Origin of the sequence: Streptomyces natalensis ATCC 27448 (genome assembly GCF_000935125.1) — a bacterium.
GTDB classification, from domain to species: domain Bacteria; phylum Actinomycetota; class Actinomycetes; order Streptomycetales; family Streptomycetaceae; genus Streptomyces; species Streptomyces natalensis.
Window position 1 is genome coordinate 1 of the sequence record NZ_JRKI01000005.1, and the last position, 55,916, is coordinate 55,916.

Below are 55,916 nucleotides of genomic sequence, written 5' to 3' on the forward strand. Positions count from 1 at the left end.
GCGGCACGGCGTACGGGTCGCCGGTCTGCATGGCCTCCTGGGGCGCTGCGGGCGGCTCCTCCTCCCCGGTGCGGGCCTCCGGGACCCCGGCCTCCGGGCCCGCGGGCCGTCCGGCGGCCTCCGCGGCGGCCCGCAGGCGGCGCGCCCGGCGGCCGTCGCCGGTGGCCTCCTGGGCGGCGGCCAGCACGGCGGCCTCCTCGGGCAGGTCGTCGTCGATCTCCCGGCGGCGGCCCGGCAGCGCCATCACCACCAGGACGACGGCGAGCAGGCCCTGTGCCCACAGCCAGGCGGTGTGGCCGAGGGGGTTCTCGTAGGTCAGGTCGAGGCGCCCGCCGCCCGCGGGGAGGTGGAAGCCCTGTGCCCAGCCGTCGACGGTCACGGGCGTGAGCGCGGTGCCGTTGAGGGTCGCCTTCCAGCCGGGGTCGGCGGCGTCCGCGAGGCGCAGCACCCGCCCTGCGGAGCCGGCGGGGACCTTGTCGGTGTGTGCCTCGACGGGGCCGGACGGTACGGGGACGGGGGCGGCGGCCTGGCCCGCGGTGGTGCCGTCGGTGGCGCCGCCCGCCACGATGGACAGCCGCGAGACCCGGCGGTCCACGCGCCACAGGGCGCTGCCGTCCTCCTGGCTGAGGCGGGTCAGGCCCGGGGTGGCGTCCAGGACCCGGCCCATCTGGCGGGGCGCTCCGCTGCGGACCAGGACGTAGCGGACCGCGTAGCCGCCGAGCTGGCTGGTCTGGTCGGCGCCGGAGCCGGCCACCAGGTTGGCGACGATGCCGCCCAGGCGGGTGTCCTCGCCGGCGGTGGCGGCCAGGTCGGCGTCGCCGAGCTGTGCGCCGGAGCCGCGGACCAGGGCGTAGTCGACGTGGCCGGTGCTGCCGTCGAGGACGAGGGTGCGGGCCCGGTCGTCGGTGCCGGACTCCTCGGCGACGAACGCGGGGACCTGCGAGGGGTTGCGCCGCTCCAGTGGCCCGGCCGCGCCGGTGATCATCCAGCTGACGGCGGCGTAGAGCGGGGCGAGGACGGACGCCACCGCGATCAGGACGGCGACCGGCTGCTTCCAGCCGAAGCCCATGGCGGCCATCCGGGTGCGGATGCCCTCGGCGCCGATCGCCGCGGCGCACAGCAGGGCCAGGCCGTAGACGAGCATCGCCGGGCCGGTCCAGCCGGAGGCGTTGCCCAGCGCGGCGCACAGCAGCGCGGCGAGCGCGACCACCCAGGCGGTACGGATCGCCGGCTGCCGCTCGCCGCGCAGCGTCGCCGCGAGCGCGGCCAGCACGATGCCGATGAGCAGCAGTCCGCCGCCCGCCTTGGGGCCGCCGGGGCTCATGCCGATCAGGTCGAGGGCGGAGGCGGAGCCGGCGCCGTAGCCGAGCCCGACCTCCTGGAAGAAGCGCGTGGGGTCGGCGAACAGCGACAGCGACCAGGGGGCGAGCACCCCCACCGGGACGACGGCCAGGGCCAGGAAGCGCAGCACGTAACCGGGCAGGATCTCCCGGCTTCCGTCGATCGCCCGCCGTACGAGCAGCCCGAGGCCGAGCAGCACCGCGACCGGCCAGACGAGCGGGGTGAAGGCCATCGTGAAGGTGACCAGCAGGGTGTACGCCCAGGTGGCGCGCCAGCTGGGCCGGGTGCCAGGAGTCAGGCGCAGTCCGCTCGCGGCGATGGCGGCGCGGGCCATCAGGGGCAGCAGGATCGCCAGCACGGCGGTGCCCAGGCGGCCGCCCGCGAGCGCGCCGGTGGCCGCGGGCAGGAAGGCGTACGCGATGGAGGCCCAGGCGCGCAGCAGCCGGGAGGTGACCAGCGGGCGGGAGGCGAAGTAGGCGGTCAGTCCGGCCAGCGGGACGGAGCAGACCAGGAAGAGGGTGATGGTGAAGCCGGTGCTGCCGAGGAAGAGCGTGGAGACCAGGGCGAGGACGGCCAGGTAGGGCGGTGCGGAGCCGGCGTCGCCGGTGCCGACCGCATGCCAGTTGTCGAGATACGCCGACCACAGGCCGGACACGCTGCCGGGCGCGGGCAGCATCGCGCCGCCGGTGAGCGCGCCGGAGCCGAGCAGCCCGCGGCAAGCGATCAGCGAGACCGCCAGCAGGACGAGGAAGAGGACGGGTCCGGGCTTGCGGGCGATCCGCTTGAGCCGGGCGAACTGCTCGATCTCCAGGAAGTCGGCGTCGTCGCCGCCGGGTCCGGACTCCACCGCGCCGTGCCGGCCGGCCGAGGCGACATCGGGTGCGGCGCGGCCGGCGAGGTTGCCCGCGACCTGTTCGACGGTGGCCCGCACGGTCGCGCCGGGCGGCGGGAAGAGCGACCGCAGCTCCTTGGCGTCCACCTGGGGGCGGCCTCTGCGTTTGCGTGCGGCGAGGATCTTGCCGGGGCGCAGCAGGGTGCCGAAGAGTCCGGCGAGTTCGTCCAGCGCCTGGCCGGGGACCTTGCCGACGAGGTAGGCCAGGACCCGCAGGAAGGTGCCCAGGAGCAGCCGCAGCAGGACGTACGGGAGCAGCGCACCGCGGGTGTTGGTGAGCAGGGTGTAGACGGCGCCGGCCTTGTCGACGCGGTGCGGGTTGGCGACCGAGCGGCCGACGCAGTCGATGGGGCGGCGCTCGCGGGCGGCGGCCTCGGCGTGCCGCAGGGTCGCGTCCGGGGCGATGAGCACCTGGTGGCCGGCGGCCTGGGCGCGCCAGCACAGGTCGACGTCGTCGCGCATCAGCGGCAGCCGCCGGTCGAAGCCGCCCAGCTGCTCGTAGACGTCGCGGCGGATGAGCATGCCGGCGCTGGAGACGGACAGTACGGGCCGGATCTGGTCGTGCTGGCCCTGGTCCTGTTCGCGGCGGTCCAGGCCGGTCCAACGGCGGCCGCTGCGCGCGATGCTGACGCCCGTTTCGAGCAGCTGGCGGCGGTCGTACCAGCTGCGCAGCTTTGGGCCGACGATGGCGGTGGAGGGGCTGGCGTCGGCGACCCGCAGCAGTTCGGTGAGCGCGTCGGGCGCGGGGGCGCAGTCGTCGTGCAGCAGCCACAGCCACTGGACCGGTTCGCCGTGCGGCAGCTCCGGCATGTCGTAGGCCTCGTCGTGCCAGGTGCGGCTGACGGGGTCCCAGCCGCTGGGGCGGCGCAGATAGGCCAGATCGTCCTGGGTGAGCACGGGAGCCGTGCGGACGGCCTCGTCGACCGCGGTGCCGAAGCCGGAGCGGCGGGCGAGGTGCAGGACGCGTTCGTCCCCGATGGCCTCGGCGAGCAGCCGGGCGGAGTCGTCCGCGCTGCCGGTGTCGGCGCCGATGACGTTCTGCACCGGGCGCTCCTGGCCGAGCAGCCCGGCGAGGGCGTCGGGCAGCCAGCGGGCACCGTCGTGGGAGACGATCACGGCGGTGACGACGTGCCGCGGGAACTGAGGGGTGTCAGCTGGGTATGTGGCGGCCTGGGCCGCCGACTGGCTGTGCACGGACATCGAGGTACGGGCCCTCCGGACCCGGGAGTCCGGGGCCCGGGCGAAGTCGCTCAAGGCCCCCGCCCCCGGCAGACACTGCGACGGACTACGAGGCGACGCGCGGGCCCCGAAGGGCGGCGGCGCATCTCGGACGGTGCTCCACACTAATGGTTCGCGCCGTCGCCCCGACCGGGTCCGTGCACGGCAGTACACAGCAGTCCGCCTCCGGCCGTCAGGGCACCGGAGGCGGGATGGTCGCTATCGGGGGATATGGGGAGTCGGCGCGGTACGGCGGCGGGCCGTACGGGGCCACGCGCCGCGGGCATCGGGGGCTGCCGTGACATCGTCAGACGGCGGCCTTCTTGAGCCGGCGCCTCTCGCGCTCGGACAGTCCGCCCCAGATTCCGAAGCGTTCGTCGTTGGCAAGCGCGTATTCAAGGCACTCGGAGCGGACCTCACACGCGAGGCAGACCTTCTTGGCCTCGCGGGTGGAGCCCCCCTTCTCCGGGAAGAAGGATTCGGGGTCGGTCTGGGCGCACAGTGCGCGCTCCTGCCAGCCGAGCTCCTCGTCCGCCTCCTCGACCAGCAATTCCTGGAACAGCTCGGTCATGTGCGCCCCTCGTCTGTCTTTACGTCCCCGTGATCCAGCCGTGATCGTTTTTGGCTGAACGACACGAGTGAAATTACAAGTGTGCTGATCCGGGCCAGTCAAGCCGAGATCTGCTATTGGGCCTCTTATTCACTCTGTGGAACCAAGCGTATGCGGAAAGTGTTCAAATCACCAAAAACCAGGACACTTCCCCGGGTGTAATCGCCCGGCTCTTCCTTCTCGTCACGTGAGACGCCATCGGACGGCGTTCGCGTTGCACCCCGCGCGCCGAAGCGGGGAAGATCACAGACGGATCACAGGACCGCAACGGCGTTTGGAGGCGCGGTTGGTGGGCGACATCTCCGGCCCGGGGGCTGCACAAACCTTTCTCCGGGTCGCGTAACCGGATGAGGTGAACCATCCGCGCCAAACCCGACATCCGGTTGACATTGCGGCGGGAACCCGGTCTCCTTGTCCGCATGTCAGTGACTTCCGCGCCCCGCCCGGCCCGCACCCTCGGGTCGTTCCGCGCTGCGCAGGACCTGTGTCGCTGTCGCTGTTCTTGCTGTTGTAGCCACTGAGCTCCGGCCCCCTCCCGCTCGCACCACCCCGCGGCGGCCCCGCCTTCCCCGCGTCCGCGCCGTGCCCCCTACCGGGACAGCTCGCGCCGTGGCGCACGCTCCCCCCAGCCACCGCCGGGAGCACCTCCGTTCGCGCGACACCCCGTTCTTCCGCCAAGGACCCACCACCCCATGAACAGCGACGTCCAGATCGCCGGCGACCCGCTCGCCATCCCCCACCTGCTGCCGCCCGTCCCCGCCCACCCGGCCACCGTCGCCGGCTTCGTGGGCCTGGCCCGCGCCATCGCCGCCGACCGCGACAGCTGGGCCCCCCTCGTCCGCTACGACGCCACCACCCGCTGGTACCGCCGGCTGCGCATCGGACCGGGTTACGAGGTCTGGCTGCTGAGCTGGGTGCCCGGCCAGGGCAGCGGACGGCACGACCACGGGCGCTCGTCGGGCGTGCTGACGGTCCTGGAGGGCGAGTTGACCGAGCACCGGCCCGAGGGGCCGCGCACGCTCTCCCCCGGCGCGCAGCAGGTCTTCGCTCCGGGCTACGTCCACGAGGTCGTCAACGACGCGCTCACGCCCGCCGTCAGCCTGCACATCTACTTCCCCGGGCTGACCGAGATGCCCATGCGCCCCCAGTCTCAACTTCGTTCGACCGGGGGGACCCCCATCGCCCAGTGCGCGCCGTCGGCCCAGGAAGCCCAGGAGACCCTGGCCCCCTAGCCGGCAGGCCCTGCCAGGCCCACCCGTCGCCCGACCACCGCCCCTCAACGACAGTCTTCGACTGACACACTGTCTGCCATGCGCATTGTGGTTCTGGCCGGCGGTATCGGCGGCGCCCGCTTTCTGCGGGGAGTGAAGGCAGCGGTTCCGGACGCGGAGATCACCGTCATCGGGAACACCGGCGACGACATCCATCTGTTCGGGCTCAAGGTGTGTCCCGACCTCGACACCGTGATGTACACGCTCGGCGGCGGCATCGACGAGGACAAGGGCTGGGGCCGGACCGGCGAGACCTTCCGGGTGAAGGAGGAGCTGGCCGCCTACGGCGTGGGGCCCGAGTGGTTCGGGCTCGGTGACCGGGACTTCGCCACGCATATCGTCCGTACCCAGATGCTCGGCGCCGGATATCCGCTGAGCGCGGTGACCGAGGCGCTGTGCGACCGGTGGCGGCCGGGCGTGCGGCTGATCCCGATGACCGACGACCGGGTCGAGACCCATGTCGCCATCGAGGAGGACGGCGAACAGCGCGCGGTGCACTTCCAGGAGTACTGGGTGCGGCTGCGCGCCTCGGTGCCCGCGCACGCCGTGGTGCCGGTCGGCGCCGACCAGGCCAAGCCCGCGCCCGGCGTCCTGGAGGCCATCGCGGACGCCGATGTGGTGCTCTTCCCGCCGTCCAACCCGGTGGTGAGCATCGGCACCATCCTGGCCGTGCCGGGCATCCGGGAGGCCATCGCGGACGCCGGGGTGCCGGTGGTCGGCCTCTCCCCGATCGTCGGGGACGCGCCCGTACGCGGGATGGCCGACAAGGTGCTGGCGGCGGTGGGCGTCGAGGCGACGGCCGCCGCGGTGGCGCAGCACTACGGCTCGGGGCTGCTGGACGGCTGGCTGGTGGACACCGTCGACGCGGGCTCGGTGGCCGGCGTCGAGGCGGCCGGGATCCGCTGCCGGGCGGTGCCGCTGATGATGACGGACGCGGACGCCACGGCCGCGATGGCGCGCGAGGCGCTGGCGCTGGCCGAGGAGGTACGGGCGTGAACGAGCGCCGCGGCATGAACGCCCCGGGCTACCGGGTGTGGGCGGTGCCGGGGATTCCCGAGGTGCGGCCCGGCGACGACCTCGTCAAGCTGATCGTCGCGGCGGTCGCCGGCTCGGACATGCCCCAACTGGCCGACGGCGACGTCCTGTTGGTGACCTCGAAGATCGTCAGCAAGGCGGAGGGCCGGGTGGCCGAGGCCGCCGACCGCGAGGCGGCGATCGACCAGGAGACCGTACGGGTGGTGGCTCGCCGCGGCACGCTGCGGATCGTGCAGAACCGGCAGGGGCTGGTGATGGCCGCGGCCGGCGTCGACGCCTCCAACACCCCCTCGGGCACGGTGCTGCTGCTGCCCGAGGACCCGGACGCCTCGGCGCGCGCCCTGCGGGAGGGCATCCGTACCGAACTGGGCGTCGACGTCGGCGTCGTCATCAGCGACACCTTCGGGCGGCCCTGGCGCAGCGGCCTCACCGACGTCGCCATCGGGGCGGCCGGCATCCGCGTTCTGGACGATCTGCGCGGGGGCACGGACGCGTACGGCAATCCGCTCACCGCCACCGTGGTGGCCACCGCCGATGAACTGGCCGCCGCCGGCGACCTGGTGAAGGGCAAGGCCGCCGCGCTGCCGGTCGCCGTGGTGCGCGGACTCCCCCATGTCGTCGAGGAGGCGGGAGACGGCGAGGGGGCGCGGGCGATGGTCCGTGACGCCGGGGACGACATGTTCCGGCTGGGGACGTCGGAGGCCGTACGGGAGGCGGTGACGCTGCGCCGTACGGTGCGGGACTTCACCGACGCCCCGGTGGACGGCGGTGCGGTGCGCCGGGCGGTGGCCGCCGCGCTGACGGCGCCCGCGCCGCATCACACGGCCCCTTGGCGGTTCGTCCTGCTGGAGTCCGGGGCGGCGCGGAGGCGGCTGCTGGACGCGATGCGGGACGCCTGGATCGCGGATCTGCGCCGCGACGGGTTCTCGGAGGAGTCCGTCGCCAAGCGGGTGCGGCGGGGCGAGGTGCTGCGCCGGGCGCCGTATCTGGCGGTGCCCTGCATGGTCATGGACGGCTCGCACCGCTATCCCGATGCGCGGCGCAGCGCGGCGGAACGGGAGATGTTCGTGGTCGCGCACGGCGCGGGGATCCAGAACTTCCTGGTCGCGCTGGCGGGCGAGCGGCTGGGGTCCGCCTGGATCTCGTCGACGATGTTCTGCCGGGACGTCGTACGGGAGGTGCTGGGGCTGCCGCAGGAGTGGGAGCCGATGGGGGCCGTGGCGATCGGGCAGCCGGCCCAGGCTCCCGGGGAGCGCCCGGCGCGGCCCGTGGACGACTTCGTCGTGGTGCGCTGAGGGCGCTCAGAGATCCAGGGCGCTCAGAGACGGGCGATGTCCCCGACCGGGAAGCGCGGCGCACGCCGCGGCGGCACCACCCCGGACAGCAGGATCAGCCGGGCCGCCCGGTGGCGCTGGCCCTCGTACGGCGCGAGGAGTTCGAGCATCTGCGCGTCGGTGGTGCCGCGGCGCCCGGTGAGGGCATAGCCGATGATCTTCGGCAGGTGGAGGTCGCCGACCGTGACGGCATCGGGGGCGCCGAGGGTGCGCTGGAGGGTCTCGGCGGCGGTCCACGGGCCGATGCCGGGCAGGGCCGTCAGGCGGCGGGTGGCGGCGGCGAGGTCCATCCCCGCGGCCTCCTCCATCCGGCGGGCGACGCGGACCGCGCGCAGGATCGCCGAGGACCGCTTGGCGTCCACGCCCGCCCGGTGCCACTCCCAGGAGGGGATCAGCGCCCAGGCCCGCGGGTCCGGCATCACCCGCATCCGCTCCCACGGGCCGGGCGCGGGCTCGCCGTGGCGCTGGAGGAGCAGCCGCCAGGCGCGGTATGCCTCGTCGCTGGTGACCTTCTGCTCCAGGACCGAGGGGATCAGCGACTCCAGGACGAGGCCCGTGCGGGCGAGCCGGACGCCGGGGTGGCGGCGGCGCGCCTCGTGGACGAGGCGGTGCCGGGCGGTGAACCGGTCCGGTTCGTCGGACGCCCCCAGCAGATCGGGCAGCTGCTCCAGCAGCCAGTCGGCGCCGGGACCCCACGCCTGGGCCTCGACCGCACCGGCGGCCGGGCGGGCCGCGAGGCGCAGGGTGCCGGGGCCTTCGGGCGTACGGCAGGCGCGCCACACCTCGTCGCCGCGCAGCGCGAAGGCGGGGTCGCCGGGGCCGCGCCGGAGAACGCACAGGGTGCGGTGCAGGTCGTACGGGCCGGGCGGCACCCAGCTGCGGGCGGGCATGCGGCCAGATTAGGCGATGGGGGTGACAACGGGCCGGGCCCCGCCGGCCGGAGCCGGGCCCTACTGGTCGGAGGAGAAGCGCACCGAGCCCGCCGGGAGCCGGGCGCCGCACCAGATGCGGATGCCGTCGCGCAGCTCGTTGTCGGCGCCGACCTCGGCCCCGTCGCCGATGACCGCGCCGTCCAGGACCGTACGGGCCCCGATGCGCGCCCCGGCGCCGATCAGCGACTCCCGGATCCGGGCGCCCGGTTCGATCACCGCGCCCTCCAGGACGGCGCTGCCGTCGATACGCGCGCCCGCGCCGACGACGGCGCCCGTCCCGATGACCGTGCCGCCGGTGAGCTTGGCGTCCGGGGCGACGTCGGCGTTCTCCAGGACGAGGCGCTCGCCGCGGCGGCCGGGGACGGCCGGGGACGGGGCGCGGCCCAGGACCAGGTCGGCGGAGCCGCGGACGAACGCCTGGGGGGTGCCGAGGTCGAGCCAGTAGGTGGAGTCGACCATGCCCTGGAGGTGGGCGCCGTCGGCGAGCAGCCCGGGGAAGGTCTCGCGTTCGACGGAAACGGGCCGCCCGGCCGGGATGGTGTCGATCACCGACCGGTTGAAGACATAGGCGCCCGCGTTGATCTGGTCGGTGACGATCTCCTCGGGGGTCTGCGGCTTCTCCAGGAAGGCGGTGACCCGGCCGGTGTCGTCGGTGGGGACCAGGCCGAAGGCGCGGGGGTCCTCGACCCGGGTCAGATGCAGGGAGACATCCGCTCCGGAGGTGCGGTGCGTGCCCACCAGGGCCTGGATGTCGAGGCCGGTGAGGATGTCGCCGTTGAAGATCAGCACCGGGTCGCCGGGGGCGGAGTGCAGACGCCCGGCGACGTTGCGGATGGCGCCGCCGGTGCCCAGCGGCTCCTTCTCGGTGACGTACTCCAGGTGCAGGCCCATGGCCGAACCGTCGCCGAAATACGGCTCGAAGACCTCGGCGAGATAGGAGGTGGCCATGACGATGTGTGTCACCCCCGCGGCACGGGCCCGCGCCAGCTGGTGGGTGAGAAAGGGCACACCGGCCGCCGGGACCATCGGCTTGGGCGTGTGCACCGTCAACGGGCGCAGCCTGGTGCCCTTGCCGCCGACCAGGAGGATCGCTTCAGTCACCTTGTCGTCTCTGCTTCCTGCTGGGGTCGGCACACGGCCGACCAGTGTAGGCAGACGGGCTTTCGCCCCCGCTCCACGGACACCGGCGTGCGCCGGGACACGGGCGGTGCCCGGCGCACGTCGTGATCGGTAGGACGGCGCGCACGCGAGGGTGGTTCATCTCCGGCACAAACGGACCGTACCGGACGGTAACCGTAACCGGACGCAGCAGGTCAGCGCCCCTGGAGCCGGGCGGCGTCCGTGCGGGCGGTGTCGAGTTTGTCGTAGAGGCGGTCGCCGGGGCAGGCGGAGCGGAAGCCGTCGCGGTGGCCGGAGATGACGTGGAGTTGGGCGACCTCGCCCTTCTTGAAGAGGTTGCTGCCGGCGGAGGTCAGGCCCACGGTGCCGCGCGGATCGGCGCCGGACAGGCCCAGCTTCCAGGCCGTCAGGGCCGAAAGGGCCTCCAGAGAGCCCTTGGAGGGGTCGGTGTCGGTGAAGGTCCCCAGCAGGGCGATGCCGGTGGTGTCGTCGTTGAAGCCGAGAGTGTGCGCGCCCATCACGGACTTGCTGACGCCGCCCGCGCGGCCTTCGTAGATGACGCCGCATTTGTCGATGAGGAAGTTGTAGCCGATGTCTTTCCAGCCACTGCTTTTGACGTGAAAGCGGTAGATGGCGCGGATCGCCGCCGGGGCATCGGCGCAGCTGTAGTCGTTGCCGGTCGCGGTGTGGTGGACGAAGGCGGCCTTGACCGGGCCGGTGAAGCCGGGGGTGGGTTCGCGCAGGGTCTCGTCGGCGCCCCAGCCGGCCCGGGTGACGATGCGCGGGCGGGGGCCGATGTAGGTCTTTACGGGGTTGGTCCGGGCCCCGGCTGCCTGGGCCTCCGCCTGCGCCTCGGCCTGCGCCTGGGCCCGTCCCAGCGGCCGGAGTTCGGCGGCGGGGCCGGCGGGCCGTGCGCTGCCGGGGTCGACCAGCTCCAGCCGCAACCCCCCGGGGAAGGGGGCCGGTGCGCGGTTGCTGCCGTCCGGGACGATGCGCAGCTGGACGGCGTCCGAGGCGCCGGTCCACAGGGGGGCGGTGCTGCCCCGTACCCCGCTCTTGCGGCGTTCGGCCGACGCGGGGTCGGGCAGGTCGTCGTTGTCGGTCCGTACGTCCTGCCAGCCGGACCAGTCGTGCGAGGCGGTGGCGCGGGTACGGACCTGGACGCGGCCGCCCAGCTGGACGTTGGGGTCGTCCCAGACGACGCCCAGGAGCGAGAACCGGCGCACCTCGCGCACCGGCATGACCCGGGTTCCGGGGACGGTCTCGGGTTCGGGTTCGCTGGCGCGCGGGGCGGGCGTTGCGAGGTCGTCCAGCGGTACGGACTGGGTGCTGCCCGCCGCGTCGTCGGCCGGGGCGGGGGCGGCACCGACCGGGGGCTGCGAAGGCAGGGCCAGCGCGGCCACGGTCAGGGCGCCGAGGGATGCGGTGAGAAGGGAAAGGCGCATGGATGTATATGTGGCACGGCGAAGCGCCCTGCGCCATCGCGGATCTGACGGGGCATCGACCGAACGGCGGCGGCGGTCTGCGCCGAACCGGTGGCCGTATCCGCCCCGTCCGGACCACCGCACCCCGCTGCCGCGCGTAATCTGGCCGCGATGAACGCCACCGATCGCACCCCCGCCGACCTGCTGCGTTCCGCGCTCGCCGCGGACCCGGCCCGCCCGCTGGTGACCTTCTACGACGATGCCACCGGCGAGCGGGTGGAACTGTCCGTCGCCACCTTCGCCAATTGGGTGGCCAAGACCGCCAACTACCTCCAGGGCGATCTGGCCGCCGCGCCCGGCGACCGGCTCGCGCTGCTGCTGCCCGCGCACTGGCAGACCGCCGTGTGGCTGCTGGCCTGTTCGTCGGTCGGCGTGGTCGCGGAGGTGGACGGCGATCCGGCCGCAGCCGATCTGGTCGTCAGCGGACCGGACCGGCTGGAGGAGGCGCGCGCCTGCTCCGGGGAGCGGGTGGCCCTGGCGCTGCGCCCGCTGGGCGGCCGCTTCCCCCAGCCGCCGGCGGGCTTTGCGGACTACGCCGTCGAGGTGCCGAGCCAGGGCGACCGCTTCGCACCGTTCGTGCCGGTGGATGCGGGTGCGCCGGCGCTGACCGTCGGCGGCGAGGAACTGACCGGCGCGGGGATCGGCGAGCGGGCGCTGGCCGATGCCGCGGCCGAGGAGATGCCCCAGGCGCCGCGGGTGCTGTCGGGGCTGTCGTACGACACCTGGCGGGGCCTGTCCTACGGGCTCTACGCGCCGCTGGCGACCGGCGGCTCGGTGGTCCTGTGCCGCCATCTGGACCGGCTGGGCGCGGAGGGCACGCTGGCCCGCGAGGCCGCCGAGAAGATCACGTATCTGGCGCCGTCGCCCCTGTCCTGACGGCGTCACCCGCACGGCGGAGCGGGCGCCCCGTGCGACGAGCCGGTTCACCGGATGTGCGCCAGGATTTCACGTACGGACAACCCTGCGCAGGACCGGTCCGTCCCACCCTCGGCCGGGCACCGCGTACGGGCGCGACGCCGACTCCGTGAGGGATGGACGCACGTGACCGAGAGCCCCCAGACACCGTCCGGCCGCCCGGGTCCCGCCGCGGGCTCGCGCCGGACGGGCCGGGGGGCGGGGCGGTTCCCCGGCTGGGGCCCGCGGCCGCTGCGCTCGGGCGCCCCGGGTGACGGCCCCGGCCCGCCGCGCACCCCGCCCTCGCCGCTGCACTGGATGCGCCGGGCCGCGCTGGGCACGGCCGCCGCGGTGCTGGTGACGGCCGTCGCCGGCTGGGGTCTGTACACCAAGCTCGACGGCAATATCCGCTTCGACAGCGACACCCAGAACGAGCTGGAGAAGTACGAGGCCGAACGCCCCGACCCGGGCCCGCCCAACGCCGAGAACATCCTGCTGATCGGCTCCGACAACCGCGGCGACGGCAACGAGGAGTACGGCGCCGACAGCGGCACCCAGCGCTCGGACACCACGATCCTGCTGCATCTGGCGGCGGACCGGAAGTCGGCCACCGCGGTCAGCATCCCGCGCGATCTGATGGTGCAGGTGCCGCGCTGCAAGCGCTCCGACGGCAAGGAGATCGCCGAGCAGACGGTGCAGTTCAACTGGACGTTCCAGTTCGCCGGGGCCGCCTGCACGATCCGTACGGTCGAGCAGATGACCGGAATCCGGATCACCCACCACATGATCATCGATTTCGTCGGGTTCAAGAAGATGGTGGACGCGGTGGACGGCGTCGAGATCTGTGTGCGCCGGCCGATCCATGACGACAAGGCGCGTCTGGTGCTGCCCGCAGGCCGCCAGACCCTCCACGGCGAGGACGCCCTCGGTTTCGTACGGGCCCGCAAAAGCCTGGGTAACGGCAGCGACACCCAACGTATGGAACGCCAGCAGGACTTTCTTGGCGCGCTCGTGAAGAAAGTGCAAAGCAACGGTGTGCTGCTCAATCCGACGCGGCTGTATCCGGTGCTGGATGCCGCGACGAGTTCCCTGACCACCGATGCGGATCTTGCCTCGCTCACCGGACTGTACGAATTGGTGCGCAGCATGCGCAGCATTCCGACCGCTCATGTGCAGTTCCTGACCGTGCCGCGCGAGGAGTACCGCTACGACCCCAATCGCGACGAGCTGGTGCAGCCCGACGCCGGGCGTCTCTTCGCTGAGCTGCGCAGGGACCACCGGGTGACGGTGGCACCCCCCGCGAAGGACTCCGCCCAGAGCGCCGCCGCCTCCGACGCGAAACCCCACGACCCCGCGCCGCCTCCCGGCCGGACTCCGGCCTTTCCCGGAACCACCGCGGAACACGGGACCTGCGAATAAAGATGCCGCAAAAACCCGCAGCGTCTTGAAGGGATTGGGCGGATTGCCCAGGTGTAGGGAAGTGGAATTTGTCACCGTCGTCGCCGGGCACTGAACTGGGCGGATAGTGTGAGCGATCCGGCCCGCCCGAGCAGCGGGCCGATGACCATGCACAACCCTGTTCATCCCTAGTTCATCCCTATTGCACGATCGACCGACCGAGCGCCTTGAGGGGGAGGCGCCGCGCCACCGACGGAGGATTCAAGGCACCGTGGACGCGCAAGGCCGTGGGCGGGCGGGCGACGACAACGTCGATCCCGCCGACCAGTGGGTGTTCGACCCCGACACCGGCAATTACGAGCTGCGGCTTGACCCTCCCGGTCATCCCGCGGACCGCTCCTCCGCCCGTAAGGCCGCCGGTCCCAGACGCGCCCGGCGTCAGCAGGCGGAGCGGGGCGGCGATACCGACACCCGTCCGCTGCCCAGCCAGCGCAACCGGCGCGGCGAGGCCCGCGACGACGGTGACGGCCCCCGCACCGGGGGCCGGGCCGAGCGCCGCGCCGCGGCCCGGGGCGGTGCCTCGGCCGCGAACACCTCGGGTCCGGCCGGCCGCCGCCGGCCCAAGCCGAAGAAGTCCGGGAAGAAGAAGGCGCTGTACTGGACATCCGGTGTGCTGGGCTTCGTCCTGGTGGCCGCGGCCACCACGGCGTACGTCATCTACCAGCAGCTGGACGGCAACATCAAGAAGGTCGACGTCGGCATCAACAACGACGCGGTCTCCGACGGCCCGGTCAATCTGCTGGTCATCGGGACGGACGCCCGCGAGGGCAAGGGCAATTCGGGTTACGGCGACGCCGGCAGCGTCGGGCATGCGGACACCACGATCCTGATGCACATCTCCAAGGACCGGACGAACGCGACCGCGCTGAGCATCCCGCGCGACCTGATCACCGATATCCCCAACTGCCCGACCCAGCAGAAGGACGACTCGACCAAGGTCATTCCCGGCCAGCAGCAGGTGCGCTTCAACACCAGCCTGGGCCAGGAGGGTCGGGACCCCGGCTGCACCTGGCGGACCGTCGAGAAGCTCACCGGCCTCAAGATCAATCACTTCATGATGGCCGACTTCAATGCCGTCAAGGAGCTGTCCACTGCGGTCGACGGCGTCGAGGTGTGCACCGCCAAGGACATCAACGACTCCGGGTCGCATCTGCATCTGAAGGCCGGCCACCACGTCGTCAAGGGCGAGCAGGCCCTCGCCTTCGTCCGTACCCGGCACGCCATCGGGTTCGGCAGCGACCTGGACCGGATCAAGCTCCAGCAGCAGTTCGTCGGCTCGCTGGTCCGCAAGCTGAAGTCCAGTGCGTTCAGCAGTCCGGGCAAGCTGCTGGACGTCGCCACGGCGGCGACCAGGGCGCTGACCGTCGACACCGGTATCGGCACGGCGAGCAAGCTGATGGACTTCGGCAACGACATGAAGAAGGTGAACCTCAACAAGATCACCTTCGCGACGGTGCCCGTGCTGGACAACCCGCACGACCCGGCCACCGTCATACTCAACAAGACCAAGGCCGAACCGCTGTTCCGGATGATCCAGGCCGACCAATCCCTCTCCAAGGGGGGCAAGAAGGCCAAGAAGGCGCCCGTCAAGAAGGCCCCGCCGGAGCTCGTACGGGTCGATGTCTCCAACGGCGGCGGGCCGATCGGCTCGGCGCAGGAGACCGTGGACTGGCTCCAGAACTCCAAGGGCGCCCGCCTGTCGACCAACACCGGCAACGCGCCGCAGAAGGTGGCCAAAACCACCCTGGAGTACGCGCCCAACCAGGCCGACCAGGCCGCCACGCTCGCGGACTGGATGGGTCTGCCCAAGAGCGCCCTGAAGCAGTCGTCGCAGGCCGCCGGCGACCGCGTGCCGATGAAACTGACGCTCGGCAAGGACTTCCAGGGGGCGGGCGAACCAATCGAGGCGCCGACCGAAACCCCGGACGGTGTTCAGCACGTCAATGCAGGTGACAAGAACATCTGCGCGAAGTGAACCGAGCGGGATCCGGCCGCCGGTGACGGCGCCGAGCGCACCACCAACTGAAACGGGGAGAGGGCCCAATGCGGCAGAGCAGTGTGCGTGGTGAGCGATCACCCGGGCAGGGGGGAGCCCAGAGGCTGGGCTTCGACGACAGCCTGGAGGCGGGCGCGCCCCCGCCGGACGCACCCGGCTGGACGCCGGACGACGACGGCGGCATAGCGCCCGCCCCCGAGAGCGGCGGCGGCAGCAACGGGGGCCGCCGCCGCAAGGGCAAAGCGGCCAAGGGCGGCAAGGCCCGCAAGGCGCTGCGCTGGACGGCGCTCGGCCTCGGCTTCGTGCTGGTCGCCGGGGCGGGCGCCGGTTACTGGTACTACGAGCACCTCAATGCCAACCTGCGGACGGCTCCCCGTTCCGCCGGCGACAGCGGCCTGAAGAAGCCGGAGCCCAACGCGTTCGGGCAGACCCCGCTGAACATCCTGCTGCTGGGCTCCGACGGCCGTAACACCAAGAAGGACGTCGAGCTGGGCGGCGCCCGCCAGGACGCGGACCGCAAGCCGCTGGCCGACGTGGAGATGCTGCTGCACGTCTCGGCCGACCGCAGCAACATGTCGGTGATATCCATCCCCCGGGACACCCGGGTGACCATCCCCCAGTGCACCGACCCCAAGACGCACGAGGTCTACCGGCAGACCACCGCCGCCATCAACCAGTCGCTCCAGCACGGCGGTCCGGGCTGCACCCTTGCCACCTGGCAGGAGCTGACCGGCGTCTACGTCGACCACTTCATGATGGTCGACTTCTCCGGCGTGGTGGACATGGCGGACGCCATCGGCGGCGTCCCGGTCTGCGTCGACCGCAACGTCTACTCGCACGACAGCAAGGGCCACGGCAGCGGCCTGAAGCTCACCAAGGGCACCCACTCCGTGCAGGGCGTCCAGGCCCTCCAGTGGCTGCGCACCCGCTACGGCTTCGAGGACAACAGCGACATCGGCCGGACCAAGGCCCAGCACATGTACATGAACTCGATGGTCCGCCAGCTGAAGGCGAACGCCAAGCTCACCAACCCCGGCGAGCTGCGCGATCTGGCCGAGGCCGCGACCAAGGCGCTGACCGTCGACGACGGCCTGGACACCGTCAAGAAGCTCTACGACCTGGGCGGCGATCTCAACCGGGTGCCGACCAAACGCATCACCATGGTCACCATGCCCTGGGTGTACAGCCCCGGAGGGGAGTACGTCCTGCCCAAGCCCGGCGATGCGGAGCAGACTTTTGCGCTGCTGCGCAACGACACGGCGCTGGACGGCAAGGACAAGAAGAAGAAGCCGGCGCGGGACCCCAAGCCGTCAACTGCCGAGAACGAGCTGAAGGTTGTCGTCCAGAACGGCACCAACAGCACCGTGAACGGCCCGGTCTCCGGCCGCGCCAGCGTCGTCCAGGAGCAGCTCGCGCAGCTCGGCTACACCGCCGCCGGCACCGACTCCGCGCTCACCTCGCAGGCCGACACCACCCTCACCTACGGCGACACGGCCCGGCGCGGCGACGCCCTGGCGCTCGCGAAGGCGCTGGGCCTGCCCAAGAGCGCGGTCAAACAGTCGAGTTCGGCCACGCAGCTGCGGCTGGTCGTCGGCAACGACTGGCGTACGGGGACGGCGTACCCGAAGCAGCAGGGCGACGACAAGCCCGCGGACAAGGCGCCGGACAGCGCGGATGCGCTCAACGGGAACGACACCAAGGCGTGCATGAAGGTGAATCCGGGCTACACCTTCTGAGCCTGTCCCGGCTTCTCATCCTGTCCCGGCTTCCAGGACTGGCTCATAGGACCGTCCCAGTGGCACGGCATCGGGGTCACCATGGCAGAGTCATGCCATGGTGACCCCGATACGTGGACGGCACAGACCCGTCGCCGCGGCCCTTGTTCTCCTGGCCGCGGCCCTGCCCCTGACCGCATGTGGCACACCGCGCGCCAGGGTGGCCGAGGCCCCGAGCCCGTTCACGGCGGCCCGCCCCACCCACGGCGCCTCCCCGTATGCGGAGCCCGGCGGCGGCGCCCCGCACGAGAACGAGAACAAGGCCGGCCGCCGCCCCGGCGAGATGTCCCCGGCCGGCGCGAAGGACGCGCAGAAGGAAGCCGCGCGCATCGAACCCGTCCTCAAGCGGCTGTGGAAGCACCACACATGGGATCCGCGCAGCGTGCGCGCGGCGCTGCTCCGGCTCGGGTACAAGGAACAGCGGACCGGCCCGAAGGGCGAGCGGCTCGGCGGGACGCTCATCGTGCGGGAGATGGACGCACGCTTCGTCACCGACCACTACGTCCGGCCCGAGGGCGCTCTGGTCGGCCTGCGCGTCCATGCCGACGCCTGCGTCACGGCATTCGTGCAGAAGACCAATTACCAGGTGACGACCAACGGCCCCTACCCGGAGCACGGCTGCTTCGAGCCGCCCTTCGCCCACTGAGGGACGGGCGGACCCAAGTGGCCCGCCCTCTCCGGCGGTTGGGGCTATTTCGCCGGTGCCATGACTGCCGGCCGGCGGCTGGCGATGACCTTCTTCGCCAGCGACCGGGGGCTGGTGAGGAACCCGTAGCCCCAGCACATGTGCATCGTCGCCAGCGCGAGGGGGATCTGGGCGCGGGCCTTGAGGGAGAGTCCCTTGCCGGCCGGGACCGAGCCCGCGACGATGGCCGCCAGATAGCCGCCCGGGATGACGAAGCCCCAGGGGGTGACGGCCGCGCCGACGACCAGGCCCGCCGCGATGGCGCAGACGGCGGCCGGCGGCGCGAGGTAGCGCAGGTTGATGGACCCGGAGTGGTAGCGCGCGACGACATGGCGCCACTTCCCGTAGTCCTTGTACTGCTTGGCCAGGGCCCTGACGGTCGGCCGCGGGCGGTACTGCACCTTCAGCTCCGGCGAGAACCAGACCCCGCCGCCCGCCTCGCGGATCCGGAAGTTCAGCTCCCAGTCCTGCGCGCGGATGAACTCCACGTTGTAGCCGCCCTGTTGTTCCAGCGCCTCGCGCCGGAACACCCCCAGGTAGACGGTGTCGGCGGGCCCGGCCTGCCCGCCCGTGTGGAAGGCGGCGTTGCCCACGCCGATCTTGGAGGTCATCGCCGCGGCCACCGCCTCCTCCCAGGCGTTCTCGCCCTCGGCGTGCATGATGCCGCCGACGTTCTGCGCCCCGGTCTCCTCCAGCAGCCGTACCGCGGTGGCGATGTAGCCCGGCGAGAGCATGCCGTGACCGTCGACGCGGACGACGATGGGGTGCCGGGACGCCTGGATCGCGGCGTTCAGCGCGGCGGGGGTGCGTCCCGTCGGGTTGGGCACGGTGCTCACCCGCGGGTCTTCCTTCACCAGCTCGGCGGCGATCTCGTCCGTACGGTCCGTGGACGGGCCGAGGGCGATCACCACCTCCATCTCGCCGGCGTACTCCTGCTCCAGGATGTGCCGGACCGAATTGCGCAGGTGACGTTCCTCATTGAGCACCGGGATGATCACGGAGACGGCCGGGGTCTGCTGCTGCGGCATGGTTCCTCAGGGGTACGGCCCGCGGCGAGCCGCCATGGGCGGCAGCGCCCGCCGGGAGACTGCGGTATCGCGCCTCACGTTACCGCGAACGGGGGACGGCGACGGACGGCGGACGGGTGGCCGGGCGGACGGCGACCGGCGTGTGATGCTTTGCATGTGATCGTACGGGTTTACGGTGCTTTGACCGGCCCGCCCCCGACTCGCCGCCCGTCCCGCCGCGGAGGTGTCCCCTGTGAACGCCCCGTCCCGCTCCCAGGCCCCCACGCCGCGCCGGACCGCCCGGCCGACGGGGCGCCGGCGCCCGCCGCGTACCCGCTGGGGGCTGCGGATCAGTGCGGTGGCCGCGGGAGTGCTGCTGGCCGCGGGCGGGTTCGGGCACGCCATGGTCGCCGGGGTGGAGACCCGGATCGGGCGGGTGGACCCCTTCAAGGACATGCCGACCGAGGAGCGGCCCGGCGGCGGCAGCGGGCTGAACTTCCTGGTCGTCGGCACCGACGGACGGGACAAGATCACCAAGGAGGAGAAGCGCGCCTACCACCTGGGCGGGGTCCCCTGTCACTGCACCGACACCCTGATGCTGGTGCATCTGTCGGCCGAGCGGGACCGCGCCAGCATCATCAGCCTGCCCCGCGACTCCTACGCCGAGGTCCCCGCCCACCAGGACCCGGTCACCGGCCGGCGCCACCCCCGCCACCCCGTCAAGCTGAACGCGGCCTATGCCGAGGGCGGCCCCAATCTGACCGTACGGACCGTCGAGCACATGACGGGGGTGCATATCGACCACTATCTGGAGGTCGACTTCACCAGCTTCATGCACAGCGTGGATGCGGTCGGCGGGGTGGAGGTCTGCACCTCGCGCCCGCTCCGGGACAGTTTCACCGGGCTGGACCTGCCCGCGGGAAAGCACCTCCTGGGCGGCGGCCAGGCGCTCCAGTACGTCCGCTCCCGCCATATCGACGCCTCCGCCGACCTCGGCCGGATGCACCGCCAGCAGCGCTTCCTCGCCTCCCTCATCCACAAGATCACCTCCTCCGGCGTCCTGATGAACCCGATCCGCTTCAAGGACGTCGCCGAGACGATGCTGGAGTCCGTACGGGCCGACTCCGGCTTCGCGGCCAACGACCTGGTGGACCTGGGACAAGCCATGCGCGGCTTCACCCCGTCCTCCTCGGAGTTCGTCTCGGTGCCGCTGACCAAGGAGAATCTGCGGCTGCCGGGCGGCGGCGAGGCGGTGCGCTGGGACCCGGTGGCGTCCCAGCAGCTCTTCCAGGCCATCCGCGACGACCGGCCCCTCGCCCGGCACCCGGGCAAGGACGCCCCGGAGCCGCAGGACACCCAGGACGCCCAGGACAGCCCGGGTGCCAAGGACCCCAAGGCCCCCCAGGACGCCCGGCAGCCCAGTGGAACGGAGGTGGAGGTCCCGCCGTCGCAGATCACGGTCCGGGTCGACAACGGCACCCTGCGTGCGGGCCTGGGCGCCACGGCCGCCAAGGCGCTGCGCGCCACCGGCTTCCGTACCTCCGGCACGCCCGGCACGACGGCCGGCCGCCACCCGGCGGCCCATACGGTCATCGACTACGACCCGCGCTGGAACCGCTCGGCCCGCGCCCTGGCCGCCGCGCTGCCCGGCGCCAGGCTGCACCCGGTCGTCCGGCGCGGCCCGGTGCTCCATGTGACGCTCGGGGCCGATTTCACGGCGGTGACACCGGTCCGGGAGCAGCAGCAGCCGCCGCAGCCCCCGGCCGGTGTCGGGGCGATCACCGGCGACCAGGCGGTGTGCCCATGACCGTGCCCGCCCCCCGCCGCGCCCTCCCCGGGTCCCGCCCGCCCGGCGGCGGACCGGCCGCGCACCGCTACGTCCCGCGGGCCGGTGTCACCCTCGTCGGCCTGTGCCTGGTCGCCGCGACCGCCGCCGCGGCCCCGCCCGCCCCGGCCACCCCCACCGGCTGCGGCGACCTGGCCAGCGGGCGGCTGTGCCTGCGCGGCCCGGTCGGCGCGAGCGGCCGCTACACGACGGCCTACCGCCGCAGCCCCGCCGCGGCCCCCGCCGCCTCCGCCTCCGCAGACTTCTCCGTACGCCTGGGATACCAGCGCAAGAACGCGCGGATCACCGCCTTCCCCGGCTGGTTCGGCACCGGCCGGCTGCGCCAGGGCGCGGCCGTCCTCGGCGGACGGGTGGAGATGCTGCCGGACGAATGCATCCGCGGCGTCATGGAGCACGACGAGACCGTCTTCGTCACCAAGTGGAGCTGCGGCTGATCCGGCCCCGGTCCGCGCCCCGCCCCGCCCGCGACCCGGCCAGGAGGACACCATGTGGCAGGCCGTACTACTGGCCCTCTCCCCCGCCACCGTTGCGCTCTTCCTGACCGCCATGGCGGCGCTGGCCCTGTGCCTGGCCGCCTGGGCCGCGCGGGCCCCCGACACCGCCGCCCCGCGCACCACGGCCGCCGCCCTCCTGGCCGCCTGGCTGCTGCTGCTCCTCGTGGTGACGCTGGCCCCCACCCAGCCGGTCGGCTCGGCCGACGCCACCGTGTGGTGGCGCCCCGGCGAGAGCCTCTTCGGCCCCGGCGCCGCACCCCAGCCGCAGGAGCTGTCGATGCTGCTGCGCCAGCACACCGCCCTCGCCGCCCTGTACGTACCGGGCGCGCTCCTGCTGCGCTTCGCGGCGCCCCGCTGGTCGGCCGCCGGCGCGTTTCTCCTCGGGGTGGGCCTGTGCGTCCTGCTGGAGACCACGCAGCTGCTGATGCGGGCCGGGCGGATCGCCGATATCGACGACGTCCTGTGTGCGGCGGCCGGGACGGCGACCGGCGCGGCGCTGGGGCTGGTGACGCATCTGGCGGCGACGTGGCTGCGCCCGCGCCCTGGTACGGGCCCTAGGCCGGGCGGTCCCCCAGCCGCAGACGCACCGACTTCAGCCCGTGGATGAAGTTCGACACCAGCCGCCGCGGCGGCCCGGCGACATCGAGCACCGGCACCAGCGCGCAGGTCTCCTCGTACAGCACCCGCAGCTGCAACCGCGCCAGATGCGCCCCCAGGCAGACGTGCGGGCCGTCGCCGAACGAGACATGGGGATTGGGGTCCCGGCCCAGGTCCAGCCGGTGCGGATCGGCGAAGACCCGCTCGTCGTGATTGGCCGCACCGTGGAAGACGACCACCTTGTCCCCGGCGCGGACCGGGCGCCCGGCCAGTTCGGTGTCGTATGCCGCGGTCCGGCGGAAGCTGAGCACCGGCGGATGCCGGCGCAGCAGCTCCTCCACGCTCGTCGCCGCCCCCACCGCGCCGGTGCGCAGCGCCCGGTAGGCGTCCGGGTGCCCGGCCAGCGCCAGCAGGCCGCCGGGGGCCGCGCTGCGGACCGTGTCGTTGCCCGCGATGGTCAGCAGGAAGAAGAACATCTCCAGCTCGGCCGTGGCCAGTTCGCGGTCCAGGGCGAGCACGGTCATCACATCGTCGCCCGGGTGCGCGCGCTTGTGGGCGGCCAGCTCCCGGGCGAAGGCGAACATGTCCCCGAGCATCGCCGGGGAGCGTGGATCGGCGGGCCGCCCGTCGGCTCCCGCCGCGGCCGGCCCCGCCTCGTCCGGGTCCTGGTAGCCGATCACCCGGCGGGTCCAGTCCAGCATCAGCCCCCGCTCACCGGGCGGCACGCCGAGCAGATCGGCGAGGTTGAGCAGCGCATAGTCATCGGTGACGTCCGCCACGATGTCGCACACCCCGTCCCCGTCCCCGTCCCGCGCCGCCCCGGCCGCCGCCGTCAGCAGGCCGCGGGCCCGCTCCCGTACGGCAGTCGCGAAGCGGTCGATACGGCGCGGGGTGAAGGCCCGGCTGACCAGACGGCGCAGCCGGCCGTGGGCCGGAGGGTCCTGGTTGAGCATCATCCGGCGGATGAACGGCAGGTCGGCCGGGTCGGGGTCGCGGATCTGGGTGGCGCCCAGGCGGGAGGAGAAGGTGCGCGCGTCCTTCAGGACCCGTACGACGTCCGCATGCCGGGTCACCGCCCAGAACCCGGGCCCGGCGGGCCAGCCGAGCACCTCGGGCTCCTCCTGCCAGGCCACCGGATGCCGGTCGCGCAGGAGCCGGTAGGCGGCGTGCGGCAGGCCGTCGGCGTAGCGGCGGGGGTCGAAGACGTCCGGCACGGCCTCCGGGTCCGCGTCGGCCGCGGTGCGGGTCATCCGGCCGCCGCCGGTTCGGCGTCTCCGTCCGCCCGCAGGAAGTCCTCCACCACCCGGATCAGCTCCAGCGGCGTCTCGTCCATGGCGTAGTGCCCGGCCGCGGGCAGCTCGACCAGCACGCTGTCGGCGTACCACCGCAGCCAGGTCTGCCGCGCCAGCTCCGCGCTCAGGGCCGGATCCAGCGCCCCGGTCACCACCAGGGCCGGCACCCGCAAGCCCTCGATCTCGGCCTGGAAGCCTTCCTTGGCCCAGGAGTCCAGCCAGGCCCGGAACGCCTTCGCCTCGCTGCGCTCCAGCGACCGGCGCACCATCCGGTCCAGCCAGGCGGCGGGGCGCCGCCCGCCCGTCGTGGTGTCCAGGATGATCCGCCGGTGGAGCGGGGTGTGGTCCGCGCCGGCGAACAGCTCCCACTGGTCCGGCGGCATCGGCAGCCCGGACGCGGGGACCGGGGAGACGCCGACGAGCCGGCGCACGCGGTGCGGCGCCGCGGCCAGCACCCGCTGGGCGACGCTGCCGCCCATCGAATGCCCGACCACCGAGAAGCGCTCCCAGCCCAGCCGGTCGGCCAGCGCCAGCACATCGGCCGCCCCCTCGGCCGTCGTGTACGCCCCGGCCGCGTCCTTCGCCTCGCCGTAGCCGCGCAGATCGACCACCGCGTACTGGAACGCGTCCCGGTCGAGGTCCGGCAGGAGCGGGTCGTAGGCGGAGCGGTCGGCGAGCCATCCGTGGACGGCGATGACCTTGTGCGGTCCCGAACCGTGCAGGGCATGCGGCAGTACGAAGTCGGCCACGCTCACTCCCGAGGTGTGACGGATCCCGTCGCGCCGCCCACCGGCCGACGGCCACGTGCGACCACACTGGCCTTGACACCACCGCCACGCAAGGGCACCACCGGCCCGCCGGGCGGACCGGCCTGCGCCTGCGCCTGTGCGTGCGCCTGCGCCTGCGCCGCTATGCCTCGTCGAGCCCCTCGGCCGCCCGCCGCTCCCGCAGATCCTTGATCGCGCGGCGTCGGGCGAGCCGGTGCGTGCGGCGGATCTGCGCCTCCTGATAGCGGCGCTTGTCGCGCTCGGTCTCGGGGACCACCGGCGGCACCCGGCGCGGTTTGCCCTGCTCGTCGACGGCCGCGAAGACGAGGTAGGCGGAGCCGACCTGCTGGGCGGGGGTGGACTCGTTCCACCGCTCGGCCAGGACCCGTACGCCGACCTCCATGGAGGAGCGCCCGGTCCAGTTCACCTGGGCCTTCACATGCACCAGGTCGCCGACCCGGACCGGCTCCAGAAAGACCATCTCGTCCATGGAGGCGGTCACCGCGGGACCGCCGGAGTGCCGTCCGGCCACCGCGCCCGCCGCGTCATCGACCAGTTTCATGATCACGCCGCCGTGCACCGTCCCCAGGAGATTGGTGTCGGCCGCGGTCATGATGTGCGACAGCGTCGTACGGGAGACGGAGGTCGGCTTGCCCGCGAGCTCGCCCTCCTGGCTGTTGGTGACGAGTTCGGTCATGGGCCCACCCTAAGCGGGCCCCCAACGGCCCCGCGCCCCGCCTGCCACCCCGGTGCCACCCGTCCCGCCCGGCACGTGACCCCCGTCTCGTGACGACTCTCTCGCTACGTGACGCTCGTCTCCCCGCCCCTGTCGGCAACACCCCGGAATGACAGCTTCCGCTCGCCGCGCCGGAATGGTCACGGCCCCTTCCTTTATGGGCGGGAAGGCGGCCGTCGCTTTGCATCAGCTCTGCAACAGCCCTGGTCCTATCCCGCACCTGCTCTATTGGGCACCCTGTCGCAGCGTGCACACTTCCCCGTATGAATGAGCCCAATGGATGGTCCGGGGACCAGAACGGCTACCGGTACGGCCGCGGCAGCAGCGCCGATCCGGAGGGCGCACGTGCCATGCCGCGGGTACGGCGCGACGGAGGGGCCGGCTACCCCCGCAGCGAACCGCCCCTGCCGCCGCAGATGTCCCCGCGCCGCGGCGCCGTACCGCAGCAGTCCCAGGGCTACAACGATTACGACGACTACGACAGCGGCTACAACACCGGCCAGGTCTACGGCGGCGGTGGTGGCGGCGGTCATGGCGACGACGACGGCTACGGTCCGTACGACGGTGGCGGCGCCCGGCCGCGCCCCCGCTGGGGCCGCCGCATCAAGTGGACGCTGATCACCCTGGTGACCGTCCTGCTCGTCGCCTCCGTCGCCACCTACTTCTGGGCCGACGGCAAGCTGCGCCGCCAGGCGGACCTGAGCAAGGTCATCGACCGGCCGGCGGCCGGGGACGGCACGAACTACCTGATCGTGGGCTCGGACAGCCGCGAGGGAATGACCGCACAGCAGCGGCAGGATCTGCACACCGGTGGCGACCCGAAGTCCGGCAAGCGCACCGACTCGATGATGATCCTGCACGACGGCTCCAACGGCCCGACGCTGATCTCTCTCCCCCGCGACTCGGACGTCGAGATACCCAGCTACGTCGGCGCCGAGTCCGGCAAGAAGTACCCGGGCGTCGGCCGGCACACCAAGCTGAACGCGGCCTACGCCGAGGACGGCCCGACGCTCCTGGTCCGCACCATCGAGGCCAACACCCACCTCCACATCGACCACTACGTCGAGATCGGCTTCTCCGGTTTCGCCAACATCGTGGACGCCATCGGCGGTGTCGAGCTGGACATCCCCAAGGCGTTCAAGGACAAGTGGTCGGGCGCCGACTTCCCGGCGGGCAAGCAGACCCTCAACGGCAAGCAGGCCCTCGCCTTCGTCCGCACCCGGCACGCCTTCGCGGGCAGCGACCTGGACCGCACGAAGAACCAGCAGAAGTTCCTGGCCGCCCTGGCCAGCCAGACCGCCACCCCCGGCACGATCCTGAACCCCTTCAAGCTCTACCCGACCATGGGCGCCGGCCTGGACACGCTCATCGTCGACAAGGACATGAGCCTGTGGGACCTGGGCCAGATGTTCTTCGCGATGAAGGGCGTCACCGGCGGCGAGGGCAAGTCGATGAACATGCCGATCTCCGGCTCCACCGGCGGCAACCTGGTCTGGGACAAGGCCAAGGTCCAGCAGCTGGTGCAGCAGCTGAACGCCGACGAGACGGTGACGGTCAGCGGCAACCGCTGAGCCGACCGCCCTTGACGCAGTCGAGGAGCGCCCGCAGCCGGCCCGGCGACATCGTGAGGATGTCGCCGGGTTGGTCGCTTTCGCGGAGGTGGACGTTGCCGTCGGGGTCGGTTGCCAGCTCTACGCACTCGGTTTGACCGGCAGTACTGAACGAGGATTTCCGCCAGGCGAGTTGGGACATCAGCCCAGCCCTCCGGATTTGACGCACTGCACCAGGGCTCGAAGGCGGGCGGGGGTCAGAGTGAGGACGTCGGTGGGGTGGTCGGATTCGCGGAGGTGGACGTTGCCGTCGGGGTCGGTTGCCAGCTCGACGCAGTCACCGTTTCCTCCGCCGCTGAACGAGGACTTTTGCCAAGTGAGCCGGGACATCCCGCTCCTCCTCACAGTTCGTACATCACGTGCTGGATCAGGCTCAGCGAGTCCCGCCGGACGTGGGACTCGGGCGCGGATTCCGGGTCCACGGGATCCAGCGCCAGCTCGACCAGCCTTTCGAACATCTTGCCGTACTCGTCGTTGTGCTCTCCATCCTCCAAGAAGGCGGGCTTGAGCGGGTATTCCAGGTAGACGGTGTCCAACTCCCTCGTCGGACCGCCGAAGAGGACGAACGGACAGCTGAACGCCGCGTAAGTACCGCGCTCGAACGGAAAGATCTGGAGTGTCACGTTGGGCAGCCGCGACACCTCGATCAGCTTCAGCAGCTGCCTGCGCATGATCTGCGGCCCTCCGGCCTGCACTCGCAGCGCCGCCTCATGGACCACTGCGTGGTAGGGAACCGGGTCATCGCCGGTGAGGATCCGCTGTCGGGCCATTCTGAACTGCATGTATCGATCGGCCCGTTCCCATTCCGGGTGCGCAGTCTCGATCACGGCACGCGCGTAGTCCTCGGTTTGGAACATGCCGGGAATGAACAGCGGTTGATGCATCCGGATGCCGGCAGCCCGCGACTCCGTCTCCGCGAGGTCGAGCGCATCACGGCTCACTACATCCTGGAACTCGTCCCACCACCCAACTCCCCGGCTCTGCGCCATCTCCATCAACGCCTCGAAGTACGGGCCATCGGGGCACCCGTAAGCCCGTAGCAACTTGTACAGCCCATTGCGCGGGACGTCGACGCGACCGGCCTCTATATGGCTGACCCGCGTCCGGTCGGCGTCGAGCAGGGCACCGGCCTCATCACCCGACATCCCTGCCCGTGTGCGCAACTTCCGCAACTCCGCACCCAGTCGGCGCTGGCGTTCACTGGGGTTGTTCCTCGGCGGCATATGTCCTCCTCAGGGCCTGCGCAGTGTTTCGCGGCCCCCGCCAGGCGGTCCACCTACTTGGGCAGACGTCACCCACGCGGGTGGAAAAGGGTGGACACGGTTGTAACAACTTCACAGATGACCGTAGCGTCGGCGACGACCCGCCCACCGCGGCGCAAAGCGGAAGTGCACCGTGCCCAACGGGAGTTGAAGAGGTACGGCAACGCCACCGCACCCACCATTCCGCCGCACCGGGCCCCGGCACTCACCAGGAGGCCGTCCCATGAAGTTCGCCCCAGCCGAACCATCACCCCGCCTCGTCTCCCTCGTCTTTCCGCCCGATCCCGTATGGGTCCGCGCGGCCCGCGAGACCGTACGGGCGCTGCTGCTCGTCGCGCGCCGCAGGGACCTCACCGACGCCGCGCTGCTGCTGACCTCCGAGGCGGTCACCAACTCCGTCAACGCCTGCGCGGCGAAGGGCTGCACGACGCCCGTCACCCTCTTCGCCGAGTGGCACGATCCGCACCGGCTGCGCGTCCTCGTGCACGACGAGGCGCCGGGGCTGCCCGTGTGCCAAGTGCCGTGCCCCGACGACGAGTCGGGCCGTGGCCTCGCGCTCATCTCGTACGGGGCGGACGCCTGGGGTGTGTGTCACCACGGGCCGGGCCGGGGGAAGGCCACATGGTTCGAGCTGGGGATGACGCCGTGGGACCCGGCCCCCGGCTCAGCGCGCCGCCGCCAGCAGGCCCGCCAGCCGGTTACGGGCCTCGGTCTGGGCGGCGATCCGGGCGTCGATGATCTCCAGGCGTTCCCGGGCGATGCGGAGACCTTGCGGTGAGGGCCGGGACGCGGGCATGTCGCCGTCCAGGCAGCTCGTGAAGCACTGCACGTCGGCGAGGGTGAGGCCGGCGTCGAGGAGGTAGCGGATATTGCGTACGCGGACGACCGCACGGCCGTCGTACTCGCGGTACCCGTTGTCCGCCCGCAGCGAGGAGATCAGCCCCGCCGCCTCGTAGTGGCGCAGTGCCCGCGGGGTCGTCCCCGTCGCTTTCGCCAGGTCCCCGATCCGCACCGGCTCCACCTCCGGCGGCCTTTCTATCAACCGCCGCCCGGGTCAGCCGACCACGGCCCCGCCGTCGACGGGCAGCACGACACCGGTCACGAAGGAGGCCGAGGGCTCCGCGAGCCGGACGACGGCCCACGCCACCTCTTCGGGCCGTCCCATCCGCCCCATCGGAGTGATCGCCATCTGCATCTTCCGTATCTTCTGCGACTCCTCCTCCGACAGGCCCTGGTGGCTGCCGATCGGGGTCTCGATCGCGCCGGGTGCGACCGCCACGACACGGATGCCGCGCGGCGCATAGGCCACCGCCCAGCTACGGGTGAGCAGTTCGAGCCCGGCCTTGGTCGCGGCGTAGACCGCGGTGTCGGGCGACGGCCAGCCGCGCTGGCCGATCGAGGTGCTGATGTTCACCACCCCCCCGCCGGTCTTCTCCAGTTCCCCCAGCGCCGCCTGCATCAGCAGCACCGGCGCGGTGAGGTTCGTGGCGATCAGCGGCTCGATGCGCTGCTTGGTCAGCGGGCCACGTTGTCCGCCGCCGACGATCCCGGCGTTGTTGACCAGGACGTCCAGTCGTCCGAACCCCTCGACCGTGTGGCGCACGATGTGCTGCGGCGCCCCGTCCTCGGTGATGTCGGCGGCGTACGGGCGGATGCCGGGGTGCCCCTCGGCGGTCTCGGCCAGCGGCCCGGGGCGCCGCCCCACCGCGACCACGCGCGCTCCTTCCTGCGCGAACCGCCGCGCGGTGGCCCGCCCGATGCCGGTGCCCGCCCCGGTGACGATGACGACCCTGTCCTGCGTGTGCCGGGCGTGCTGGATGTGCGGTGTGTGCTGGATGTGCTGTGCGTGCCCGTGCTCCGGGACTCGGTTCTCCATGGCCGGGAGTCTGGAACCCTGCCGCCAATGACAAGGTCAAATCGGAAAGGCCCGACAGCAGCAACGCAACGGCCCCCGGCAAGATGCCGGGGGCCGCGGACGGAAAAGGCCGAAGGTTACGGCAGGTTCCGCGCCATCACGATCCGCTGGATCTGGTTCGTGCCCTCGTAGATCTGGGTGATCTTGGCGTCGCGCATCATGCGCTCGACCGGGTAGTCGCGGGTGTAGCCGTAGCCGCCGAGGAGCTGCACGGCGTCCGTGGTGACCTCCATCGCGACGTCGGAGGCGAAGCACTTGGCCGCCGCGCCCTGGAAGGTGAGGTCCTTGTCGCCGCGCTCGGACTTGGCGGCGGCGGCGTACGTCAGCTGACGCGCGGCCTCGATCTTCATGGCCATGTCGGCGAGCATGAACTGCACGCCCTGGAAGTCGGCGATCGGCTTGCCGAACTGCTTGCGCTCCTGGACGTAGCCCTTGGCGTAGTCCAGGGCGCCCTGGGCGATGCCGAGCGCCTGGGCGGCGATGGTGATGCGGGTGTGGTCGAGGGTCTTCATGGCGGTGGCGAAGCCGGTGCCCTCGGCGCCGATCATGCGGTCGGCGGGGATGCGGACGTTGTCGAGGTAGACCTCGCGGGTCGGGGAGCCCTTGATGCCGAGCTTCTTCTCCGGGGCGCCGAAGGAGACCCCGGGATCGGACTTCTCCACCACGAAGGCGGAAATGCCCTTCGAGCGCTTCTCGGGGTCCGTCACGGCCATCACCGTGTAGTACTCGGAGACGCCGGCGTTGGTGATCCAGCGCTTGACGCCGTTGAGCACCCAGTAGTCGCCGTCGCGGACGGCCTTGGTCTTCATGCCGGCGGCGTCGGAGCCCGCGTCCGGCTCGGAGAGGCAGTACGAGAACATCCCGTCGCCCTTGGCGAGCGGGGTCATGTACTTCTTCTTCAGCTCCTCGGAGCCGGAGAGGATGACCGGCAGCGAGCCCAGCTTGTTCACGGCCGGGATCAAGGAGGAGGAGGCGCAGACCCGCGCGACCTCTTCGATGACGATGACGGTGGCCAGCGCGTCGGCGCCGGCGCCGCCGTAGGACTCCGGTACGTGCACCGCGTGCAGGTCGTTGGCGACCAGCGCGTCATGCGCCTCCTGGGGGAAGCGTGCCTCCTCGTCCACCGCGGCGGCGAACGGCGCGATCTTCGCCTCGGCGAGGGCGCGCACCGACTCGCGGAGCATGTCGTGCTCCTCCGAAAGCCGGTACAGATCGAAATCAGCGGTTCCCGCCAAGGTTTCTCACTCCCCTGTGAGCTGATGTGGCCTACAGCTAACTACTGTTAAGTAACCCTTACGGCATCGGATTCTAGGCGCCTGCTGGGGTTCCTGATACGGACGCTGTACGTGAGGTTGCCGACAGCCCCTGGTGAGGGGCCGTACGGCGGGGGTCCGCCGCAGGGTGCGCGACTATGCTCGGTCAGCACCAATTTTCCCCCGGAAGCGTCTGGAGCATCCATGCCCGTCAAGATCACCGTGATCGGCACCGGATACCTCGGTGCCACCCACGCCGCCGCCATGGCCGAGCTGGGCTTCGAGGTGCTGGGCCTGGACGTGGTTCCGGAGAAGATCGAGATGCTCCAGCGCGGCGAGGTCCCGATGTACGAGCCGGGGCTGGAGGAGCTGCTGCGCCGCCATGTCGCGGGGATCGAGGGCTCCACCGGGCGGCTGCGCTTCACCACCTCGTACGAGGAGGCCGGGGCCTTCGGCGAGGTGCACTTCGTCTGCGTCAACACGCCGCAGAAGCACGGTGAGTATGCGTGCGACATGTCGTATGTGGAGAGCGCCTTCGACTCGCTGGCGCCGCATCTGACCCGGCCCACGCTCGTCGTCGGCAAATCGACCGTGCCGGTGGGCAGCGCGGCCCGGCTCGCGAAGCGGCTGGCGGCCGCCGCCCCCGCAGGAGAGGCCGCCGAGCTGGCCTGGAACCCGGAGTTCCTGCGCGAGGGCTTCGCCGTGCAGGACACCCTGCACCCCGACCGGATCGTGGCGGGCGTGGCCAGTGAGAAGGCCGAGGAGCTGCTGCGCGAGGTGTATGCGACGCCCCTCGCGGAGGGGTCGCCGTTCGTCGTCACGGACTTCCCGACCGCCGAGCTGGTCAAGACCGCCGCGAACGCCTTCCTCGCCACGAAGATCTCCTACATCAACGCGATGGCCGAGATCTGCGAGGCGGCCGACGGCGACGTGGTCAAGCTGGCCGAGGCCCTCGGGCACGACGAGCGGATCGGCAAGAAGTTCCTGCGGGCCGGGATCGGCTTCGGCGGCGGATGTCTGCCCAAGGATCTGCGGGCCTTCATGGCACGCGCCGGTGAGCTGGGCGTCGACCAGGCGCTGACCTTCCTGCGCGAGATCGACTCGATCAATATGCGGCGCCGGGGCCATATGGTCGAGCTGGCCCGGGACGCGGTGGGCGGCTCGTTCCTGGGCAAGCGGGTCGCCGTACTGGGCGCGACCTTCAAGCCGGATTCGGATGACGTCCGCGACTCGCCGGCGCTGAATGTCGCCGGGCAGATCCATCTCCAGGGCGGGCAGGTGACCGTGTACGACCCGAAGGGGATGGCGAACGCCCGGCGGGTGTTCCCGACCCTGGGATATGCGGACAGCGCGCCGGAGGCGGCGCGCGGTGCGGATGTGGTGCTGCATCTGACCGAGTGGAGCGAGTTCCGGGAGCTGGACCCGGCGGCGCTGGCGGACGTGGTGTCCGAGCGGCGGATCCTGGACGGGCGCAACGCCCTGGACCCGGGGCTGTGGCGCAAGGCCGGGTGGACGTACCGGGCGCTGGGGCGCCCGCAGGCGTAACCCCCTTTCCTTGCGGCGTACGGCAATGGCGACGTACGGAATTGCGGCGTACGGACCCCCCTCGTCCGTCATCATGCGGTAGCGAAACGAGACCGCATGATGACGGCATGAGACGAGGAGGAACGCCATGGCTGTGATCGAGCTCGGCGTCACGGTGCTGGACTGTCCCGATCCCCGTGCGCTCGCCGCCTTCTACGCCGAGATGCTCGGCTGGCGGGTGGCGGCGGACGAGGACGACGAGGAGTGGGTGGAGGTCGAGGGGCCGCGCGGCCGCACCCTCGCCTTCCAGCAGGTGGCCGAGGGGTACCGGCCGCCGAGCTGGCCGGGCCAGGAGCGGCCGCAGCAGCTGCACCTCGACTTCGACGTCCGGCGCGCCGACATCGACGAGGCCGAGGCCAAGGTCATCCGGCTGGGGGCGAAGCTGGTCCAGCCCGATGACGGGATCCGGAACTTCCGGGTGTATCTGGATCCGGCGGGGCATCCGTTCTGCCTGTGCCTGTGCGAGCGGTAGACCGCGCTGTGTGAGCGGTGGACCGCCCGGCGTCCGGACGCTTTACCGCCCGCCGTCCAGCCGCTCTATCGTCGCCTTCGACGGGCTGCGGCGGCCCCGTACCGAGCGGGCCACCGACTCCGCGCCGCGTAGCGCCCGTAGCGCATTTCCCCAGGTCAGCGCGGCCAGGTCGTGGAAGGACCAGCCGCGGTCGATGAGTTCGGCGATCAGCAGCGGATAGCCGGCGACATCCGGCAGGGGGCTGCGGTGGGCGGTGGCCGGGTCGGTGTCGAAGCCGGCGCCGAGGCCGATGTGGTCGGGGCCGGCCACCGTCCGCAGATGGTCGAGGTGGTCGGCGATGTCCTGGACACCGGCGGGGCCGCCGCCGTCGGTGAGCTGCTCCGGGGCGAAGGTGACCATGCAGACGCCGCCGTTGCGGGGCACCAGGGAGAGCACCTCGTCGGGGACGTTACGGGCGTGGCCGCTGACCGCGCGGGCGGCCGTCCGGGTCCAGATCACCGGGGCCTTGGTGAGCGCGAGGGTGTGCCGCATGGTGTCGGCGGAGCACCACGACAGGTCGATCAGCATGCCCAGGCGGTTCATCTCGCGGACGACCTCCTCGCCGAACACCGTCAGCCCGCCCGCCCTGGGGGTGTCGGTCGCGGAGTCCGCCCAGGGGGTGTTGCGGTCGGCGGTCAGCGCCAGGGAGCGCACTCCGAGCCGGTGGAAGCAGCGCAGCACGCCCAGGGAGCTGTCGATGGCGTGGCCGTCGGCGGAACCGAGGAGCGAGGCGATCCGGCCGCCGTTGCGGGCCTCGGCCATATCGTCGGCGGTCAGTGCGAGGTGCAGCGTGTCGGGATAGGCGCGGACCAGGGCGTGGACGAAGTCGATCTGTTCGAGGGTGGCGCTGACGGCGGCCTCGCCGGTCAGCTCGGCCGGCACCTGGAGGGACCAGAACTGGCCGCCGACCCCGCCGGCCCGTAGCCGGGGCAGATCGGTGTGGACGCCGGTCTCGCCCTGGTCGAGGTCGAAGTGGTGGCCGGGGGTCAGATCGTGGCCGGTGCGGCGGCGCAGCGCCCAGGGCAGGCCGTTGCAGCCGTCGACGACGGGGTGTGCGGCGAGCAGGGCGCGGGCGCGGGCGACCGGTCCGCGCGGGGTGAGCGGCAGCGGTCCCGCGGTCCGGTCGGGGTCCGCGAACTCGGGGCTGTCGGGGACCCCGGATATCTCCGGGGTCCCGGTGGGGTCGGTCGGCTCTGCGGGGGCGAGATCGGCCATGGCGTTCTCCCACGGGCGGGAAGTGGTGACGCCACGGTTGCACGCCGCCCCCTGCGGTTCGCGGTGAGCGATGCGTATGGGTTATGGCGGTACGTCGTGGCAGGCCGGGGCAGGAGCCGTCGTCGGTTGCCGTGGGCGGTGGGCCGGGAAGCGTGGTTGCCCGCCAGAGCCCTCCGCCCCGGCCCCCTCGGACCGTCCCAGGGCCCTTCTGACGGATCTCCGTGGGAGAAGGAGCGGCGTCCGGTGCGTGCTCTGGGGGTCCCCCCGGCCGAAGGCTGGGGGAGTGCCGCGCGGAAGTCCTCGATGGGGGTGTCCCCGCGCGAGCGGAGCCGAGCGTGGGGGAGGCGCTACTTGGGCTTTCGCGCGGTGCGGCGAGAGGGCGCACCGGACGCCGCGACGCCGCGGAGATCCATCAGAAGGGCCCTAGCCGTCCAACTGCTCGATGGTGGCGTGCGAGGGGCCGCGCCGGGCCTGTTCCTCGCGGGCGACGTCCTCGGCGACGCGCAGCGTACGGACCGCGTTCTGCCAGGTGAGCTTGGCGAGGTCGGCCTCGGACCACTTGCGGTCCAGCAGTTCGGCGATCAGGTTCGGGTAGCCGGCGACATCGGCGACGTCGGCCGGGGTGAAGGCGGTGCCGTCGAAGTCGCCGCCGATGCCGATGTGGTCGATGCCGGCGACCTCACGCATATGGTCGAGGTGGTCGGCGATGGTGGCCGCGGTGGCCGTCGGGGGCGGGTCGGCGGCCTCGAAGGCCCGCTGGACGGCCATTCCGGCGGCGGTGGTGTCCAGGTGGTGCAGGCCGTGCGCGCGCATGTTCTCGTCGGCGCGGGCGGTCCATTCCACGGCGGCGGGCAGCACGAACTTCGGCACGAAGGTGACCATGGCGGTGCCGCCGTTGGCGGGCAGCTGGGCCAGGACGTCGTCGGGGACGTTGCGCGGGTGGTCGCACAGGGCGCGGGCCGAGGAGTGCGAGAAGATCACCGGCGCGGTGGTGATGCGCAGCGCGTGGCGCATGGTGTCGGCCGAGACATGGGAGAGGTCGACCAGCATCCCGCAGCGGTTCATCTCGCGGACGACCTCCTCGCCGAAGGCCGTCAGGCCGCCGTGGCGCGGGTCGTCGGTCGCGGAGTCCGCCCAGGCGATGGTGCTGTTGTGGGTGAGCGTCATATAGCGGACGCCCAGCCGGTGCAGGGTGCGCAGGGTGGCCAGCGAGTCGTTGATGCAGTGGCCTCCCTCGGCGCCCATCAGGGAGGCGATACGGCCCTGGGCGCGGGCGGCCTCCATATCGCCCGAGGTGAGCGCCGGGCTCAGGTCGTCGGGGTAGCGGGCGATCAACTCCCGTACCACATCGATCTGTTCGAGGGTGGCGCTGACCGCGTTGTCGCCGGCGTGGTCGGGCCGTACGTACACCGACCAGAACTGGGCGCCGACGCCGCCGGCCCGCAGCCGGGGCAGGTCGGTGTGCAGGTGGGCGGACTGGTCCTGGGCGATGTCGCGGCGGTCGAGGTCGTAGCGGACCTGTTCGCGCAGCGCCCAGGGCAGGTCGTTGTGGCCGTCGACGACGGGCCAGCGGGCGAGCAGTTCCCGGGCGGCGTCGCGGGAGCCGGTCATTTGCCGCCCCCGAAGCCGAAGCCGCCGGGCGCGGCGGCCTTGTTGCGCAGCCGCCGGCCCTTCTCGGTGGCCTGGTCGTTGAGCTCCTGCTGGAACTCGCGCATCCGGGAGAGGAGTTCGGGGTCGTGCGCGGCGAGGATCCGGGCGGCGAGCAGTCCGGCGTTACGGGCGCCGCCGACCGAGACGGTGGCGACCGGCACCCCGGCGGGCATCTGCACGATGGACAGCAGGGAGTCCATGCCGTCGAGGTACTTCAGCGGTACGGGGACGCCGATGACCGGCAGCGGGGTGACCGAGGCCAGCATCCCGGGGAGGTGGGCCGCGCCGCCCGCGCCCGCGATGATCGCCTTCAGGCCGCGGTCGGCGGCGTTCTCGCCGTAGGCGATCATCTCGTGCGGCATGCGGTGGGCCGAGACGACATCGACCTCGTAGGGGATCTCGAACTCGGCGAGGGCCTGGGCGGCGGCCTCCATGACGGGCCAGTCGGAGTCGGAGCCCATGACGACGCCGACCATGGGGTTCGCAGCTGAAGTCATTCGGTGATTGTTCCTCGCAGATAGCCGGCGGCGTGCGCGGCGCGCTCGCGCACATCCGCCAGGTCGTCGCCGTAGGTGTTGACGTGCCCGACCTTGCGGCCGGGCTTGACGTCCTTGCCGTACATATGAATCTTCAACTGCGGATCGCGCGCCATGCAATGCAGATACGCCGCATACATGTCGGGGTAGTCGCCGCCGAGGACATTGGCCATGACCGTCCACTTGGCGCGCGGGCGGGGGTCGCCGAGCGGAAGATCGAGCACGGCACGGACGTGGTTGGCGAACTGCGAGGTGATCGCGCCGTCCTGGGTCCAGTGGCCGGAGTTGTGCGGGCGCATGGCCAGCTCGTTGACGAGGATCCGGCCGTCGGCGGTCTCGAAGAGCTCGACGGCGAGGTGGCCGACGACGTCCAGCTCCTGGCCGATGCGCAGGGCCAGCTCCTGGGCCTGCCCGGCCAGCTCGGGGTCCAGGTCGGGCGCGGGGGCGATCACGGTGTCGCAGACGCCGTCGACCTGGATGGACTCCACGACGGGGTAGGCGACGGCCTGGCCGTGCGGGGAGCGGACGATGTTGGCCGCCAGTTCCCGGACAAAATCGACCTTCTCCTCGGCCAGAACCGGCACCCCGGCGCGGAACGGTTCCGCGGCCTCCTTGGAGGATCGTACGAGCCAGACGCCCTTGCCGTCGTAGCCCCCGCGGACGGTCTTGAGGACCACCGGGAAACCTTCGCCCTCGGCCGCGAAACGCGCCACGTCCTCCGGGTCGGAGACGAGGCGGTGGCGCGGACAGGGCGCCCCGATCGCGTCCAGCTTCGCGCGCATCACGCCCTTGTCCTGGGCGTGCACCAGCGCCTCGGGGCCGGGCCGGATGGGGATGCCATCGGCCTCCAGCGCCCGCAAGTGCTCGGTGGGAACGTGCTCGTGATCGAAGGTGAGCACATCACAGCCACGGGCGAAGGAGCGCAGCGTGTCCAGGTCGCGGTAGTCGCCGATGACGACCTCGCTGACCACCTGGGCCGCCGAGTCCTGCGGGGTGTCGCTGAGGAGCTTGAACTTGATGCCGAGGGGGATGCCTGCCTCGTGGGTCATACGGGCGAGCTGACCGCCGCCGACCATGCCGACTACCGGGAACGTCACGCTCCCCAGGGTATCCGCACCTCAGCGCTGCCCCGCCCCCTGCTTGGATGATGCTCCAAAGATGCGGCGTCCGAGAATCGCCGGTGACGACGGACGAGCGAAGGAGAAACCGGATGGGGACAGGCGGCATAGCCAGGAACTCCCGGCTGCTGGTGATCGCCGTCGCGCTCGCCGCCCTGCTGATCGCGGTGCACTCCGTCATCAGCCGGCTGTCCGGGCCGGCGGTCTACGACGCGGGCGAGAGCGAGATCTCCGTCGCACCCGGCGAGCGCTTCGAGATCCGGGTCGCGGACGACCCCGGCGACGGCTACCGCTGGATCGTCGCCGCCCCCCGTCCCGATCCGGCCGTTCTGAAGGCCGTCGGCGGCCGTCTCGACCCGGACGAGCCGCCGCCCTCGGGCAAGGGCGGCTCCCGCTACCTCGACTTCATAGCGGTCGGCGCGGGCCGTACGGACCTGCGGCTGCTGCGCTGCCGGCGGTGCGGCGAGGGGGCGGGTGACGAGCGCGGTGCGCGGAGCCTCAATTTCCGTGTGACCGTGGGCTGATCGCCCGCTACCGAGAGAGGTGTGGCCGGAAGCGGTATGCGGCGGGCACGTCTTTCGGCCCGTGGTTAGCATGAGGGAGCGGCCCGGGGGACGGGCGTTCTGCATCGCCGCCCCCTTGCCACCGCCCACGACCACCGCCCACGACGGGAGCTGAACGATCACCATGAGTGAACGGAGCGCGCTGCGGTCGAGGCTGGAGGCGCTCACCCGGGAAGTGGTGAAGTTCGGCGCGGTCGGCGGCGCGGGGGTCGTCGTGAACTTCGCGGTGTTCAACCTTGTGCGGCAGCTGACCGAGATCCCCGTCGTACGGGCCAGCATCGTGGCGACGGTCGTGGCCACGGGCACCAACTACCTCGGTTACCGCTACTTCACCTACCGCGACCGCGACAAACAGGGCCGCACCAAGGAGCTCACGCTCTTCCTGCTGTTCAGCGTGATCGGCCTGATCATCGAGAACGGGCTGCTGTACGCGGCGACCTACGGTTTCGGCTGGGACAGCCCGTTGCAGAGCAACGTCTTCAAGTTCCTCGGCATCGGCATCGCGACGCTCTTCCGCTTCTGGTCGTACCGCACCTGGGTGTTCCAGGCGCTGCCCGCCCGCGAGGCCGTGGAGACCGCCGAGGCGTTTCTGGCGGCGGGTGCCGAGGAGGCGCCGGCGGCCGAGCGAGTCGGCGGCCCGGCGCGCACCGTGCGCAGCGGGTCACGGAAGTAGCCGCGGGGCAGCAGCGGAGAAGCGGGCCGTACGGCTCACTCCTCGATGTTCTCCGCCTCCCGCGCCAGGAACAGCGCGAACACCGGCGGATGCTGCTGGAGCAGCTCCAGGCGGCCGCCGTCCGCCTCGGCCAGATCGCGGGCGACGGCCAGGCCCAGCCCGGTGGAGTTGCGGCCGGAGACGGTCCGCTCGAAGACCCGTGAGCCCAGGTCCGGGGGGACGCCGGGGCCGGCGTCGGTGACCTCGACGACGGCCTGGTTGCCGGTGACGCGGGTGCGCAGGGCGACCGTTCCGGCGCCGTGCATCAGGGAGTTCTCGATCAAGGTGGCCAGTACCTGGGCAACAGCGCCCGGGGTGCCCACGGCCCGCAGCCCCTTCTTGCCGGAGCGCACGATGGCCCGGCCGGCGCTGCGGTAGGCCGGGCGCCACTCCTCGACCTGCTGTTTGACCACCTCGTCCAGATCGAAGGCGACCGCCGAGCCGGTACGCGGATCGCGCGAGTTGGTCAGCAGCCGCTGGACGACGTCGGTCAGCCGCTCCACCTGGGCCAGCGCGATGGTGGCCTCTTCCTTGACGGTGTCCGGGTCGTCGGTGAGCGTGATCTCCTCCAGCCGCATGGACAGCGCGGTCAGCGGGGTGCGCAGCTGGTGGGAGGCGTCGGCGGCGAGGCGGCGCTCGGCGGTGAGCATCCGGGCGATTCGTTCGGCGCTGGCGTCGAGGACGTCGGCGACCCGGTCGAGTTCCTGGACGCCGTAGCGGCGGTGGCGGGGGCGGGGGTCGCCGGAGCCCAGCCGTTCGGCGGTCTCGGCGAGGTCGGTGAGCGGGGCGGTCAGCCGGCGGGCCTGGCGTACGGCCAGGATCACCGCCGCGATGATCGCCAGCAGCGCGACGGCAAGGATCACCAGCAGGGTCCGGCCGATCTCCGCGCTGACCGCGGAGCGCGACTCCTGGACGATGACCCACTCGCCGCGGTCGCCCTGGACCCGTGAGGAGATCACATCGCCCGTCGGGCGCCGCCCGATCTCGATGGGCTGGCGGGGCTTGCCCGGCACCCGGATCTCGGCGAAGCGGTGGGCGGTGATCTGCTCGGAGAGGATCTCCGGGGTGATCTTCTCGCCGCTGCCCATCCGGCTCTCGACGATCCCCACCAGCCGTACCGCCTCGGACGCCACGCTTTCCTGGGCACCCGCCTCGATGGTGCGGGTCTCGACGATGACCAGCGAGATACCGAAGACGGCGATGACGACGAGGACCACGGCGAGCGTGGAGTTGATCAGGCGGCGGCGCACGGGTCCTGGCTCTTTCAGCTTTTTTCGAAGCGGAAGCCGACACCGCGGACGGTGGCGATGTAGCGGGGGTTGGCGGCGTCGTCACCGAGCTTCTTGCGCAGCCAGGAGATGTGCATGTCGAGGGTCTTGGTGGACGACCACCAGGTGGTGTCCCAGACCTCGCGCATCAGCTGGTCGCGGGTGACGACCCGGCCGGCGTCCCGCACCAGGACGCGCAGCAGGTCGAACTCCTTCGCCGTCAGCTGGAGTTCGTCATCGCCCATCCACGCCCGGTGGGATTCCACATCGATCCGTACGCCATGGGTGGCGGGCGGCTGCTGGGCCTCGGCGGTGGAGCCGCGGCGCAGCAGGGCCCGTACCCGGGCGAGCAGTTCGGCGAGGCGGAAGGGCTTGGTGACGTAGTCGTCGGCGCCGGCGTCCAGCCCGACGACGGTGTCCACCTCGTCCGCGCGGGCGGTCAGCACCAGGATCGGGAAGGAATGGCCTTCGGTGCGCAGCCGGCGGGCGACCTCCAGGCCGTCCATACCGGGCAGCCCCAGGTCGAGCACGAGCAGGTCGATATTGCCCTGGAGACCGGCGTCGAGCGCCGTGGGGCCGTCCTCGCGCACCTCGACTTCGTAACCCTCGCGGCGCAGTGCGCGGGCGAGCGGCTCCGAGATGGACGCGTCATCCTCGGCGAGCAGTACACGGGTCATGGGCCGATGGTAGTCCGCGGCAGCGGGCCGAAGGGGCGGTCCGGCGCTCAGGGCTGCCTGTGGCCGCTGCGGGGCGGGCCGGGGCCGTGAGCTGGACACCCGCGGCGGGGCGGAGTTCAAACGGTTCCCGACACCAGTGTGACCGTTGTCTCACCACTCCCATTGCGGCGGAACCAGACGTATGGTGTCCGCACGTCCATCGCACAACCTAAGGGCCGCTGACGCTCAACTGGTGTCATCGGTCCCTGTTGTGTGCGGGGCTGGAACCCCCAGCCCCGGTACACAGTGACTGACCTTTCGACCGGGTCCGCCGAGCAGCAGCACGGGGGGCGTGGATCCCGGTGCATGACCGCCTTGCCGGCTCCGTTTCGTGCGGTGCCGAACCCCCCGGACGTGGGGGCGGGTATGTCTGCGCCGGTGCCGGTCACCCCCACAGGGCGCGTAACGGATCGCCGAACGCGTCCCCAGCAGACCAAGGATTCACCATGGCGTCCAGCCTGACGAAGGGCGCGGCCAAGCAGGGAACCCCTGCGGACGGCGGCAAAACCTTCTTTGGCCACCCGCGCGGACTGGCCCCGCTCTTCATGACCGAGATGTGGGAGCGCTTCAGCTATTACGGCATGCGCGCCCTGCTCGTGGTCTACCTGATCTCCGGTGGTCCGGACGCCGAAAAGGGCGCCCAGGGCGGCGGTCTGGCCATGAATGTGGCCACCGCCTCGGCCATCTACTCCATCTACGTGGCGATGGTCTATCTGCTGGCCATGCCCGGCGGCTGGATCGGCGACCGCATCTGGGGCCCGCGCAAGACCGTCGCCATCGCGGCGGGAGTCATCATGACCGGCCACCTGGCGCTGGCCGTACCGGGCCAGGGCGGGTTCTTCGCGGGTCTGGCGCTGGTCGCGGTGGGCTCGGGTCTGCTGAAGGCCAATATCTCGACGATGGTCGGCCACCTCTACGACGGTCCTCAGGACCCGCGCCGGGACGGCGGCTTCACCCTCTTCTACATGGGCATCAACATCGGTGCCTTCGCGGCGCCGCTGGTCATCGGCACCGTCGGCCAGAGCGTCAACTGGCACCTGGGCTTCGCGCTCGCCGCGCTCGGTATGGCCCTGGGCCTGGTGTCGTTCCTGATCGGCACCCGCCACCTCAGCCCGCAGTCCAGCGTCGTGCCGAGCCCGCTCCAGGCCGAGGAGCGCGCCATGTGGCTGCGCAAGGGCCTGATCTGGGTCGCCGTCGCCGCGGTCTTCTACGGCGTGGTCGCCGTCACCGGTCACTTCACCCTGAACTGGGCGGTGATCCCGCTCGCACTGCTCGGCCTGGTCATTCCGATCACGGTCCTGGCGCGCATCAAGCGCGACAAGGAGCTGAGCGACACCGAGCAGACCAAGGTCAGCGGCTACATCTGGTTCTTCGTGGCCGCCGCGCTCTTCTGGATGATCTTCGACCAGGCGGGCTCGACGATGTCCGTCTTCGCGGAGAAGAAGACGAACGGCCAGGTCTTCGGGCTGGACTTCCCGTCCTCGTGGTTCCAGTCGGTGAACCCGCTGTGGGTCATGGCCCTCGCCCCGGTCATGGCCTGGCTGTGGCTGCGGCTGGCGCACCGCGACCGCGAGCCGAGCACCACGGTGAAGTTCTCCATGGCGATGTTCTTCATCGGCGCCTCGTTCGTCGTCTTCATCGTCCCGATGTTGATGGCCTCGGACGGCTCGAAGGTCAGCCCGATGTGGCTGCTGTCCATCTACATGATCCAGACCATCGGCGAGCTGTGCCTGTCCCCGGTCGGCCTGTCGGTGACCACCAAGATGGCGCCGCAGAAGTACGCCAGCCAGATGCTGGGCGTGTGGTTCCTGGCCGTCACCGCGGGCGACTGCATCACCACTCTGCTGTCCACCGGCGGCGCGGACCTGAGCGGTCCCCCGGTGCTGGCCGTCGAGGCCGGCATGGCGGTGCTGGCCGGTGCCGCGGTGTGGCTGAGCCGCAAGAAGATCATCGCGCTCATGGGCGACGTCCACTGACGCGACCCGCAGCCATGGAAGGGCCCGGTACGCCGCTGCGTACCGGGCCCTTCCGGTTGTCTGCCGAGCCCCCGTGCCGTCCGTGCCCTAGCGGCGCAGGCGCCGCCACGGCATGAAGGTGAAGACCGCGCCGCCGAGCAGGATGGCGGTGCCGGCCAGCAGCCCGAGGGCGGTGAGGGTGCCGTGGTCGCTCGCGCCGGTGGCGGCGAGGCCGCCGGAGGAGCCCCCGGAGGAGCCCGTGGTGCCTGCGGTCGTGCCCGTGGTGGCGCCTGCGGTGTCGCCGCCCGCGCTGCCGCTGCCGCCGGAGGCGCCGCCCGTACCGCCCGTGGTCCCGCCGGACGTGCCGCCCTGCTGCGCCGAGGTGTCCAGCGTGAGCGAGGGGCCCGGGTCCTTGTCCGGGGTGCAGACGGTGGTCGTCCCCAGGGCGTTGACGGTGAGCACGCCCGGGGTCAGCGTGGCCTTGCCGGTGGCGCCCGGTTTGTAGGTGCCCTTCAGGTCGGGGATCTCGATGGGGTCGCCCGACTTGATGGGCTTGTCGTTGGTCGGCCCCTCGACCTTGACCGAGCCCTTGTCCGCGCCGCCCGCCTTCACGTCCATCGACGGCTTGACCGAGTCCTTGGGGATGTCCGCCGGGCTGTTCATGACGGACTTCTTGAACTGCACCGTCAGGTCGTAACTGCCGCTCTTCTTCACGGCGTTGATCTGCACCGGCGAGGTCGCCTTCTTGTCCCCGATGGGCGTCTTGCAGGAGTACGGGACCTGCACCTCCTTGCCCTTGTAGGCGGTGCCGTCGGGGTCACCGCCGGTGCCGCCGGTGGAGCCGCCGGACGAACCGCCGGTCGAGCCGCCGGACGTGTCGCCGCCGGAGGTCCCGCCATTGGTGCCGCCGTTGGTGCCGCCTCCGGAGGTGGTTCCGCCCGTCGCGCCGCCGGACGAACCGCCGGACGAACCGCCCGTGGTGCCGCCCGTCGTACCGCCCGAACCGCCCCCGCTGTCGGTCACCTTGATCGTGACCGCCGGTTTCACGGCCTCCTTGGGCGAGCACTTGGTGTCCGTGGAGATCGGCTTGTTGACGTTGATGTTGTAGAAGCCGGGCGTCAGGGTGATCTCACCGGGCTTCTCCAGCTTGAGCTTGCCCGTCATGTCGGACAGAGTCATCGGGGCGCCCTTGGGGATCGGCGGATTCCGCCGCGGCCCCTGCATCGCCAGATCGCCGCTCTGCGCCCCGGCCACCTTGATCGTGCCGGTCGGCTGGACGGTGTTCTCCCCCAGGTCCAGGATGTCGGGGTTCTTGGAAGCCCCCTCGACGGTCTTCCAGACCACCGTGACCTCGTCGCCGACCTTCGCCGTCGCCGGCGCGCTGACCTCCACCTTCGTCGTGCCCTCGATCGGCGGCAGCCCGGATATCGGGGGCGGCAGACACTCCGTCCGGTACGCCACCTCCGCCGCCTGGGCGGAACCGGCCGTGGCCAGAACGCCCGCACCCGCGAGCACCAGCGCGGCCGCGGAAGCCACACCCGCTCTCCTCCGTTGCCTCGTCAGCACCCTCGGCGTCATCAGCGTCATCACGCAGAACCTTTCGACGGTGGTCGTTCGGTTGATGTGGTGGTGGACGGTGCGGTGTCCGGGGTGAACCACGGCAGCGCGGCGTTCTCGCCGTCGCCCCTGGTCACGCTTCCTCGTGCCTTCCTGGTGCCGCCGCGGCGGTGGGCGGCGGGGCCCGGCCGACGGGGGCGTACGCGGTCCACGACCGCCATCCCGATACGGAACACCGCCGTCGGGATCACCACGCACAGCAGCACCCAGAACAGCGTCACGCCCCACGGCCGCCCCACCCCCCACGGCTGCTCGACCAGGAGCTTGCCGCCGTATCTGAGGGAGACGAGATAGTCCCCATGCGCCCCGGCGGCCAGCTCCACCGGCAGCGTGACCTGGGCTTTCTTCCCGGCCGGAAGGGTTCCGCGCCACTGCTGGTCCTGCCATTCGGGCGCGAAGACGCCGTGCGAGGTACCGATCTGGAAGACCGGGTTCCGCGCCGGCGCCGAGCCGACGTTGCCGACGGTGAGCGTCAGATCGCGCTGCGGCGGCGCCCCGAACCACGTCAGCAGCCCGCTGCTGCCCGCCAGCCGGGGAGCCGCCAGGACGGTCAGCCGTCCCCCGGCGCTCTGCTTGGGCAGCGGCGCGACGGGGTGGCCCGCCACCGTGAACGCGGCGTCCGCGGCATCCGCCGGCCCGGTCACCGTGGCCACATGCACCACACAGGGGCAGGGCTTGGGCGGCTCGGCGACCGGGAGGCGCTTGTGGAAGGCGCCGTGGGCGTCGGTGGTGACGGCCCGCCCGTCGCCGTTGGCGCAGGAATTGGTGCCGCCGATCATGTTCTGGCCGCAGATCAGCAGCGTGAGCAGCGTCTTCGCCCGCCAGCCCCGACCGGTGACGGTGAGGGTGCCGCCCTTGCCCGCCTCCTTCTCCGAGAGCCGGACGGAGGGCCCGCCGTCGGCGGCCGCGGGGGTGGCGTGCGCCGGGGCGGCGGGGAGCGCAGCCAGTGCCAGGGCGAGGCAGAGGGCGCCCAGGACGAGCGCGGCGAGGGCCCGCCGCGCGGGGGCGGGGGCGGCCACCGGGCTGGGGGCGGTAGCCGGGCTGGGGGCGGTAGCCGGGCTGGGGGCCGTGGTCGGGGCGGGCGCCGTCACCGGGGTGGGAGCCGTCGTCGCATCCGTCGCTGTCTCCGTCGTCGTAACCGTCACCGTCTCGCCGTTCACGCTCGCGCTCCTGATCCCGGTACCGGTACCGATGCGGTGCCTGTTCCTGTGCGGGCGGCCGCCGAGGGCCCCGCGTCGCCCCTCCCCTGTCCCTTGCGCCGCCGCCTCCGCACGACGCCCCAGGCGCCCGCACCCCCCGCCAGGACGGCGGCCACGCCCGCGGCCGCGCCCCACGGAACCGCCGTGTACGTGGCCGATGCGGCCCCTCGTGCCCCGTGTCCCGCCGTCGCCGTGACCTGGACCTCCACCGGCTCCAGACCGGGCAGATCCGGCCATTTCTCGGTGCGGTCGAGGCGCTGTCCGGGCCGTAGCTCGTCCGGCAGGGCGCGGGCGGGGCGGTGCAGCGCCGCCCCGAAGATCCCGTCGGCGCGGAGTGCAACCCGCGGCCGCAGAACGGTGTTTCCTCTATTGACCAGCGCATACCGCACGACCGCCCCGTCGCCGCTCCCCCGCACCACCGACACGCCCTCGACGGTCAGTGCGGACAGCGCCGGTCCGGTCACCCGCAGGTGCAGCGGCACCCGGGCCTGCGCACCGCCCCCGGCCGCGATCGCGGTGATCGTGCCGGAGCGGCTGCCGGGGACGGCGGTGGTCGGCACGGTCAGGGTGAACGGCACCCCGGCGCGGGTCCGCGGCGGAAGGGTCACCTCCGCCGCCGCGAAAGCGAGCCGGCCGCCGGTCCCGGAGCCGCGCAGCCGTACGGTGACGGGCCGGCCGGACGGGTTGGTGAGGGCGAGCCGGTCGTCGAGCACGGCGCCCGGCGAGCCCTCCAGGTAGAAGTACGGGCGGTCCTGCGCGCTCGGGCGGGCGCCCCCACCGGGCGCGGGCGCGGCGGACCACCCCGGCGCGGCGGGCCGGGCCAGGGCCGGGGCGGGCCACAGCAGCACGGCGGCGGCCGCAAGGACCGCACCGCTGACCGCTGCGGGAGTACTGAAGGGCATCGGCGGCTCCTGGTGCTCTGGCCCCTGCGCCTGCCCGCGCGTGCTCGGGAACGGGCTCGTGCGCGGGGACGGGGCTCGTACGGGCGGCGTCAGACCCGGCGGCCGCGCCGGGTCAGCCAGAGCGTGCCGGCCGCCCCGGCCAGCAGAACCGTGCCGCCGAGGGTGCCCAGCGCGATGGCGGAGTCCGCGGGTCCGGTCTGCGGCAGCCGGCCGCCGCCGGAGGCACCGCCGGCGGCGGTCCCGCCGCTGCTGCCGGAGGCACCTCCCGAGCCGCCGGAGCCCTTGACGTCCAGGGACAGCGAGGGCTTGGGGTGGTTGCTGGGGGTGCAGGTGGTCGTGGTGCCCAGGGCCTTGATGGTCAGGGTGGAGGCGGTGAAGGTGACCTTGCCGCTCGCCTTAGGGGTGTAGGTACCGCTGAGGTCGCTGATTTTGATGGGGGTGTTGGCAGGTATCGCCTTGTCGTTCGGCGGCCCGGCGACCGGCACCGTGCCGTTGTCCGCACCGCCCAGCTGGATCAGCGCGCTCGGCTTCATGGCGCCCTTGCCCAGTTCGACGGGGCTGGAGGAGACACCCTTCTGGAAGGACATGACGAGCTTGTAGGCACCGCCGCTGGGCGTGCCCTTGATGTCGATGGGCGAGACCGCGCCCTTGTTGCCGATCGGCGTCTTGCACTGGTAGTTGACGTCGACGACCTCGGCCTGTGCGGCCGGCGCGGTCAGCAGCACCGCGGTTCCCGCCGTCATCGCCACGACCGCGGCCAGGGCGGCCGTACGGCGCGGACGCCTGCCGTGTGGTTCACAGAAGCGGGCCACCTCGATCTCCCCTTCTCCCGGGTAGCGCACCGCCGGATGTTACTGACGGCACATCAGATTGGCCGTCAAGGTACGCCCGGGGCCTTGCCGAGGGAAGGCACAGCGCAGCCACGATCGGAGCGGGCGGGCGCATGCAGAGGGGCGAGTTGGGCGGGGAGACGACAAAGCGCGGGCCCGCAGGCCCGCGCTCACCTCGTGACGTTCCGACCGCCCTTCAGGACGGTGCGGCGAGCTCCGCCCAGACGGTCTTGCCGGCGCCGTCGGAGTTGCGTACCACTCCCCAGTCCAGGCACAGGCGCTGCACGATGAACATGCCGTGGCCCCCGGGGCGCCCCGGGCGGTGCGGATTGCGCGGTGCGGGCGATCCGGTGCCCAGGTCGCTGACCTCCAGGTGGAGCACCTTGGCGGTGCACCGCAGCCGCAGCTCCTCCGGCCCCTCGGCGTGCAGACAGGCGTTGGTGACCAGCTCGGAGACGACGAGCAGCACATCCTCGGCCGCGGCACGCTGGTCGGCGTTGGCGGCCGGCAGCCAGCCCCAGTCGTGCAGGGCCTCCCGGGCGAAGTCACGGCCGCGCGCCACCGCACCTCGGGTGCCCGCCAGGCGCAGCCGGCGGATCTGGCCTGCCGGCGCGGCGGCCTGGGGGGCGGAGGCGCCCGGGCCGCCCGTCTCCGGGCCAAGATCGCCCGGCGGGTACGGCCGGGTGGTGCTCATCAGCGCTTCACCTCACCGATTCGCCTTTTCACGGACAACAGATAACTGACTGGTTACTAACGGATTCAGATGTCTCCTGCCCGACCGGACCGTGAGAACACCCACTTGTTGGGTACGGAAGTTGTGACACGTACTACGTGCCCGGATTGCAACCATCCGGGCAGCGTCGGTCAGTCGGACAGTGCCGCATCGAGGGAGTCATGCACCGTGAAAACCGCATCCGCGCCAGTGATCTCCAGGACCCGTGCCACCACCGGCTGCATCCCGGCCAGATGGACCCCGCCCCCAGCGGCCTCCGCCTTCAGGCGGGCGCCGAGCAGCACATTGAGTCCGGTGGAGTCCATGAATTCAAGGGGTGAGCAGTCCACCACCAGGCGTGCATACCCATCGTCGACGCACCCCTCCAGTGACTCGCGCAACAGATCTGCGGTGTGGTGATCGAGCTCACCGGCGGCAGTCACGACCGCACTGGCGCCGTGATGCCGGATCGCGACCTGCAGCCGGCCACGGCTTGCACTGCCGACCGTCCCGCGGTCCATCCGTGCGCACCCCTTTTGCTGTCTCGGCGTCTGGATTGCTTACGACTGCGCGTGTCGAACACTACGCCCTCCCTCCGCACAGGGGTAGCCGAACAATCCCCATATAGCACGAGATATGGACAACACGCACTTGCCATCTTCATGCAAAGCCAGGTAGGCGTAGATGGACACATTCGAAACGACCGGCTTTGGAGGCGCCGCACACCGCAGCTTCACGTAGAGGCTTCGGCAGCCATATGCCGAGAACGATGGAGGACACATGTCACCCCGGCTCGACGAAATGCGCACCGACGACACCCGGCAGCACACCTCGTCGACACCCCAGTCCGACCCGACCGGGCACATCCCGTCCCAGTCGGTGCCTGCCCCGTCCCTCGCCGCCGAATCCGACCTCGCGGAAATTCCTGAGATCGACGGTCTGCCCGAGATCCCGCCCTTCGACGAGGTGGGCCCGGTGGACGCGCGGGCACTGTCCAAGACCCTCTTCGAGCGGCTGGAAACGCTCGAGGAAGGCACCCATGAATTCGCCTACGTCCGTAACACCCTGGTCGAGCTCAATCTCGCCCTGGTGAAGTTCGCGGCCTCCCGGTTCCGCTCCCGCAGCGAGCCCATGGAGGACATCGTCCAGGTCGGCACGATCGGCCTGATCAAGGCCATAGACCGCTTCGAGCTGAGCCGCGGCGTGGAGTTCCCGACGTTCGCGATGCCGACCATCGTCGGCGAGATCAAGCGCTTCTTCCGCGACACCAGCTGGTCGGTGCGGGTACCGAGGCGTCTTCAGGAACTGCGGCTGGATCTGGCCAAGGCCGGCGACGAACTGGCCCAGAAGCTGGACCGCGCCCCCACGGTGAGCGAGCTCGCCGAGCGCCTCGACATCACCAAGGACGAGGTCGTGGAAGGGATGGCCGCGAGCAACGCCTACACCGCGAGCTCGCTGGACGCCCAGCCCGAGGAGGACGACAGCGAAGGCGCGCTGGCGGACCGCATCGGCTACGAGGACAACGGCCTCGAAGGCATTGAGTACGTGGAATCGCTCAAGCCGCTGATCGCCGAACTCCCGCCGCGCGACCGGAAGATCCTCTCGCTGCGGTTCGTGGCCAACATGACGCAGTCCGAGATCGGCGAGGAGCTGAACATCTCTCAGATGCATGTCTCCCGGCTGCTCTCGCGCACGCTCGGCCGGCTCCGCAAGGGGCTGATGGTCGAGGAGTGACCCCCGCGGTCGTACCGCCGGTCCGCCAGGGCCGGCCGTCGCCCGCGCAGAGGAGGGCCTGCCCCGGTTTCCCGGGACGGGCCCTCCTCTGCTGTGCCTGCCGTGAACCCGGCCTCCGCTGCGGGAGGCTCCCGGGTCCCCTCAGACGAGAACTCCCTTGTGCCACACGGCCGATACGAGCGGTACGCCGGGCCGGTAGGCGAGGTGGACGTGCGAGGGCGCGTCGAGCAGGGCGAGGTCGGCGCGGGCGCCGGGGGCGATCCGGCCGACGTCGGTGCGGCGCAGCGCGCGGGCGCCCCCTGCGGTGGCGGACCAGACGGCCTCGTCGGGCGTCATCCCCATGTCGCGGACGGCCAGCGCGATGCAGAACGGCATGGAACTGGTGAAGGACGAGCCGGGGTTGCAGTCGGTGGACAGGGCGACGGTGGCCCCGGCGTCGAGCAGCGGGCGGGCGTCGGGCCACTTGGCGCGGGTGGAGAACTCGGCGCCCGGCAGGAGCGTGGCGACGGTCTCGGACTGCGCGAGGGCGTCGATGTCGGCGTAGCTGAGGTGGGTGCAGTGGTCGGCGGAGGCGGCGCCGAGTTCGACGGCGAGCTGGACGCCGGGGCCGGGGCCGAGCTGGTTGGCGTGCACCCGGGGGATCAGGCCCTTGGCCTGTCCGGCGGTGAGGACGGCGCGGGCCTGGTCGCCGTCGAAGGCGCCCTTCTCGCAGAAGACGTCGATCCAGCGGGCGTGCGGGGCGCAGGCGTCCAGCATCGGGCCGGTGACGAGGTCGACATAGCCGGCCGGGTCGTCGGCGTAGTCGGGCGAGACGATGTGCGCGCCGAGGAACGTGACCTCGTCGGTGTGGGCGGCGGCGATGCGCAGCGCGCGGGCCTCGTCCTCGACGGTCAGGCCGTAGCCGGACTTGGTCTCCTGGGTGGTGGTGCCCTGGCGCAGGCCCTCGGCGAGATAGCGGGCGACGTTGGTGTGCAGGGCCTCGTCGGTCGCGGCGCGGGTGGCCGCGACGGTGGTGCGGATGCCGCCGGCCGAGTAAGGGCGCCCGGACATACGGGCGTTGAACTCTGCGGTGCGGTCGCCGGCGAACACGAGGTGGGAGTGGGAGTCGACGAAGCCGGGAATGCCGGCCCGGCCGCCCGCGTCGACGGCATTGTCAGTGGCGGGTGCTTTGCTGGATTCACCGACCCAGGCGATGCGGTCGCCGTCGATGACGACCGCCGCGTCCTGGATCAGACCGAGGGGGCCTTCACCGAGGGAGGGGTCGTTGGTGACGAGTTGGCCGATGTGGGTGATGGCGGTGGTCGGGGCGGAGATCGTGGTAGTCGTCGTGTCGGTCGTCATCGCGGGGGTGTTCTCCTTCAGCCGCCTACGGCGGCGATGGACTCTGCGAGTGCTGTGGGCACGTCGGGGACAAGGGTGTGCGCACCGTCCCGGACGATCTGTCGGCCGCCCACGACCGTGTGCCGCACATCCGCCGCGGAGGCGGCGAATACGGCCGTCTCGGCGCCCAGGCGGGGCGGCGGTCCTGCGGTGCGTACGGAGTCCAGCGCGACGGTCGTGAGGTCGGCGAGCGCGCCGGTCTCGATGGCGCCGGCGTCGTCCCAGCCCAGCGCGGTGTGACCGTCGGCGGTCGCGGCGCGCAGCAGGGCGGCGGCCGTCCAGTGCCCGCGGGTGCGGGTGCGCAGCCGCTCGTCCAGCTCCATGGCGCGGGCCTCTTCGAGCAGGTCGATGACGGCGTGACTGTCGCTGCCCAGGGACAACGGACTGCCCGCTTCCTGGACTTGGCGGGCCGGGCCGATGCCGTCGGCGAGGTCGCGCTCGGTGGTGGGGCACATGCACACGCCCGTGCGGGTGCCGCCGAGCAGGCCGATGTCCTCGGGAGTGAGGTGGGTGGCGTGGACGGCGGTGGTGCGCGGGCCCAGCACACCGTGGTCGGCGAGCAGCCCGGTGGGGGTGCGGCCGTGTGCGTCGTGGCAGGCGTCGTTCTCGGCGGTCTGCTCGGACAGATGGAGGTGCAGCGGGGCCTGCCGCTGCCGGGCCCAGTCGGCGACGATGCTCAGCTGATCGGCCGGGACGGCGCGTACGGAGTGGATGGCGGCGCCGATCCGGGCATGCCCGCGACCGTCCTTGAGGGCGTCGGCGCGCTGCGCCCAGGCGTCGGCGGTGCCGTCGGAGAAGCGCAGCTGGTGGTGGTTGGGCGGGGTGCCGAAGCCGGCGGAGAGATAGGCGGTGTCGAGGAGGGTGATGCGGATCCCGGCGTCGGCGGCGGCCGCGATCAGGGCCTCGCCCATGGCGTTGGGGTCGTTGTAGCGGGTGCCGCCGGGCGCGTGGTGGAGGTAGTGGAACTCGCCGACGCACGTGATACCGGCGAGTGCCATCTCGGCGTAGACGGCGCGGGCGAGGGCGTAGTAGCTGTCCGGGGTGAGCCGGTCGGCGACGCTGTACATCACCTCGCGCCAGGTCCAGAACGTGCCGGAGCCGACCTGGACGGTGCCGCGCAGCGCGCGGTGGAAGGCATGGCTGTGGGCGTTGGCGAGGCCGGGGATCGTCAGGCCGCGCAGCGCCACGGCGCCGGGCGGCGGGGTCGCGGCCCCGGTCCGTACGGCCGAGATCCGCCCGTCCGCCACCTCCACGGCGACGCCGGGCTCCACATGGGTGCCCAGCCAGGCGTGTTCGAGCCAGTATGTGACCGGTGCCGTGGGCGCTGTCATCGGCACGCCAGTCCCTCCAGTACGTCGGCGAGTGCGGTGACCCCGGCGATGCAGTCGTCCTCGGTGGCCGTTTCGGCGGGCGAGTGCGAGACGCCGGTGGGGTTGCGGACGAACAGCATGGCGGTGGGGACGGTTCCGGACAAAATACCGGCATCGTGTCCCGCGCCGGTGCCCAGGACGGGCATCGGACGGTCCGCCGTCTTGCCGAGGATCGCCGCCAGTTCGTCGCGCAGGGCGTGCTGGAACTCCACGACGGGGGTGAAGGATTCGCGGACGATGCTCAGGTCGATTCCGTCGCGTTCGGCGCGCTCGGCGGCCGCCCGCTCGATCCCGTCGATGACGGTGTCCAGGGTGTCCTGGTCGGCGGCGCGGGAGTCCAGCCAGCCGCTGACCAGCGAGGGGATCGCATTGACGCCGTTCGGCTGCACGCTGATCTTCCCGAAGGTGGCCAGGGCGCCGGCGAGGCGGGCCTGCTCACGGGCGGCGAGGACGATCGCCGCGTAGGTGAGCATCGGGTCGCGGCGGTCCTCCAGGCGGGTGGTGCCGGCATGGTTGGCCTCGCCGCGGAAGTCGAAGCGCCAGCGGCCGTGCGGCCAGATGGCGGAGGCGATGCCGACCGGGTCGCCGGTCAGGTCCAGGGCGCGGCCCTGCTCGACGTGGAGTTCGACGAAAGCGCCGATCCTGGCGAGCCGTTCGGGGTCGGGGCCGAGGGCCTCCGGGTCGTATCCGGCGCGCTCCATGGCCTGCGGGAGGGTGATGCCGTCGCCGTCGCACAGGCGGTGCGCGGCCTCGGTGGTCAGCGCTCCGGCGGCGAGCCGGGAGCCGACGCAGGCGAGGCCGAAGCGTGCGCCCTCCTCGTCGCCGAAGTTGACGATCGCCAGCGGTTTGGCGAATTCCGCTCCCCTCCCGCGGAGTTCGTCCAGCGCGGCGAAGGAGGAGACGACGCCCAGGGGGCCGTCGAAGGCACCGCCGTCCGGTACGGAGTCCAGGTGGGAGCCGGTGACGACGGCGTCGCCGGGGGCGACGTCCTCGTATGTGGTGGCTCCGAGCCAGGCCCACTGGTTGCCGTTGCGGTCGAGTTCGTAGTGGAGTCCGCGGGCCTGCGCCTGGGCCTGGAACCAGGCGCGGCAGTCGGCGTCGGCGCCGGTCCAGGCGTAGCGGCGGTAGCCCCCGGAGGAGGAGTCGCGCCCGACCGGCCGCAACTCCTCCCACATCTCGTGGAACGAGGCGGTCACGCGCCCTCGCCCTCGCGCATCGGGATACGGACTCCGCGCTCGGCGGCCACCTCGTCGGCGCGCTCGTAGCCCGCGTCGACGTGGCGGATGACGCCCATGCCGGGGTCGTTGGTCAGCACCCGGCGGATCTTCTCCCCGGCCAGCGGGGTGCCGTCGGCGACCGTGACCTGTCCGGCGTGGATCGAGCGGCCCATGCCGACGCCGCCGCCGTGGTGCAGCGAGACCCAGGAGGCGCCGGAGGCGACGTTGACCATGGCGTTGAGCAGCGGCCAGTCGGCGATCGCGTCCGAGCCGTCCTTCATGGCTTCGGTCTCGCGGTACGGCGAGGCGACCGAGCCGCAGTCGAGGTGGTCGCGGCCGATGGCCAGCGGGGCTTGGAGCGTGCCGTCGGCAACCATCTCGTTGAACCGCTCGCCGGCCTTGTCGCGCTCGCCGTAGCCGAGCCAGCAGATCCGGGCGGGCAGGCCCTGGAAGTGGACCCGCTCCCCGGCCAGCTTGATCCAGCGGGCCAGCGACTCGTTCTCCGGGAAGAGGTCCAGGATCGCCTTGTCGGTCGCGGCGATATCGCGGGCGTCGCCGGACAGCGCGGCCCAGCGGAAGGGCCCCTTGCCCTCGGCGAACAGCGGACGGATGTAGGCGGGCACGAAGCCTGGGAAGGCGAACGCCCGCTGGTATCCGGCGAGTTGGGCCTCCCCACGGATGGAGTTGCCGTAGTCGAAGACCTCGGCGCCGGCGTCCATGAAGCCGACCATGGCCTCGACGTGCCGGGCCATCGACTCACGCGCCCGCTGGGTGAAGTCGGCGGGCTTCTCGGCGGCGTAGGCGGCCATATCGGCGAAGTCGATGCCGATCGGCAGGTACGACAGGGGGTCGTGGGCGCTGGTCTGGTCGGTGACGATGTCGATCGGCGCACCGTCGGCGAGCATCTGCGGCAGCAGCTCCGCGGCGTTGCCGAGCAGGCCGATGGACAGCGGTTTGCGCTGGTCACGGGCCTCGACGGCGAGCTGGAGGGCGTGCTGGAGGCTGTCGGCCCGTACATCCAGGTAGCGGTGTTCGATGCGCCGCTCGATGGCGCGGGGGTCGCAGTCGATGCAGATCGCGACGCCGTCGTTCATGGTGACGGCGAGCGGCTGGGCGCCGCCCATGCCGCCGAGGCCGGCGGTGAGGGTGATCGTCCCGGCGAGCGTGCCGCCGAACTTCTTGGCCGCGACGGCGGCGAAGGTCTCGTACGTGCCCTGAAGGATGCCCTGGGTGCCGATGTAGATCCACGAACCGGCGGTCATCTGGCCGTACATGGTCAGGCCGAGGGCCTCCAGGCGGCGGAACTCCTCCCAGTTGGCCCAGTCGCCGACGAGGTTGGAGTTGGCGATCAGCACCCGCGGCGCCCATTCGTGGGTCTGCATGACGCCGACGGGCCTGCCGGACTGGACGAGCATCGTCTCGTCCTGCTTGAGGGTGGTGAGGGTGCGCACCATCGCGTCGAAGGAGCGCCAGTCGCGGGCGGCCTTGCCGGTGCCGCCGTAGACGACGAGCTTGTCCGGGTGTTCGGCCACCTCCGGATCGAGGTTGTTCTGCAGCATGCGCAGCGCGGCTTCCTGCTGCCATCCCCGAGCGCTGAGCTCCGTACCGCGCGGTGCCCGCACGGGTCGCGGTCCCGACATGGGCCGTGCCTCCCTGACGTCGTATGGATTGAGCTATTCACATACTGGAGCCACTGAATACGACTAGTCAACAGACCGCGGGGCGACATCCACCGCGGGCCGCCGGAACCGGCCATACGGGCGCCGCTCGGCACCGCGGGTTTTTACTTGCCCGCCAGGAAAGTCTGCGGTAACTTTCCTGACAGGCAAGTAAACGGGGATCAGAACGCTCCGGAGCCCGGCCGCCGTCTGCGCGCCGCGCCCGGAACCGCCTTGGGGAGGCGATGACCATGAACACGACGGTGAATGCCGAGCAGGCCTGGCAGGATCTGCAACGCATCCGGGTCCCGCAGGAGCGGGTCTACGACGAGGTCGAGAAATGCGCAGCCGGCGACCCCAGGGCGACCTACGCCACGGCGGGGATCATGTGGCTCTTCCTGGCCGGCATGGGGCTCGATCTGCCGAAATGGGGCGTGTGGCTGATGCTCGCCGCCTATGTCGGTGTACTGAGCTCGCTCGCCGTCCACTACAGCCGCCGGAGCCGGATGCGCCTGCACCGCTCGCGCTACAGCTGGCGGTCGGCCGCCAGCATGGCCGGCGGAGCGGCGGTCTCCGGCGGGACGATCCTGCTGTCCGGCCGTCTGGTCGAGTCGCTGGCACTGCCGTTCGGCAGCCTGATCACCGC

51 protein-coding genes (1 of these 51 running past the window's edge) are annotated in these 55,916 nt (G+C 71.9%); 20 read left to right on the top strand and 31 right to left on the bottom strand.

Translation table 11 applies throughout. From position 1 onward, the window contains the following. Positions 1–3,433, bottom strand: a 3,433-nt coding sequence (locus tag SNA_RS03805; RefSeq protein ID WP_044363223.1) for a glycosyltransferase family 2 protein, incomplete at its 3' end; no start/stop codon positions are given. Positions 3,434–3,758: 325 nt separating this feature from the next. After that, positions 3,759–4,022 carry a WhiB family transcriptional regulator gene (locus SNA_RS03810; protein WP_003983763.1) on the bottom strand — a complete coding sequence of 88 codons (264 nt, stop codon included), beginning with the start codon at positions 4,020–4,022 and terminating at the stop codon, positions 3,759–3,761. A gap of 731 nt (positions 4,023–4,753) precedes the next feature. Here SNA_RS03810 and SNA_RS03815 point away from each other — a divergent pair. The 3 genes from SNA_RS03815 to SNA_RS03825 all read left to right on the top strand — a co-directional run bounded on the left by SNA_RS03815 (position 4,754) and on the right by SNA_RS03825 (position 7,662). Next, positions 4,754–5,293, top strand: coding sequence for a cysteine dioxygenase (locus SNA_RS03815; protein ID WP_030068537.1), 540 nt, complete (start codon positions 4,754–4,756; stop codon positions 5,291–5,293). Positions 5,294–5,371: 78 nt separating this feature from the next. After that, the gene (cofD, locus tag SNA_RS03820; RefSeq protein WP_030068539.1) at positions 5,372–6,328 is read left to right on the top strand and encodes a 2-phospho-L-lactate transferase; all 957 of its coding nucleotides are present in this window, start codon (positions 5,372–5,374) and stop codon (positions 6,326–6,328) included. Positions 6,329–6,342: 14 nt separating this feature from the next. Next, the gene (locus SNA_RS03825; protein WP_030068540.1) at positions 6,343–7,662 is read left to right on the top strand and encodes a coenzyme F420-0:L-glutamate ligase; all 1,320 of its coding nucleotides are present in this window, start codon (positions 6,343–6,345) and stop codon (positions 7,660–7,662) included. Positions 7,663–7,685: 23 nt separating this feature from the next. On the opposite strand, the gene SNA_RS03830 is transcribed toward SNA_RS03825, so the two are convergent. From SNA_RS03830 to SNA_RS03840, 3 genes are all read right to left on the bottom strand, one after another. Beyond that, a complete protein-coding gene (locus SNA_RS03830; RefSeq protein ID WP_030068541.1) occupies positions 7,686–8,591 on the bottom strand; it encodes a DNA-3-methyladenine glycosylase family protein in 906 nt (301 codons plus the stop codon). Between the two features lie 60 nt (positions 8,592–8,651). Further along, positions 8,652–9,734, bottom strand: coding sequence for a mannose-1-phosphate guanylyltransferase (manB, locus tag SNA_RS03835; RefSeq protein ID WP_030068543.1), 1,083 nt, complete (start codon positions 9,732–9,734; stop codon positions 8,652–8,654). Between the two features lie 212 nt (positions 9,735–9,946). Further along, entirely contained in the window at positions 9,947–11,197 is a 1,251-nt protein-coding gene (locus tag SNA_RS03840; protein ID WP_030068544.1) for a peptidoglycan recognition protein family protein, read from the bottom strand. A 150-nt stretch (positions 11,198–11,347) separates the two neighbouring features. Between SNA_RS03840 and SNA_RS03845 the strand changes: the two genes are divergently transcribed. The 5 genes from SNA_RS03845 (at position 11,348) to SNA_RS03865 (ending at position 18,005) form a co-directional block, all read left to right on the top strand. Then, on the top strand, positions 11,348–12,112 hold the full coding sequence (locus SNA_RS03845) for a TIGR03089 family protein (protein ID WP_044363230.1): 765 nt from the start codon (positions 11,348–11,350) through the stop codon (positions 12,110–12,112). A 165-nt stretch (positions 12,113–12,277) separates the two neighbouring features. Continuing rightward, positions 12,278–13,549, top strand: a complete 1,272-nt coding sequence (locus SNA_RS03850) for an LCP family protein (RefSeq protein ID WP_030068548.1) — start codon at positions 12,278–12,280, stop codon at positions 13,547–13,549. Positions 13,550–13,799: 250 nt separating this feature from the next. Further along, positions 13,800–15,563 carry an LCP family protein gene (locus SNA_RS03855; RefSeq protein WP_030068549.1) on the top strand — a complete coding sequence of 588 codons (1,764 nt, stop codon included), beginning with the start codon at positions 13,800–13,802 and terminating at the stop codon, positions 15,561–15,563. A 68-nt stretch (positions 15,564–15,631) separates the two neighbouring features. Continuing rightward, the gene (locus tag SNA_RS03860; RefSeq protein ID WP_044363232.1) at positions 15,632–17,320 is read left to right on the top strand and encodes an LCP family protein; all 1,689 of its coding nucleotides are present in this window, start codon (positions 15,632–15,634) and stop codon (positions 17,318–17,320) included. A gap of 97 nt (positions 17,321–17,417) precedes the next feature. Continuing rightward, positions 17,418–18,005: a hypothetical protein gene (locus SNA_RS03865; protein WP_030068552.1), complete on the top strand. Its 588-nt coding sequence runs from the start codon at positions 17,418–17,420 to the stop codon at positions 18,003–18,005. 44 nt (positions 18,006–18,049) lie between these two features. Here SNA_RS03865 and SNA_RS03870 read toward each other — a convergent pair whose 3' ends face one another. Beyond that, a complete protein-coding gene (locus tag SNA_RS03870) occupies positions 18,050–19,072 on the bottom strand; it encodes a glycosyltransferase family 2 protein (RefSeq protein ID WP_030068553.1) in 1,023 nt (340 codons plus the stop codon). 232 nt (positions 19,073–19,304) lie between these two features. Between SNA_RS03870 and SNA_RS03875 the strand changes: the two genes are divergently transcribed. The 3 genes from SNA_RS03875 to SNA_RS03885 are packed head-to-tail and all read left to right on the top strand — an operon-like array spanning position 19,305 to position 21,998. After that, positions 19,305–20,858 carry an LCP family protein gene (locus SNA_RS03875; protein ID WP_044363235.1) on the top strand — a complete coding sequence of 518 codons (1,554 nt, stop codon included), beginning with the start codon at positions 19,305–19,307 and terminating at the stop codon, positions 20,856–20,858. Then, positions 20,855–21,331 (top strand): hypothetical protein, encoded by a 477-nt coding sequence (locus SNA_RS03880; RefSeq protein ID WP_044363237.1) that lies wholly within the window; start codon positions 20,855–20,857, stop codon positions 21,329–21,331. Before SNA_RS03875 ends, SNA_RS03880 begins: the two co-directional genes overlap by 4 nt. A 52-nt stretch (positions 21,332–21,383) precedes the next feature. Beyond that, positions 21,384–21,998 (top strand): VanZ family protein, encoded by a 615-nt coding sequence (locus SNA_RS03885; RefSeq protein WP_051877426.1) that lies wholly within the window; start codon positions 21,384–21,386, stop codon positions 21,996–21,998. Here the strand turns inward: SNA_RS03885 and SNA_RS03890 are convergent. The 3 genes from SNA_RS03890 to SNA_RS03900 all read right to left on the bottom strand — a co-directional run bounded on the left by SNA_RS03890 (position 21,946) and on the right by SNA_RS03900 (position 24,744). Further along, positions 21,946–23,238, bottom strand: coding sequence for a cytochrome P450 (locus SNA_RS03890; protein ID WP_044363240.1), 1,293 nt, complete (start codon positions 23,236–23,238; stop codon positions 21,946–21,948). The two genes, SNA_RS03885 and SNA_RS03890, sit on opposite strands and share 53 nt — an antisense overlap. Then, on the bottom strand, positions 23,235–24,029 hold the full coding sequence (locus SNA_RS03895) for an alpha/beta fold hydrolase (RefSeq protein WP_044363243.1): 795 nt from the start codon (positions 24,027–24,029) through the stop codon (positions 23,235–23,237). The genes SNA_RS03890 and SNA_RS03895 overlap by 4 nt, the downstream gene beginning before the upstream one ends. A 160-nt stretch (positions 24,030–24,189) precedes the next feature. After that, positions 24,190–24,744, bottom strand: coding sequence for an acyl-CoA thioesterase (locus SNA_RS03900; RefSeq protein WP_030068559.1), 555 nt, complete (start codon positions 24,742–24,744; stop codon positions 24,190–24,192). Positions 24,745–25,046: 302 nt separating this feature from the next. Between SNA_RS03900 and SNA_RS03905 the strand changes: the two genes are divergently transcribed. After that, positions 25,047–26,354 (top strand): LCP family protein, encoded by a 1,308-nt coding sequence (locus tag SNA_RS03905; RefSeq protein WP_030068561.1) that lies wholly within the window; start codon positions 25,047–25,049, stop codon positions 26,352–26,354. On the opposite strand, the gene SNA_RS03910 is transcribed toward SNA_RS03905, so the two are convergent. The 3 genes from SNA_RS03910 to SNA_RS03920 are packed head-to-tail and all read right to left on the bottom strand — an operon-like array spanning position 26,338 to position 27,616. Next, positions 26,338–26,535, bottom strand: coding sequence for a DUF397 domain-containing protein (locus SNA_RS03910; RefSeq protein WP_030068562.1), 198 nt, complete (start codon positions 26,533–26,535; stop codon positions 26,338–26,340). The genes SNA_RS03905 and SNA_RS03910 overlap by 17 nt on opposite strands. Then, the gene (locus SNA_RS03915) at positions 26,535–26,723 is read right to left on the bottom strand and encodes a DUF397 domain-containing protein (RefSeq protein WP_030068563.1); all 189 of its coding nucleotides are present in this window, start codon (positions 26,721–26,723) and stop codon (positions 26,535–26,537) included. Before SNA_RS03915 ends, SNA_RS03910 begins: the two co-directional genes overlap by 1 nt. Before the next feature lie 11 nt (positions 26,724–26,734). Then, positions 26,735–27,616 (bottom strand): helix-turn-helix domain-containing protein, encoded by an 882-nt coding sequence (locus tag SNA_RS03920; protein ID WP_030068564.1) that lies wholly within the window; start codon positions 27,614–27,616, stop codon positions 26,735–26,737. A 262-nt stretch (positions 27,617–27,878) separates the two neighbouring features. Here SNA_RS03920 and SNA_RS03925 point away from each other — a divergent pair, with 262 nt between their 5' ends. Next, complete coding sequence (locus SNA_RS03925; protein ID WP_078969664.1) at positions 27,879–28,433, top strand: ATP-binding protein; 555 nt, start codon at positions 27,879–27,881, stop codon at positions 28,431–28,433. Here the strand turns inward: SNA_RS03925 and SNA_RS39140 are convergent. From SNA_RS39140 to SNA_RS03935, 3 genes are all read right to left on the bottom strand, one after another. Beyond that, on the bottom strand, positions 28,320–28,667 hold the full coding sequence (locus SNA_RS39140; protein WP_078969673.1) for a MerR family transcriptional regulator: 348 nt from the start codon (positions 28,665–28,667) through the stop codon (positions 28,320–28,322). The two genes, SNA_RS03925 and SNA_RS39140, sit on opposite strands and share 114 nt — an antisense overlap. 42 nt (positions 28,668–28,709) lie before the next feature. Beyond that, positions 28,710–29,531, bottom strand: a complete 822-nt coding sequence (locus tag SNA_RS03930; protein WP_078969665.1) for an SDR family NAD(P)-dependent oxidoreductase — start codon at positions 29,529–29,531, stop codon at positions 28,710–28,712. Between the two features lie 116 nt (positions 29,532–29,647). Then, the gene (locus tag SNA_RS03935; RefSeq protein WP_030068569.1) at positions 29,648–30,805 is read right to left on the bottom strand and encodes an acyl-CoA dehydrogenase; all 1,158 of its coding nucleotides are present in this window, start codon (positions 30,803–30,805) and stop codon (positions 29,648–29,650) included. A 222-nt stretch (positions 30,806–31,027) separates the two neighbouring features. Between SNA_RS03935 and SNA_RS03940 the strand changes: the two genes are divergently transcribed. Then, positions 31,028–32,368, top strand: coding sequence for a UDP-glucose dehydrogenase family protein (locus SNA_RS03940; protein WP_044363246.1), 1,341 nt, complete (start codon positions 31,028–31,030; stop codon positions 32,366–32,368). Between the two features lie 127 nt (positions 32,369–32,495). Then, positions 32,496–32,879 carry a VOC family protein gene (locus SNA_RS03945; protein WP_044363248.1) on the top strand — a complete coding sequence of 128 codons (384 nt, stop codon included), beginning with the start codon at positions 32,496–32,498 and terminating at the stop codon, positions 32,877–32,879. Positions 32,880–32,921: 42 nt separating this feature from the next. Here the strand turns inward: SNA_RS03945 and SNA_RS03950 are convergent, their stop codons facing one another. The 4 genes from SNA_RS03950 to SNA_RS03965 form a co-directional block, all read right to left on the bottom strand. Continuing rightward, positions 32,922–34,133, bottom strand: a complete 1,212-nt coding sequence (locus SNA_RS03950) for a dipeptidase (RefSeq protein WP_044363251.1) — start codon at positions 34,131–34,133, stop codon at positions 32,922–32,924. A 423-nt stretch (positions 34,134–34,556) separates the two neighbouring features. Further along, positions 34,557–35,744, bottom strand: coding sequence for a dipeptidase (locus SNA_RS03955; RefSeq protein WP_030068019.1), 1,188 nt, complete (start codon positions 35,742–35,744; stop codon positions 34,557–34,559). Then, positions 35,741–36,280, bottom strand: a complete 540-nt coding sequence (purE, locus tag SNA_RS03960) for a 5-(carboxyamino)imidazole ribonucleotide mutase (protein WP_030068020.1) — start codon at positions 36,278–36,280, stop codon at positions 35,741–35,743. The genes SNA_RS03955 and purE overlap by 4 nt, the downstream gene beginning before the upstream one ends. Further along, positions 36,277–37,416 (bottom strand): 5-(carboxyamino)imidazole ribonucleotide synthase, encoded by a 1,140-nt coding sequence (locus SNA_RS03965; protein ID WP_078969666.1) that lies wholly within the window; start codon positions 37,414–37,416, stop codon positions 36,277–36,279. The genes purE and SNA_RS03965 overlap by 4 nt, the downstream gene beginning before the upstream one ends. Before the next feature lie 113 nt (positions 37,417–37,529). Here SNA_RS03965 and SNA_RS03970 point away from each other — a divergent pair, with 113 nt between their 5' ends. Together SNA_RS03970 and SNA_RS03975 are read left to right on the top strand one after the other, a co-directional pair. Then, positions 37,530–37,961 carry a protease inhibitor I42 family protein gene (locus SNA_RS03970; protein ID WP_078969667.1) on the top strand — a complete coding sequence of 144 codons (432 nt, stop codon included), beginning with the start codon at positions 37,530–37,532 and terminating at the stop codon, positions 37,959–37,961. 163 nt (positions 37,962–38,124) lie between these two features. After that, positions 38,125–38,673, top strand: coding sequence for a GtrA family protein (locus SNA_RS03975; RefSeq protein ID WP_044363255.1), 549 nt, complete (start codon positions 38,125–38,127; stop codon positions 38,671–38,673). A 35-nt stretch (positions 38,674–38,708) separates the two neighbouring features. Here the strand turns inward: SNA_RS03975 and SNA_RS03980 are convergent, their stop codons facing one another. Together SNA_RS03980 and SNA_RS03985 are read right to left on the bottom strand one after the other, a co-directional pair. Then, positions 38,709–39,962, bottom strand: coding sequence for an ATP-binding protein (locus SNA_RS03980; RefSeq protein WP_030068024.1), 1,254 nt, complete (start codon positions 39,960–39,962; stop codon positions 38,709–38,711). A gap of 14 nt (positions 39,963–39,976) precedes the next feature. Continuing rightward, positions 39,977–40,657 (bottom strand): response regulator transcription factor, encoded by a 681-nt coding sequence (locus tag SNA_RS03985; protein ID WP_030068025.1) that lies wholly within the window; start codon positions 40,655–40,657, stop codon positions 39,977–39,979. 485 nt (positions 40,658–41,142) lie between these two features. Here SNA_RS03985 and SNA_RS03990 point away from each other — a divergent pair, with 485 nt between their 5' ends. Beyond that, positions 41,143–42,672, top strand: a complete 1,530-nt coding sequence (locus SNA_RS03990) for a peptide MFS transporter (protein ID WP_030068026.1) — start codon at positions 41,143–41,145, stop codon at positions 42,670–42,672. A gap of 87 nt (positions 42,673–42,759) precedes the next feature. Here the strand turns inward: SNA_RS03990 and SNA_RS03995 are convergent, their stop codons facing one another. From SNA_RS03995 to SNA_RS04020, 6 genes are all read right to left on the bottom strand, one after another. Beyond that, complete coding sequence (locus SNA_RS03995) at positions 42,760–44,187, bottom strand: hypothetical protein (RefSeq protein ID WP_030068027.1); 1,428 nt, start codon at positions 44,185–44,187, stop codon at positions 42,760–42,762. A 50-nt stretch (positions 44,188–44,237) separates the two neighbouring features. Further along, on the bottom strand, positions 44,238–45,287 hold the full coding sequence (locus tag SNA_RS04000) for a hypothetical protein (RefSeq protein ID WP_030068028.1): 1,050 nt from the start codon (positions 45,285–45,287) through the stop codon (positions 44,238–44,240). A 137-nt stretch (positions 45,288–45,424) separates the two neighbouring features. Beyond that, positions 45,425–46,369, bottom strand: coding sequence for a COG1470 family protein (locus SNA_RS04005; RefSeq protein WP_044363257.1), 945 nt, complete (start codon positions 46,367–46,369; stop codon positions 45,425–45,427). Positions 46,370–46,458: 89 nt separating this feature from the next. Beyond that, positions 46,459–47,181: an LPXTG cell wall anchor domain-containing protein gene (locus SNA_RS04010; protein ID WP_044363329.1), complete on the bottom strand. Its 723-nt coding sequence runs from the start codon at positions 47,179–47,181 to the stop codon at positions 46,459–46,461. A 214-nt stretch (positions 47,182–47,395) separates the two neighbouring features. Next, entirely contained in the window at positions 47,396–47,893 is a 498-nt protein-coding gene (locus SNA_RS04015) for an ATP-binding protein (RefSeq protein ID WP_044363259.1), read from the bottom strand. A gap of 170 nt (positions 47,894–48,063) precedes the next feature. Continuing rightward, complete coding sequence (locus SNA_RS04020; RefSeq protein WP_030068032.1) at positions 48,064–48,432, bottom strand: STAS domain-containing protein; 369 nt, start codon at positions 48,430–48,432, stop codon at positions 48,064–48,066. A 259-nt stretch (positions 48,433–48,691) separates the two neighbouring features. Here SNA_RS04020 and SNA_RS04025 point away from each other — a divergent pair, with 259 nt between their 5' ends. Continuing rightward, the gene (locus SNA_RS04025) at positions 48,692–49,645 is read left to right on the top strand and encodes an RNA polymerase sigma factor SigF (protein ID WP_030068033.1); all 954 of its coding nucleotides are present in this window, start codon (positions 48,692–48,694) and stop codon (positions 49,643–49,645) included. 141 nt (positions 49,646–49,786) lie between these two features. Here the strand turns inward: SNA_RS04025 and hutI are convergent, their stop codons facing one another. The 4 genes from hutI to hutU are packed head-to-tail and all read right to left on the bottom strand — an operon-like array spanning position 49,787 to position 55,252. After that, positions 49,787–50,986, bottom strand: a complete 1,200-nt coding sequence (hutI, locus tag SNA_RS04030) for an imidazolonepropionase (protein ID WP_030068034.1) — start codon at positions 50,984–50,986, stop codon at positions 49,787–49,789. 17 nt (positions 50,987–51,003) lie between these two features. Beyond that, complete coding sequence (locus SNA_RS04035) at positions 51,004–52,356, bottom strand: formimidoylglutamate deiminase (protein WP_030068035.1); 1,353 nt, start codon at positions 52,354–52,356, stop codon at positions 51,004–51,006. Next, positions 52,353–53,570: an allantoate amidohydrolase gene (locus SNA_RS04040; protein WP_241779538.1), complete on the bottom strand. Its 1,218-nt coding sequence runs from the start codon at positions 53,568–53,570 to the stop codon at positions 52,353–52,355. Before SNA_RS04040 ends, SNA_RS04035 begins: the two co-directional genes overlap by 4 nt. 17 nt (positions 53,571–53,587) lie before the next feature. Continuing rightward, entirely contained in the window at positions 53,588–55,252 is a 1,665-nt protein-coding gene (gene hutU / locus SNA_RS04045; protein WP_044363261.1) for a urocanate hydratase, read from the bottom strand. Positions 55,253–55,521: 269 nt separating this feature from the next. On the opposite strand from hutU, the gene SNA_RS04050 reads away from it, so the two are divergent. Further along, a protein-coding gene (locus tag SNA_RS04050; RefSeq protein ID WP_052808875.1) for a hypothetical protein crosses the window boundary here: on the top strand, positions 55,522–55,916 show its 5' portion. The gene runs 112 nt beyond the window's last position; the window shows 395 of its 507 coding nt (coding positions 1–395); it begins with the start codon at positions 55,522–55,524; its stop codon lies beyond the right edge, outside the window.

What these genes read in the sequence shown, in the direction of transcription:
- SNA_RS04025 (WP_030068033.1), top strand. Translation starts at nt 48,692, where the DNA reads ATGTCACCCCGGCTCGACGAAATGCGCACCGACGACACCCGGCAGCAC.
- SNA_RS03815 (WP_030068537.1), top strand. Translation starts at nt 4,754, where the DNA reads ATGAACAGCGACGTCCAGATCGCCGGCGACCCGCTCGCCATCCCCCAC.
- SNA_RS03925 (WP_078969664.1), top strand. Translation starts at nt 27,879, where the DNA reads ATGAAGTTCGCCCCAGCCGAACCATCACCCCGCCTCGTCTCCCTCGTC.
- SNA_RS03830 (WP_030068541.1), bottom strand. Translation starts at nt 8,591, where the DNA reads ATGCCCGCCCGCAGCTGGGTGCCGCCCGGCCCGTACGACCTGCACCGC.
- SNA_RS03900 (WP_030068559.1), bottom strand. Translation starts at nt 24,744, where the DNA reads ATGACCGAACTCGTCACCAACAGCCAGGAGGGCGAGCTCGCGGGCAAG.
- SNA_RS03930 (WP_078969665.1), bottom strand. Translation starts at nt 29,531, where the DNA reads ATGGAGAACCGAGTCCCGGAGCACGGGCACGCACAGCACATCCAGCAC.
- SNA_RS03825 (WP_030068540.1), top strand. Translation starts at nt 6,343, where the DNA reads ATGAACGCCCCGGGCTACCGGGTGTGGGCGGTGCCGGGGATTCCCGAG.
- SNA_RS04015 (WP_044363259.1), bottom strand. Translation starts at nt 47,893, where the DNA reads ATGAGCACCACCCGGCCGTACCCGCCGGGCGATCTTGGCCCGGAGACG.
- SNA_RS03870 (WP_030068553.1), bottom strand. Translation starts at nt 19,072, where the DNA reads ATGCCGCAGCAGCAGACCCCGGCCGTCTCCGTGATCATCCCGGTGCTC.
- hutU (WP_044363261.1), bottom strand. Translation starts at nt 55,252, where the DNA reads ATGTCGGGACCGCGACCCGTGCGGGCACCGCGCGGTACGGAGCTCAGC.
- SNA_RS03990 (WP_030068026.1), top strand. Translation starts at nt 41,143, where the DNA reads ATGGCGTCCAGCCTGACGAAGGGCGCGGCCAAGCAGGGAACCCCTGCG.
- SNA_RS03915 (WP_030068563.1), bottom strand. Translation starts at nt 26,723, where the DNA reads ATGTCCCGGCTCACTTGGCAAAAGTCCTCGTTCAGCGGCGGAGGAAAC.
- SNA_RS03890 (WP_044363240.1), bottom strand. Translation starts at nt 23,238, where the DNA reads ATGACCCGCACCGCGGCCGACGCGGACCCGGAGGCCGTGCCGGACGTC.
- SNA_RS03810 (WP_003983763.1), bottom strand. Translation starts at nt 4,022, where the DNA reads ATGACCGAGCTGTTCCAGGAATTGCTGGTCGAGGAGGCGGACGAGGAG.
- SNA_RS03865 (WP_030068552.1), top strand. Translation starts at nt 17,418, where the DNA reads ATGGTGACCCCGATACGTGGACGGCACAGACCCGTCGCCGCGGCCCTT.
- SNA_RS04035 (WP_030068035.1), bottom strand. Translation starts at nt 52,356, where the DNA reads ATGACAGCGCCCACGGCACCGGTCACATACTGGCTCGAACACGCCTGG.
- SNA_RS03950 (WP_044363251.1), bottom strand. Translation starts at nt 34,133, where the DNA reads ATGGCCGATCTCGCCCCCGCAGAGCCGACCGACCCCACCGGGACCCCG.
- SNA_RS03885 (WP_051877426.1), top strand. Translation starts at nt 21,384, where the DNA reads ATGTGGCAGGCCGTACTACTGGCCCTCTCCCCCGCCACCGTTGCGCTC.
- SNA_RS03840 (WP_030068544.1), bottom strand. Translation starts at nt 11,197, where the DNA reads ATGCGCCTTTCCCTTCTCACCGCATCCCTCGGCGCCCTGACCGTGGCC.
- SNA_RS03905 (WP_030068561.1), top strand. Translation starts at nt 25,047, where the DNA reads ATGAATGAGCCCAATGGATGGTCCGGGGACCAGAACGGCTACCGGTAC.
- SNA_RS03985 (WP_030068025.1), bottom strand. Translation starts at nt 40,657, where the DNA reads ATGACCCGTGTACTGCTCGCCGAGGATGACGCGTCCATCTCGGAGCCG.
- SNA_RS03955 (WP_030068019.1), bottom strand. Translation starts at nt 35,744, where the DNA reads ATGACCGGCTCCCGCGACGCCGCCCGGGAACTGCTCGCCCGCTGGCCC.
- SNA_RS04020 (WP_030068032.1), bottom strand. Translation starts at nt 48,432, where the DNA reads ATGGACCGCGGGACGGTCGGCAGTGCAAGCCGTGGCCGGCTGCAGGTC.
- SNA_RS03940 (WP_044363246.1), top strand. Translation starts at nt 31,028, where the DNA reads ATGCCCGTCAAGATCACCGTGATCGGCACCGGATACCTCGGTGCCACC.
- SNA_RS03860 (WP_044363232.1), top strand. Translation starts at nt 15,632, where the DNA reads ATGCGGCAGAGCAGTGTGCGTGGTGAGCGATCACCCGGGCAGGGGGGA.
- cofD (WP_030068539.1), top strand. Translation starts at nt 5,372, where the DNA reads ATGCGCATTGTGGTTCTGGCCGGCGGTATCGGCGGCGCCCGCTTTCTG.
- SNA_RS04040 (WP_241779538.1), bottom strand. Translation starts at nt 53,570, where the DNA reads ATGTGGGAGGAGTTGCGGCCGGTCGGGCGCGACTCCTCCTCCGGGGGC.
- hutI (WP_030068034.1), bottom strand. Translation starts at nt 50,986, where the DNA reads ATGACGACCGACACGACGACTACCACGATCTCCGCCCCGACCACCGCC.
- SNA_RS04005 (WP_044363257.1), bottom strand. Translation starts at nt 46,369, where the DNA reads ATGCCCTTCAGTACTCCCGCAGCGGTCAGCGGTGCGGTCCTTGCGGCC.
- SNA_RS03845 (WP_044363230.1), top strand. Translation starts at nt 11,348, where the DNA reads ATGAACGCCACCGATCGCACCCCCGCCGACCTGCTGCGTTCCGCGCTC.
- purE (WP_030068020.1), bottom strand. Translation starts at nt 36,280, where the DNA reads ATGACTTCAGCTGCGAACCCCATGGTCGGCGTCGTCATGGGCTCCGAC.
- SNA_RS03970 (WP_078969667.1), top strand. Translation starts at nt 37,530, where the DNA reads ATGGGGACAGGCGGCATAGCCAGGAACTCCCGGCTGCTGGTGATCGCC.
- SNA_RS03975 (WP_044363255.1), top strand. Translation starts at nt 38,125, where the DNA reads ATGAGTGAACGGAGCGCGCTGCGGTCGAGGCTGGAGGCGCTCACCCGG.
- SNA_RS03945 (WP_044363248.1), top strand. Translation starts at nt 32,496, where the DNA reads ATGGCTGTGATCGAGCTCGGCGTCACGGTGCTGGACTGTCCCGATCCC.
- SNA_RS03880 (WP_044363237.1), top strand. Translation starts at nt 20,855, where the DNA reads ATGACCGTGCCCGCCCCCCGCCGCGCCCTCCCCGGGTCCCGCCCGCCC.
- SNA_RS03910 (WP_030068562.1), bottom strand. Translation starts at nt 26,535, where the DNA reads ATGTCCCAACTCGCCTGGCGGAAATCCTCGTTCAGTACTGCCGGTCAA.
- SNA_RS03920 (WP_030068564.1), bottom strand. Translation starts at nt 27,616, where the DNA reads ATGCCGCCGAGGAACAACCCCAGTGAACGCCAGCGCCGACTGGGTGCG.